The sequence below is a fragment of the Mesorhizobium sp. CNPSo 4661 genome (genome assembly GCF_057784215.1).
Genome location: NZ_JBWGIO010000021.1, coordinates 54,011 through 104,341, shown reverse-complemented (window position 1 = coordinate 104,341; position 50,331 = coordinate 54,011). Strand labels below are relative to the sequence as shown.

General features: G+C 64.5%; 48 protein-coding genes, 1 tRNA gene and 2 pseudogenes (1 of these 51 running past the window's edge). 39 read left to right on the top strand and 12 right to left on the bottom strand.

Annotation, left to right across the window (positions count from 1 at the left end):
* Positions 1-308 (top strand): annotated as a pseudogene (locus AC0YKC_RS27990) (hypothetical protein); the annotation flags it as partial.
* Positions 309-690: 382 nt separating this feature from the next.
* Here the strand turns inward: AC0YKC_RS27990 and AC0YKC_RS27985 are convergent.
* Positions 691-2,187, bottom strand: coding sequence for a mannitol dehydrogenase family protein (locus AC0YKC_RS27985; RefSeq protein ID WP_488513401.1), 1,497 nt, complete (start codon positions 2,185-2,187; stop codon positions 691-693).
* A 327-nt stretch (positions 2,188-2,514) separates the two neighbouring features.
* Between AC0YKC_RS27985 and uxaC the strand changes: the two genes are divergently transcribed.
* From uxaC to AC0YKC_RS27970, 3 genes are all read left to right on the top strand, one after another.
* Complete coding sequence (uxaC, locus tag AC0YKC_RS27980; protein ID WP_488513407.1) at positions 2,515-3,924, top strand: glucuronate isomerase; 1,410 nt, start codon at positions 2,515-2,517, stop codon at positions 3,922-3,924.
* A gap of 67 nt (positions 3,925-3,991) precedes the next feature.
* Positions 3,992-4,759 (top strand): 2-dehydro-3-deoxy-D-gluconate 5-dehydrogenase KduD, encoded by a 768-nt coding sequence (gene kduD / locus AC0YKC_RS27975; RefSeq protein WP_434724404.1) that lies wholly within the window; start codon positions 3,992-3,994, stop codon positions 4,757-4,759.
* Between the two features lie 35 nt (positions 4,760-4,794).
* Positions 4,795-5,124 carry a cupin domain-containing protein gene (locus AC0YKC_RS27970; protein ID WP_488513400.1) on the top strand — a complete coding sequence of 110 codons (330 nt, stop codon included), beginning with the start codon at positions 4,795-4,797 and terminating at the stop codon, positions 5,122-5,124.
* A gap of 50 nt (positions 5,125-5,174) precedes the next feature.
* Here AC0YKC_RS27970 and AC0YKC_RS27965 read toward each other — a convergent pair whose 3' ends face one another.
* The gene (locus AC0YKC_RS27965; protein ID WP_488513399.1) at positions 5,175-5,801 is read right to left on the bottom strand and encodes a LysE family translocator; all 627 of its coding nucleotides are present in this window, start codon (positions 5,799-5,801) and stop codon (positions 5,175-5,177) included.
* A 244-nt stretch (positions 5,802-6,045) separates the two neighbouring features.
* Between AC0YKC_RS27965 and recQ the strand changes: the two genes are divergently transcribed.
* From recQ to AC0YKC_RS27950, 3 genes are all read left to right on the top strand, one after another.
* Positions 6,046-7,890: a DNA helicase RecQ gene (gene recQ, locus AC0YKC_RS27960; RefSeq protein ID WP_488513398.1), complete on the top strand. Its 1,845-nt coding sequence runs from the start codon at positions 6,046-6,048 to the stop codon at positions 7,888-7,890.
* A 120-nt stretch (positions 7,891-8,010) separates the two neighbouring features.
* Positions 8,011-8,787, top strand: a complete 777-nt coding sequence (locus AC0YKC_RS27955) for a hypothetical protein (RefSeq protein WP_488513397.1) — start codon at positions 8,011-8,013, stop codon at positions 8,785-8,787.
* A gap of 309 nt (positions 8,788-9,096) precedes the next feature.
* Positions 9,097-10,584: an HAL/PAL/TAL family ammonia-lyase gene (locus AC0YKC_RS27950; protein ID WP_320297593.1), complete on the top strand. Its 1,488-nt coding sequence runs from the start codon at positions 9,097-9,099 to the stop codon at positions 10,582-10,584.
* A 54-nt stretch (positions 10,585-10,638) separates the two neighbouring features.
* Here AC0YKC_RS27950 and AC0YKC_RS27945 read toward each other — a convergent pair whose 3' ends face one another.
* Positions 10,639-11,094, bottom strand: coding sequence for a hypothetical protein (locus tag AC0YKC_RS27945; protein WP_434724399.1), 456 nt, complete (start codon positions 11,092-11,094; stop codon positions 10,639-10,641).
* Positions 11,095-11,321: 227 nt separating this feature from the next.
* Positions 11,322-11,411: transfer RNA gene (locus AC0YKC_RS27940), tRNA-Ser, on the bottom strand.
* Positions 11,412-11,736: 325 nt separating this feature from the next.
* Between AC0YKC_RS27940 and AC0YKC_RS27935 the strand changes: the two genes are divergently transcribed.
* From AC0YKC_RS27935 to AC0YKC_RS27925, 3 genes are all read left to right on the top strand, one after another.
* Positions 11,737-12,432: a 50S ribosomal protein L21 gene (locus AC0YKC_RS27935; protein WP_434724398.1), complete on the top strand. Its 696-nt coding sequence runs from the start codon at positions 11,737-11,739 to the stop codon at positions 12,430-12,432.
* Between the two features lie 100 nt (positions 12,433-12,532).
* Positions 12,533-12,802 carry a 50S ribosomal protein L27 gene (gene rpmA / locus AC0YKC_RS27930; protein ID WP_140801833.1) on the top strand — a complete coding sequence of 90 codons (270 nt, stop codon included), beginning with the start codon at positions 12,533-12,535 and terminating at the stop codon, positions 12,800-12,802.
* A gap of 125 nt (positions 12,803-12,927) precedes the next feature.
* Positions 12,928-13,515 (top strand): GNAT family N-acetyltransferase, encoded by a 588-nt coding sequence (locus tag AC0YKC_RS27925; RefSeq protein ID WP_320297599.1) that lies wholly within the window; start codon positions 12,928-12,930, stop codon positions 13,513-13,515.
* A 164-nt stretch (positions 13,516-13,679) separates the two neighbouring features.
* On the opposite strand, the gene AC0YKC_RS27920 is transcribed toward AC0YKC_RS27925, so the two are convergent.
* Complete coding sequence (locus tag AC0YKC_RS27920) at positions 13,680-14,543, bottom strand: endonuclease/exonuclease/phosphatase family protein (protein ID WP_488513396.1); 864 nt, start codon at positions 14,541-14,543, stop codon at positions 13,680-13,682.
* A gap of 161 nt (positions 14,544-14,704) precedes the next feature.
* On the opposite strand from AC0YKC_RS27920, the gene obgE reads away from it, so the two are divergent.
* The 5 genes from obgE to AC0YKC_RS27895 all read left to right on the top strand — a co-directional run bounded on the left by obgE (position 14,705) and on the right by AC0YKC_RS27895 (position 20,575).
* Entirely contained in the window at positions 14,705-15,733 is a 1,029-nt protein-coding gene (obgE, locus tag AC0YKC_RS27915; RefSeq protein WP_488513395.1) for a GTPase ObgE, read from the top strand.
* A gap of 5 nt (positions 15,734-15,738) precedes the next feature.
* A complete protein-coding gene (gene proB / locus AC0YKC_RS27910; RefSeq protein ID WP_488513394.1) occupies positions 15,739-16,878 on the top strand; it encodes a glutamate 5-kinase in 1,140 nt (379 codons plus the stop codon).
* 34 nt (positions 16,879-16,912) lie between these two features.
* The gene (locus AC0YKC_RS27905) at positions 16,913-18,199 is read left to right on the top strand and encodes a glutamate-5-semialdehyde dehydrogenase (protein ID WP_488513393.1); all 1,287 of its coding nucleotides are present in this window, start codon (positions 16,913-16,915) and stop codon (positions 18,197-18,199) included.
* A 249-nt stretch (positions 18,200-18,448) separates the two neighbouring features.
* Entirely contained in the window at positions 18,449-19,036 is a 588-nt protein-coding gene (locus AC0YKC_RS27900; RefSeq protein ID WP_320297643.1) for a nicotinate-nucleotide adenylyltransferase, read from the top strand.
* A gap of 252 nt (positions 19,037-19,288) precedes the next feature.
* Positions 19,289-20,575, top strand: a complete 1,287-nt coding sequence (locus AC0YKC_RS27895) for an MFS transporter (protein ID WP_488513392.1) — start codon at positions 19,289-19,291, stop codon at positions 20,573-20,575.
* Between the two features lie 36 nt (positions 20,576-20,611).
* Here AC0YKC_RS27895 and AC0YKC_RS27890 read toward each other — a convergent pair whose 3' ends face one another.
* Positions 20,612-21,463 (bottom strand): mechanosensitive ion channel family protein, encoded by an 852-nt coding sequence (locus tag AC0YKC_RS27890; protein WP_488513391.1) that lies wholly within the window; start codon positions 21,461-21,463, stop codon positions 20,612-20,614.
* Between the two features lie 244 nt (positions 21,464-21,707).
* On the opposite strand from AC0YKC_RS27890, the gene rsfS reads away from it, so the two are divergent.
* The 10 genes and pseudogenes from rsfS (at position 21,708) to AC0YKC_RS27840 (ending at position 30,894) form a co-directional block, all read left to right on the top strand.
* Positions 21,708-22,085 (top strand): ribosome silencing factor, encoded by a 378-nt coding sequence (gene rsfS / locus AC0YKC_RS27885; RefSeq protein WP_140801823.1) that lies wholly within the window; start codon positions 21,708-21,710, stop codon positions 22,083-22,085.
* Positions 22,086-22,147: 62 nt separating this feature from the next.
* Positions 22,148-22,630, top strand: a complete 483-nt coding sequence (gene rlmH / locus AC0YKC_RS27880; RefSeq protein WP_488513406.1) for a 23S rRNA (pseudouridine(1915)-N(3))-methyltransferase RlmH — start codon at positions 22,148-22,150, stop codon at positions 22,628-22,630.
* Between the two features lie 140 nt (positions 22,631-22,770).
* Positions 22,771-24,105 (top strand): murein hydrolase activator EnvC family protein, encoded by a 1,335-nt coding sequence (locus tag AC0YKC_RS27875; RefSeq protein ID WP_488513390.1) that lies wholly within the window; start codon positions 22,771-22,773, stop codon positions 24,103-24,105.
* 1 nt (position 24,106) lies between these two features.
* Entirely contained in the window at positions 24,107-25,438 is a 1,332-nt protein-coding gene (locus AC0YKC_RS27870) for a S41 family peptidase (RefSeq protein WP_320297607.1), read from the top strand.
* Positions 25,439-25,623: 185 nt separating this feature from the next.
* Entirely contained in the window at positions 25,624-26,814 is a 1,191-nt protein-coding gene (locus tag AC0YKC_RS27865; protein ID WP_488513389.1) for a divergent polysaccharide deacetylase family protein, read from the top strand.
* Between the two features lie 153 nt (positions 26,815-26,967).
* On the top strand, positions 26,968-27,486 hold the full coding sequence (locus AC0YKC_RS27860) for an RNA pyrophosphohydrolase (protein WP_488513388.1): 519 nt from the start codon (positions 26,968-26,970) through the stop codon (positions 27,484-27,486).
* A 75-nt stretch (positions 27,487-27,561) separates the two neighbouring features.
* A complete protein-coding gene (gene alr / locus AC0YKC_RS27855) occupies positions 27,562-28,713 on the top strand; it encodes an alanine racemase (RefSeq protein ID WP_488513387.1) in 1,152 nt (383 codons plus the stop codon).
* A gap of 248 nt (positions 28,714-28,961) precedes the next feature.
* Positions 28,962-29,285 (top strand): annotated as a pseudogene (locus AC0YKC_RS27850) (GreA/GreB family elongation factor); the annotation flags it as partial.
* 40 nt (positions 29,286-29,325) lie between these two features.
* Positions 29,326-29,610 carry a hypothetical protein gene (locus AC0YKC_RS27845; RefSeq protein ID WP_488513408.1) on the top strand — a complete coding sequence of 95 codons (285 nt, stop codon included), beginning with the start codon at positions 29,326-29,328 and terminating at the stop codon, positions 29,608-29,610.
* Positions 29,611-29,631: 21 nt separating this feature from the next.
* Positions 29,632-30,894, top strand: coding sequence for a D-amino acid dehydrogenase (locus AC0YKC_RS27840; RefSeq protein WP_488513386.1), 1,263 nt, complete (start codon positions 29,632-29,634; stop codon positions 30,892-30,894).
* A gap of 175 nt (positions 30,895-31,069) precedes the next feature.
* Here the strand turns inward: AC0YKC_RS27840 and AC0YKC_RS27835 are convergent, their stop codons facing one another.
* Together AC0YKC_RS27835 and AC0YKC_RS27830 are read right to left on the bottom strand one after the other, a co-directional pair.
* Positions 31,070-33,232 (bottom strand): phospholipase D-like domain-containing protein, encoded by a 2,163-nt coding sequence (locus tag AC0YKC_RS27835; protein ID WP_488513385.1) that lies wholly within the window; start codon positions 33,230-33,232, stop codon positions 31,070-31,072.
* Positions 33,229-33,669 (bottom strand): phospholipase A2 family protein, encoded by a 441-nt coding sequence (locus tag AC0YKC_RS27830; protein ID WP_488513384.1) that lies wholly within the window; start codon positions 33,667-33,669, stop codon positions 33,229-33,231. Before AC0YKC_RS27830 ends, AC0YKC_RS27835 begins: the two co-directional genes overlap by 4 nt.
* 277 nt (positions 33,670-33,946) lie before the next feature.
* Between AC0YKC_RS27830 and AC0YKC_RS27825 the strand changes: the two genes are divergently transcribed.
* Positions 33,947-34,522 (top strand): hypothetical protein, encoded by a 576-nt coding sequence (locus tag AC0YKC_RS27825; protein ID WP_434724384.1) that lies wholly within the window; start codon positions 33,947-33,949, stop codon positions 34,520-34,522.
* A 371-nt stretch (positions 34,523-34,893) separates the two neighbouring features.
* Here the strand turns inward: AC0YKC_RS27825 and AC0YKC_RS27820 are convergent, their stop codons facing one another.
* Entirely contained in the window at positions 34,894-35,775 is an 882-nt protein-coding gene (locus tag AC0YKC_RS27820) for a LysR family transcriptional regulator (protein ID WP_488513383.1), read from the bottom strand.
* A 365-nt stretch (positions 35,776-36,140) separates the two neighbouring features.
* Here AC0YKC_RS27820 and AC0YKC_RS27815 point away from each other — a divergent pair, with 365 nt between their 5' ends.
* Both AC0YKC_RS27815 and AC0YKC_RS27810 read left to right on the top strand, forming a co-directional pair.
* Positions 36,141-37,637: a CoA-acylating methylmalonate-semialdehyde dehydrogenase gene (locus tag AC0YKC_RS27815; protein WP_320297619.1), complete on the top strand. Its 1,497-nt coding sequence runs from the start codon at positions 36,141-36,143 to the stop codon at positions 37,635-37,637.
* Positions 37,638-38,050: 413 nt separating this feature from the next.
* Entirely contained in the window at positions 38,051-38,356 is a 306-nt protein-coding gene (locus AC0YKC_RS27810) for a hypothetical protein (protein WP_320297620.1), read from the top strand.
* A gap of 35 nt (positions 38,357-38,391) precedes the next feature.
* Here the strand turns inward: AC0YKC_RS27810 and AC0YKC_RS27805 are convergent, their stop codons facing one another.
* Together AC0YKC_RS27805 and AC0YKC_RS27800 are read right to left on the bottom strand one after the other, a co-directional pair.
* A complete protein-coding gene (locus tag AC0YKC_RS27805; protein ID WP_488513382.1) occupies positions 38,392-39,192 on the bottom strand; it encodes an SDR family oxidoreductase in 801 nt (266 codons plus the stop codon).
* Complete coding sequence (locus tag AC0YKC_RS27800) at positions 39,189-39,518, bottom strand: nuclear transport factor 2 family protein (RefSeq protein ID WP_488513381.1); 330 nt, start codon at positions 39,516-39,518, stop codon at positions 39,189-39,191. The genes AC0YKC_RS27805 and AC0YKC_RS27800 overlap by 4 nt, the downstream gene beginning before the upstream one ends.
* Before the next feature lie 79 nt (positions 39,519-39,597).
* On the opposite strand from AC0YKC_RS27800, the gene AC0YKC_RS27795 reads away from it, so the two are divergent.
* Both AC0YKC_RS27795 and AC0YKC_RS27790 read left to right on the top strand, forming a co-directional pair.
* Entirely contained in the window at positions 39,598-39,975 is a 378-nt protein-coding gene (locus AC0YKC_RS27795; RefSeq protein ID WP_488513405.1) for a winged helix-turn-helix transcriptional regulator, read from the top strand.
* Between the two features lie 304 nt (positions 39,976-40,279).
* Positions 40,280-40,597, top strand: a complete 318-nt coding sequence (locus tag AC0YKC_RS27790; protein WP_488513380.1) for a hypothetical protein — start codon at positions 40,280-40,282, stop codon at positions 40,595-40,597.
* 20 nt (positions 40,598-40,617) lie between these two features.
* On the opposite strand, the gene AC0YKC_RS27785 is transcribed toward AC0YKC_RS27790, so the two are convergent.
* Positions 40,618-41,322, bottom strand: coding sequence for a GntR family transcriptional regulator (locus AC0YKC_RS27785; RefSeq protein ID WP_488513379.1), 705 nt, complete (start codon positions 41,320-41,322; stop codon positions 40,618-40,620).
* 69 nt (positions 41,323-41,391) lie between these two features.
* Here AC0YKC_RS27785 and AC0YKC_RS27780 point away from each other — a divergent pair, with 69 nt between their 5' ends.
* The 9 genes from AC0YKC_RS27780 to AC0YKC_RS27740 form a co-directional block, all read left to right on the top strand.
* Positions 41,392-42,327, top strand: coding sequence for a dihydrodipicolinate synthase family protein (locus AC0YKC_RS27780; protein ID WP_488513378.1), 936 nt, complete (start codon positions 41,392-41,394; stop codon positions 42,325-42,327).
* Positions 42,328-42,341: 14 nt separating this feature from the next.
* Positions 42,342-43,652 carry an NAD(P)/FAD-dependent oxidoreductase gene (locus AC0YKC_RS27775; protein ID WP_488513377.1) on the top strand — a complete coding sequence of 437 codons (1,311 nt, stop codon included), beginning with the start codon at positions 42,342-42,344 and terminating at the stop codon, positions 43,650-43,652.
* 13 nt (positions 43,653-43,665) lie between these two features.
* Complete coding sequence (locus AC0YKC_RS27770; protein WP_320297646.1) at positions 43,666-44,667, top strand: 4-hydroxyproline epimerase; 1,002 nt, start codon at positions 43,666-43,668, stop codon at positions 44,665-44,667.
* A 510-nt stretch (positions 44,668-45,177) separates the two neighbouring features.
* A complete protein-coding gene (locus AC0YKC_RS27765) occupies positions 45,178-46,080 on the top strand; it encodes a branched-chain amino acid ABC transporter permease (RefSeq protein WP_320297627.1) in 903 nt (300 codons plus the stop codon).
* Positions 46,081-46,085: 5 nt separating this feature from the next.
* Complete coding sequence (livM, locus tag AC0YKC_RS27760) at positions 46,086-47,681, top strand: high-affinity branched-chain amino acid ABC transporter permease LivM (protein WP_320297628.1); 1,596 nt, start codon at positions 46,086-46,088, stop codon at positions 47,679-47,681.
* A complete protein-coding gene (locus AC0YKC_RS27755) occupies positions 47,681-49,093 on the top strand; it encodes an ATP-binding cassette domain-containing protein (protein WP_488513376.1) in 1,413 nt (470 codons plus the stop codon). Before livM ends, AC0YKC_RS27755 begins: the two co-directional genes overlap by 1 nt.
* Positions 49,093-49,821 (top strand): ABC transporter ATP-binding protein, encoded by a 729-nt coding sequence (locus AC0YKC_RS27750; RefSeq protein WP_320297630.1) that lies wholly within the window; start codon positions 49,093-49,095, stop codon positions 49,819-49,821. Before AC0YKC_RS27755 ends, AC0YKC_RS27750 begins: the two co-directional genes overlap by 1 nt.
* Before the next feature lie 14 nt (positions 49,822-49,835).
* Complete coding sequence (locus AC0YKC_RS27745; RefSeq protein WP_320297631.1) at positions 49,836-50,183, top strand: DUF6867 family protein; 348 nt, start codon at positions 49,836-49,838, stop codon at positions 50,181-50,183.
* A gap of 136 nt (positions 50,184-50,319) precedes the next feature.
* Positions 50,320-50,331, top strand: partial view of a branched-chain amino acid ABC transporter substrate-binding protein gene (locus tag AC0YKC_RS27740; RefSeq protein WP_320297632.1) — the start only. The gene runs 1,110 nt beyond the window's last position; the window shows 12 of its 1,122 coding nt (coding positions 1-12); the start codon lies at positions 50,320-50,322; the stop codon falls past the right edge of the window.

The window sequence follows — 50,331 nt, the reverse complement described above, 5'->3', positions numbered from 1 at the left end:
CTGGCCAAAACCCAAACCAAGCCTCGCATGAGGCCAATCCGCCGCGGCAGCCTCCTGACATCTATTTGCCGAGCGCAATCTATCCACAAAACAAAACCCCGCCGAAAATCGACGGGGTTTGTCAGCGGTCTGAAGGCCGGGCACTGCCCCGCGTTTTCGTTTGGGGGACAGTCCGCCTGCCCGACAGCCGCTTCACCGTGGGCACGGTCCCCTACGCAAACGTGGTCGGCAAAGCGGTGCGCCTGTTCTGGAATTCGAACGCGGTCGACTATGCCGCGCGCCAGGTCGTGAACGGTTCGGGCGACTAGTTCCTCAACACAGTGATTTTGAAGATTGCAGGCTTGTCGGGCAAGGCTATCAACGTCCGCTCGGAGTATTCAGCGCAAACGCTGGTGACGAACTGGAGGCTCCTGAACCTCGTCATTCCAGGGCGGAGCAAGGAGCGTAGCGACGCGCGCAGACCCTGGAATCCATGCCGTTACCTGGACCGAGGTGTGCAACGGTGCAGAATTCTGGACCGCCGCAACGCTTCCAAGTCACGGCATGGATCCTCGGGTCTGCGCGCGTCGCTACGCTCCTTGCTCCGCCCGTGGATGACGACCGCGATAGGTGTCCCGGCCAATCGCCAAGGCATGGTATCTGCCAACGCACACCAGCCAACCGGTCAAAACTTCTGCGTTGAGGAACTAGCTACTCAGCCGGTCTTGGCGGTTCATTGCCAATGCCGAGCGCGGCGAATGCCACCTTTGGGCCGCCCTGCTTGAAATGGACGAGATGCGTGGCGACAAACTGGATCAATTTCTGCCGCTCCGGATGGCCCTTGGCGAAGCCGGCGAGATCGAACACGGCCGCCGTCATCTGAGCAGTCGGCAGGTTGCGGCTGAACAGGTCGGCGAGGGCGGTATCGAGCGGATCGGTGAAGTGGCCCTCGGGCAAAGTCTTGCCGCGCGCGGCGCAGGCGGCGATCCAGGCGGCGACAACCAGCGACAGATGCTCCGGCAGCAGACCCGCTTCGAACCTCGCAAGCGCGGAGGCGACGATGCGCTGCGGCAGTTTCTGGCTGCCGTCATTGGCGATCTGCGCGGTGCGGTGGGCGAGCGCGGTGTTGGAAAAGCGGTCGGCAAGCTCAGCCGTGTAGGGGATCGGATCGAGCCCGGCATTCTGTGGCAGCGTCGGGATGGCCTCGGCCCACAGCAAGTCCACGAACTGCCGGATCGACGGATCGGCAAAGGCGCGGTCGACTGTGGCGTGGCCGCTGAGCAGGCCAAGATAGGCGATGCCGGAATGCGCGCCGTTGAGCAGCCTCAGCTTCATGTCCTCGAACGGGCCGACATCCTCGACCATGGTGACGCCGAACTTCTCCCAGGCCGGGCGTCCGGCGGGGAAGCGGTCCTCGATCACCCATTGCCGGAACGGCTCGGTCATCACCGGCCAGGCGTCCCCAAGGCCAAGTTGCCGCGCAACGCGCGCCCGGTCCGCGTCCGTCGTTGCCGGCACGATGCGGTCGACCATGGAAGACGGGAAGGCCACGTCATCGGCGATATGGCGCGCGAGGTCGGCATGCCGGAGCTTCGCATATTCGATCAGCAGCCGGTGCAGCGTGGCGCCGTTGGCCGGCAGGTTGTCGCAGCACAGGACCGTAAAGGTCGGCGTACCGGCGGCGCGACGGCGTGCCAGCGCCTCGGCGAGAAATCCATGCGCCGTCTTCGGCGATCCGGGGTTGGCGAGATCGTGGACGATATCGGGGTGCGCGCCGTCGAGCGTGCCGTCGGCCGCCCTGAGATAGGCTTTTTCGGTGATGGTCAGCGTGACGATGCGGGTGCGCGGGTCGGTCAGCGCGGCGAGCACCGCGTCAGGGTTCTCCGGAGCGACGAGCAAGGACAGGATCGAGCCGACGACCTCAAGCTGCTCGCCGGCGCTGTCCCTGATCGCCAGCGTGTAGAGCCCGTCCTGCGGCGCGAGCGCATCGCGCGTGTCGGGGCTGCGCAGCGATACGCCGATGATGCCCCAATCGCTCTCGCCGGCCGCCAGGCAGGCATCGACATAGGCGGCCTGGTGGGCACGGTGAAAGGCGCCGACGCCAAGATGCACGATGCCGGGGGTGATGCTGGCCCGATCATAGGCCGGCACTAAAACCTCGCTTGGCAAGGACGGCAGCGCGCTGTCGGAAAGGCGGCCGCGGGTCATGGCACCAAAACGGCTGAGGGGCTTCGGTGGAGCGGCATGTCGATGTCCCTTGCGGTGGAGCACACGCGGCGTATCACCTGTTCCCCACCGCCGCAAGAAGGCCGAGGCCTGCCGACCGCAAGAGGCGGCTTGCCGACCGCAAGAGGCGGCGGCTGGACGACCGCGTTGACATCATTCCTGCCCGGCCGTACCGATACCGACCCCGAAGCGCGTTACGCCGAAACGGATTTCGGCGAGGCGCTTCGGGCGTTTTTACCGATGCATGTCGTTGCCCCGGAACCGCTCCGCACTTCCGGGCGACGTGCATTGGAGGAGCCGCTTTATTCGATGATCGCGCCGACCGATCCCGATCTGCTGTTTCCGCCCGAGGCGAATTCGCGCGCATTGGCCCGTGCCCTTTATGCCGGCGTGAAAGACCGGCCCATCGTCAGCCCGCATGGTCACACCGACCCGCGCTGGTACGCGCTCAACGAGCCGTTTCCAGATCCCGCACAACTGCTCATCGTGCCGGACCATTACATTTTCCGCATGCTGTTCAGCCAGGGCGTGCCGCTGGAGGAGCTCGGCGTGGCGGCGCTGGACGGGGCGCCTATCGAGAGTGACGGCCGCGCGATCTGGCGGCGCTTCGCCGAGCATTACCACCTCTTCCGTGGCACGCCGACGCGGCTTTGGCTCGACCATGTGCTTGAGCATCTGTTCGGCATCGGCGAGCCGCTGACCGCAGCCAGCGCCGACCACGCCTACGACACGATCGCCGCGCTGCTGCAGCGCGACGACTATCGTCCGCGGGCGCTGTTCGAGCGTTTCAACATCGAGGTGATCGCGACGACCGAAGGCGCGCTCGACGACCTCAAATGGCACCGGATGATCCGGGACAGCGGCTGGAAGGGTCGCGTCGTCACCACTTACCGTCCGGACGCCGTGGTCGATCCCGACTTCGAAGGGTTCTCGGCCAATCTGGACCGGCTGGGAGAGATCACCGGATGCGACACCGGCGCATGGGCCGGTTATCTCGATGCGCATCGCAAGCGCCGCGCCTATTTCAAGGAATTCGGGGCGACCTCATCCGATCACGGCCATCCGACCGCCGAGACCGCCAATCTCTCCGACGCGGCGGCGCAGGAGCTGTTCAACCGCATCCGGCACGGCTCCGGCGACGAGCGCGAACGGCGGCTGTTTCGCGCCCAGATGCTGACCGAGATGGCCAAGATGAGCCGGGACGACGGTCTGGTGATGCAGATCCATCCGGGCTCCTGGCGCAATCATTCGCCTGCGGTCTTCCAGCGGTTCGGCCGCGACAAGGGCTTCGATATCCCGACCCGCACGGACTATGTGACGGCGCTGAAGCCGCTGCTCGACTGCGTTGGGCTGGAGCGCGACCTCACCGTTATCCTCTTCACGCTGGATGAGGCGAGCTATGCGCGCGAGCTGGCGCCGCTCGCCGGCGTCTATCCGGCGCTCAGGCTCGGTCCGGCCTGGTGGTTCCACGACAGCCCCGAAGGCATGCGCCGCTTCCGCGAGATGACCACGGAGACGGCCGGTTTCTACAACACCGTCGGCTTCAACGACGACACGCGGGCCTTTCCCTCGATTCCGGCGCGCCACGACGTCGCCCGCCGCGTCGACTGCGCCTTCCTGGCGCGGCTGGTGGGCGAGCATCGGCTGCGCGAGGACGAGGCGCATGAACTGGCCGGGGAGTTGGCCTACGGGCTTGCCAAGAAGGCCTATCGCCTGTGAAGGGGCGCCGCCACATGCGCGGAACGGCCGATCCCTGGATCGGCAGCGGGCGAAGGGCAGGGCGAGCTTGAACGATCTTTCCGCCTTCAGCCTCGCGGGCAAGCGCATCCTGGTCACCGGCGCCAACACCGGCATCGGGCAAGGTATCGCCGTGTCGGTCGCGCGCGCCGGCGGCCTGGTCGTCGGCGTCGGTCGTTCGGCCATGGATGACACGGCTGGGAAGGTCGCGGCGGAGGGAGGTGGCTTCGAGGTGGTCAAGGCCGATCTCGGCGATCCCGCCGAGGCAGCCGCCATGCTCGACCGGGTCTGGGACGAGAGCGGCCCGCTCGACGGGCTCGTCAACAATGCCGGCATCATCCGGCGCGCCGATGCGGTCGAGCTCAGCGAAGCCGACTGGGACGAGGTGATGGACGTCAATCTGAAGACGGTCTTTCGCCTCTGCCAGGGTTTCGCAAGGCGGGTGCTGGCGGAGCCGGGACGGCGCGGCAAGATCGTCAACATAGGCTCGGTGCTGAGCTTCCAGGGCGGCATCCGTGTCGCCTCCTACACGGCCTCGAAGCACGGCGTGCTCGGCCTCACAAGGCTGCTCGCCTGCGAATGGGCGGCCAAAGGCATCAACGTCAACGGCATCGCGCCGGGCTATATCGAAACCAACAACACCGAAGCCTTGCGTGCCGACCCCGATCGCAGCGCCGCCATCCTCGGGCGCATCCCGGCTGGGCGCTGGGGCCAGCCCACGGATATAGGCGACGCAGCCGTGTTCCTGCTGGCGCCGGCGTCGGACTATATGCATGGCGCGGTGGTGCCGGTCGATGGCGGCTGGCTGGCGCGATGACCGTTTCCTGCCAATGTCCAACGAAAGTTACCGCGATGAGCGATATCTTTTCCCACGCGGGCGAAAAAGCCTGGGAGCCGACGCCGGACGGCAACAGGCGGCGGGTGCTGGTGCACACCGATGAATTGATGATGGTCGAGTTCGCCTTCGAGAAGGGCGGCGTCGGCGCGCTGCATTCGCACCCGCATGTGCAGGCAAGCTATGTCGCCGAGGGCCGCTTCGAGGTCACCATCGACGGTCGATCGGAGGTCCTCGAAACGGGAAGCAGCTTCATCGTGCCGTCCAATCTCGTGCATGGCGTCAAGGCGCTGGAGGCAGGGCGGCTGGTCGACAGTTTTGCGCCTTGCCGGGCCGATTTCCTTTAGGGTATTTCGCCGGGTTCCGGGAAGCGGTGAATTGCACTAGCTGAAACATCTCAGCGCTGCTGCAGCGCCAGGCGTATGCCGAGCGCGCAATAGATGCTGCCGACCACCTTGCCCTGCCATTTCAGCACCGCCGGATAGCGGCGCAGGAACGAGCCAAGGCCGCCCGCGCTGACGGCGAAGACGACGGTGCTGAAGAGCCCGAGCAGGACAAAGATGATGCCGAGCGTCATCAGCTGCAGCGCCACGAAACCCTCTTGCGGGTGCACGAATTGCGGCAGGAAGGCCAGGAAGAACAGAGCGGTCTTCGGATTGAGCACTTCGGTCAGGATCGCCTGCCGGAAGGCCCGGCCCGCGGAAATGGGCAGCGTCCTGCCTGCCAGGTCGGCCGGCGCCTTTTCGACAATGGCGCGGATGCCGAGGTAAACGAGATAGGCCGCGCCGATATATTTGACGATGCTGAACAGCATCGCCGAGGCGGCGATGATGGCCGAGATGCCGATGATGGCCATGATGGTATGGATCACGTCGCCCGCGGCGACGCCTGCGCCGGTGGCAATGCCGACCTTCGTGCCCGAGCTCGTCGCCCGAGCGACCGTGAGCAGTGTGGCCGGCCCCGGGATGAAGACGAAGCCGAGCACCACCGCGATGTAGGTGACGAGCGTGGCGGGGTCGATCATGCGAGGGTTCCTTCGGAGCGCGCCCGCCACCAGCAGCGGGCTGCATGGAACCATAGCACCTGGAACTCTCCAGCCGGTGTGCCAGCGACGGCTTTTCGATGACGACATCGGCGCGAGGCGAAAGCATTCCGCAAAGCGCGGTTGTGGCCGGATGACGGCTGCGCTACTTCAAAGCATCGCATGGTGAATCATTGACCGGTCTTCATATCCTCCCGAAAACCACTATCCGTCAGGTGCCTGCCTGATGCCGGCACAGGCAGCTGGCCTGCGGGCCGAGGATCACAAGCGGCGCGTCCTGAAGGATGTGTTCGGCTTCGACGATTTTCGCCCCGGGCAGGCGAGCGTGATCGAGGCGTTGCTGGCCGGGCGCCATGTGCTGGCGGTCATGCCGACGGGCGCCGGCAAGTCGCTCTGCTATCAGGTGCCGGCGCTGGTCAAGGGCGGGCTGACCATCGTGGTTTCGCCGCTGGTGGCGCTGATGCAGGACCAGGTCGCCGCCTTGCGCCTTGCCGGCGTGGCCGCCGACACGATCAATTCCTCGCTCGACCGCGACGCCAATGTCGCGGCCTGGCGCCGTGTCGCGTCCGGGCAGACGCGGCTGCTCTACATGGCGCCGGAGCGGCTGATGACGGAGCGGATGCTCGAAGCCTTGTCGCGGCTCGATGTCGGCCTGATCGCCATCGACGAGGCGCATTGCATCTCGCAATGGGGCCCGGCCTTCCGACGCGAATATGAGGACCTGTCGCGGTTGCGCGGGTTGTTTCCGCAAGTCCCCATCATCGCGCTGACGGCGACGGCGGACGAGGCCACGCGGGCCGACATCGAAGCGCGGCTGTTCGCCGGGCGCGCCGAAACCCTGGTGCTGGGCTTCGACCGGCCCAACATCAAGCTGGCGATAGAGCCCAAGCAGGACAGCAAGCGCCAGCTGCTGCGTTTCATCGAGCGTCACCAGGGCAAGAGTGGCATCATCTATTGCCTGTCGCGCCGCAAGACGGAGGAAATGGCGGCCTTCCTGGAGAAGAACGGCGTGCACGCGCTCGCCTATCATGCCGGCATGAGCAAGGAGGCGCGCGAGGCCAACCAGAACGCGTTCATGAGCCTGTCGGGTGTCGTCATGGTGGCGACCATCGCTTTCGGCATGGGCATCGACAAGCCCGATGTCGCCTATGTCTTCCACACCGACCTGCCCGGCAGCCTGGAGGCGTATTACCAGGAGATCGGCCGCGCCGGACGCGACGGCCGGTCGGCGGAAGCGCATATGCTCTACGGTGCCGGCGACATCCGTACGCGCCGGATGTTCATCGACGACGAGGATACCGCACCCGAGCACAAAAGGCGGGCGCATCGCCGGCTCGACACGCTGATCGGCTATTGCGAGACGGCGCAGTGCCGGCGCCAGGTGCTGCTCGGCTATTTCGGCGAGGAGGCGCAGGCCTGCGGCAATTGCGACAACTGCCTCGACCAGGCACCGCGCGCCGATGGCAGCGCCGAGGCGCGCATCATCCTTTCGGCCGTCGCGCAGAGCGGCGAGCGCTTCGGCGCCGCCCATGTCATCGACATCCTGCTCGGCCATGAAACCGAAAAGGTGCTGGCCAGGGGCCATCAGAAGCTTACCAGCTTCAAGGCCGGCATCGTGCACAGGAAGCCGGTCTGGCTGTCGCTCGTCCGGCAACTCGTCGCCGGCGGCTTCCTGGTGCCGGATCCCGACGGCCATGGCGGTCTCGCCATCTCGGAAAGCGGCCGCGCGCTCGGCCGTGGCGAGGTTGCGTTCGAATATCGTGTCGAGGGCCGGGATCGTCTCGCGCGCGGCAGGAAGCGCGCCGCGCAGGGCTCCGCCATGGAGGGTGAGGGCGTCGATGCATCGCTTCTGGCGACGCTCAAGACGTTGCGGCTGCGGCTCGCCAAGGAGCGCCAGGTGCCGGCCTATGTGGTGTTTTCCGACCGCACCCTGATCGACATGGCCGAGCGCCGCCCGCGCGACCTTGACGATTTCGCCGAGGTGAACGGCGTCGGCGCCGCCAAGCTCAAGGAGTTCGGCGAGATTTTCCTGAGCGCGATCGCGGCGCATGTGTCGGAAGCGCAAGGTTGACGCGTCGGTATTCTGGTTAGCGCAGAGCCAGCTTGCGGATCGGCTCCACTTGGACAATCACGTTGTCGCTACTAGTTGGGGTACGGGCAGCCGGAATGCCCCACTTAAGAGAGAACGATTGTGGGCGTGTTCTTCGAACCCTATTCGCCGAATTGCTGCTGCCTGTGTGGTTCCACCGATGGTCTTACCGGCGAGCACAAGATAAAGGCCTCTGTGCTTAGATCAATCTTTGGCCGAGGCTCGATGGTCATTGGCCATTTCGATGGCCTAAGTGCGCCGAGGCTTGCGCAAGGACCCAAGTCTCGAGAATTTCACTTTTCAGCGAAGCTTTGCGGTGAATGCAATTCAGATCGAACTCAGCCAGCGGATCATGAGTTTGTTCGATTTCACGAAAGCGTGCAGGCCCTGTACCTGGCTGGAGACGATCCGGAAAATATCTTTCGTCTCGATCGTTATCGCGTAGGCTCTAAACCATACCTGGACGTGTTTCGATATTTGGCCAAGCTTATGGCTTGCCACATTGCGGAATCGAATGGTCCGCGGTCACTCACGATTGCGAGGTTTGCAACCGGGCATTCTAACTTTAACCCAATCAAGCTTTTTGTGGATGCTGATCCAACTTATCTTGAATATACCAGCTTGACCGGCGAGCATAGTTTCGCTGCTCACGGCGGATTGGTAGTCAAGATCGACCCCAAAACGGAGCTTCCGGCTGGCTTTCATACTACTCTCACCATCGGCCAACTTCGGTATGTTTTCTGGGTGGAGTTCTCTCCGCTAGTCGGCCTCGTGTTGAAGATGTTCCACCGCGATTTCTTCAGCAAATGTCAGGCCGCTTACCGGGCAGCACTATCCAATCCCATACCGGAGGATCAGCTAAGAAGGCTCGGCCTTTGACGGCTAATCACATTCCTAAAAACTGAAGGACAGAGTCGCACCCTGCAGAAGGTGCTCGCGGCCTTGGCGCCGCTGCGGGCCATGTGCCCGCCGGCGACCTTCGGCTTTCTATCTCACTGCGACCGATCCTCAAGGCCTTTTGCCGGCAATTCTTGTCCGCCGGCGAACCGCCACAGTGGTGAGTAATCAGGCTACGCCAAATTTCCGCCCTTCTGGCGCCGCCCACGGCGAAATTTCGACAGAAGGCGCGATCGGGACGCTTTAAGCGAGACACCGCGGGGTGTGAGACCCGCATGTTGGGATCTGCGAATGACAATAATCATCGACAATGCCGCAAGCTGGCGCGACATCGTGCGCGTCGGCGACGGCGAAAACCTGGCGCTGACCGACGCCGCCTGGGATCGCATCGCGCACGCGAACCGCATCGTGACAAGCCTCGTCGAAAAGGGCATTCGAGCCTATGGCGTGAATACCGGGGTCGGCGCGCTGGCAAGCCAGGTGGTGGCGCCGGCACTGCAGGAAAAGCTGTCGCGCAACATCATTCTCAGCCACGCCTGCGGCGTCGGCGAACTGGTGCCCGAGCGCAGCATCCGCGCCGTCATTGCGGTGCAGGTGGCGAATTTCGCGCATGGCCATTCGGGAGTGCGGCCTCAGATCGTGCGCAACCTGCTCACCTTCCTCGAGCGCGGTTGCGTTCCGGATGTTCCGTCCCGTGGGTCGGCCGGATATCTGACGCACAACGCCCATATCGCGCTGGTGCTTATCGGTGAGGGCCGGGCGACTGTTGCCGGGCGCAGGATGAGCGGCCGTCAGGCGCTGGCCGAGATCGGCCTCGAGCCGCTGGTGCTGGGCGCCAAGGAAGGCTTGAGCCTCGTCAACGGCACGGCATGCGCCACCGGCCTGACAAGCATCGCGCTGGTTCGCGCCGAGCGTCTGCTCAATTGGGCCGATGCCGCGGCGGCGCTGACGCTGGAAGCCGCCGGCGGGCAGATGGCGGCCTTCGACGCAACGGTGCTGGCCATGAAGCCGTCGCCCGGCATTCAGGCGGTGGGTGCCGCACTGCGGCGCCTGCTCGACGGCAGTGGCCTGATCGCGGCCGCGCAGGGCAGCCGCACGCAGGACGCGCTCAGCCTGCGCGCGGTGCCGCATGTACATGGCGCGGCGCGCGAGGTGCTGGAGCGTTCAGCTCTTCTGGTTGACCGCGAACTGGCCTCGGTCACCGACAATCCCGCGGTGGCGGGTACGCCAGAGGAGCCTCAGGTGTTTTCGCAGGCGCATCCGGTCGCGGCCGCGCTCGGGCAGATCGCCGACGGCCTGACGATTGCGCTCGCGCAGGTCGCGGCCATGAGCGAACGCCGCATCGACCGCCTGGTCAATCCGCTGGTCAACAACCTGCCGGCCTTTCTAGCTGCCGAAGGCGGCTGCAATTCGGGTTTCATGATCGCCCAGTACACCGCCACGTCGCTCAGCAACGTCAACCGGCGCCTTGCCGCGCCGGCGGCGACGGATGGCGGCGTCACATCCGGCTTGCAGGAGGATTTCCTCGCCCACCCGACCGTGGCTGCCAACAAGCTGCTGGCCGTGATCGACAATGCCGAATACATCCTGGCGATCGAACTCATGGCAGCCGCGCAGGCGCATGATTTTCTGGCCGGCAAGGCCGCGCGGGCGCCGGGCACCGATGCGATCTATCGCGCCATCCGCCAGCGCGTCGCGCATTACAGCGACGACCGTCCGCTGTCCTGGGACATGGAAATTCTGCGGGACTTCATCCGCGAGGCGGATGTGGCGGGTTGATGGCGGATCGCCGGCTCAGCCCAATGCGAGGCAAAGGCCCGGGGCTCTGCCCTGTCAATGCCAAAGGCATATCTTGACGTCCTTCCCGACGTAGCACGCGCCTTCGCGGCGAAGGTCTTCCCACCTTTCGCCGCCGTGGGTCTCGTCGATCTCCGAGTTCGAATAGCCTGCCCAGGAATCACCGTCCTTATAGACAACGGCCCAGTAATCCTTGGACATTTCACCGGCCCCGCTATGCGGATCGGGATAGTCGATGCCGGCAAAAACCTGCTTGGGCCCCTGGATGTTGAAATCGCCACCCTTCTCGATTTGATAGGAGCATCTTCCGGATATGCGGGTCTGGCCCTCCACGACAAGCAGGCAACGGCCCCATTTGTAGTCGCTCGGCAGGCGATGCTTTGCAGCTTCCGCATGCGAAGGCGAAAGGGAAAACGCAATTGCAAGGACAGCCGCTATGGCTGGCCCGGCCACGCTGCCACACGTTATGAAGCCGCCAGAGCGACCGGACACTGTTGGGTTCCACCCAGAGCGCATGTCAAACGGCCCTCCGCAGGATGATCCCCTGAGATCATATGACTATCGACCATGGCCGGATTTTTGTCACGCGACTGTGTGCTGCTTCACGGCCGGAGTATGGTTCGATCGAGACGCGCAGTCTGGGACCTGAGGCGTTTTAAGTCGAGCGATCCCGGCGAAGGATCATGTTTATCCTGCGAAGCTCGGAGAGCGAAGCAAGATGGCGGAGAGGGAGGGATTCGAACCCCCGATACCCTTGCGAGTATGCCGCATTTCGAGTGCGGTGCATTCGACCACTCTGCCACCTCTCCGCGAGGTCATGGTCGGCCGTTGCCGGCGCGGCGCACTAGATAACGGCTGACCGCTCCGGTTACAAGGCCCTATTCGACCGATTTCCGGCTTCCGCGAAAAGCGACGGCGACGTGACGGATCGATATTTGCCGGCAACCGCTCGCGGCCTCTCCAAAGACAAGGCCGCTTGCCTTGACTCCGGCGCAACCTTCGGTTAGGGACAGCCCGCATTCGGCGTGGAAGCTCTTCCGCGCCGCTTGTTTTTTGAACCCGCAGACTGACAAAAAGACGGCCGAACCGCCCGAGGCGGTTCATCGAGGCCGACCGAACAGCGAAAGGCAAAAAATGTTCGCAGTCATCAAAACGGGCGGCAAGCAGTATCGCGTCGCCGCCAACGATCTCCTGAAGATCGAGAAACTCGAAGCCAAGGTCGGCGATATCGTCGAGATCGGCAATGTGCTCGCGCATGGCGAGGGCGAGAATGTCACCTTCGGCGCACCGTTCGTCGATGGCGCTCTGGTCACGGCGGAAGTCGTCGAGCAGGGCAAGAACCGCACCGTCATCGCCTTCAAGAAGCGCCGCCGCCAGAATTCGCGCCGCAAGATCGGCCATCGCCAGCTTCTGACCACCGTCCGGATCGCCGAGATCCTGCTGGGTGGCGCCAAGCCGTCGAAGAAGGCCGCCGCCAAGCCGGAAGCCAAGGCCGAGGCAAAGGCTGAAGTCGCCGCCGAGGCGAAGGCCGAGACGGCTCCGAAGGAGCCCAAGGCCAAGAAGGAAGCCAAGACCGAGGCTGCCGCCGGCGAAGAGGCAAAGGCCGCGCCGCTGTTCAAGGCGCCGAAGGGCGAGCCGGACGACCTGACCGTGATCAAGGGCATCGGCCCGGTCGCGGCCAAGGATCTCGCCGAGCAGGGCATCGTCACCTTCGCGCAGCTCGCCAAGCTCACCGACAAGGATGTCGCCAAGATCGACGAGCACATGCCGTTCAGCGCCGACCAGATCAAGGACTGGCGCGAGCAGGCCAAGGAACTGGCGAAGAAGTAAGATGGCTCGGCGACAAACGTCGCCGGTGCGCACTTGAAACGGAACGCGAACGCGTTCATAAGACCATTCAAGCGCCTCAGGGCGCATCGGAGTTAGTCAAATGGCACACAAGAAAGCTGGCGGTTCGTCGCGCAACGGTCGCGATTCGCACTCCAAGCGTCTCGGCGTGAAGAAGTTCGGCGGCGAAGCCGTCATCGCCGGCAACATCATCATCCGTCAACGCGGCACGACCTGGCATCCGGGCACCAATGTCGGCATGGGCACGGACCACACCCTTTTTGCGCTCGAAGCCGGCGCGGTCACCTTCAACAAGAAAGCCAACGGCCGAACCTACGTATCGGTGAACCCGATTACCAAAGCAGCGGAGTAGCCGGTTCCGCACCATAACACCGGCGCCCATCTCGGGAACCGGTGTCTGGCCAGGCCAGGAAAAGGATCAGGAGAGATGGGCTTGCCCTCTCTCCTTTTTCATTTTTCTTGCCCTGGAGGACTAAAATGGTTGCCGAAGCGGAAGATACCGAAGACGAAAGTTACGCGATCGATTGCCCGGTGCTGGCCACCGAGCGGCTGGTGATGCGCGCCCCGCGCGAGAGCGATCTCGAGCAACTCGTCACGCTTGCCGACAACCGCCATGTCGCCGAAATGTTGGCCCGCATGCCGCATCCCTATGGCGAAGCGGAAGCGCGCACCTTCCTCGCCATGGCCGCATCGCGCCGCGCCGGCATCGTCTATGCGCTGACCCTCGCCGGCACCGGCACCTTCGTCGGCTGCGCCGGGCTCAACACCACCGATCGCGGGCTGGAGCTCGGCTACTGGATCGGCGAGCCCTACTGGAAGCGCGGCTATGCCACCGAGGCCGCGCATGCGCTGGTCGACCTCGCCTTCCAGAACACCTCGATCCAGGTGCTGCACGCCTCGACCAGGGTGATCAATCCGGCCTCGCGCCGGGTCATCCACAAATGCGGCTTCCAGTATGCCGGCCAGGGCATGCTGAACTCGATCGTCGCCGGCCAGGTGCCGGTCGAGCGTTATCGCCTGGACAGGAAGACGTGGACCAGTCTCCGCAACTGGGTCCACTTCTGAGATGGGCCGATATTCAGGTGATGCCGGCCTGCGAGTGGCGGCTTCCTGCGCTTCCGGTGCTCACGTGCTTCAAGCACGCTCCGCTCCGGTTCTCGGAAGCCACCACTCTCGGCTCGGCCTGACCTGAATCTCAACCCATCTTGGGCGCACTTGATAGATTGCGCTCAGCTCAGTTCGGCCCAGAGCGGCAGATGGTCGGAGCCGACGGTGTCGCGATCGGACCACAGGCGCTTCAGCGATCTGGCGAGCGAGGCGCTGGTGAAGATGTAGTCGATGCATTTGTGGCGGCTTTGGTCTTCGGGCCGCTCGGGGTCGACCCAGGTGACGAGGTCGGCGACGGCAAGACGCTGGGCGACGTCGACGGCGAGATCGGCGGTCAGCGGCATGCCGAATTCATGGTCCGGACGGCCGGCGAGTTCGACATATTCGGCGGAGCCCGGCAGCATGTTGAAGTCGCCCATGACGATGAAGGCTTCCGGATAGGGCAGGTCCGGCAGGCCGATCTCGGGAATGCCCGACAGGCCGCCGCCTTCCAGCGCATAGTTCAGGAGGCGCTGGCGCAGGAAGCGGATCTGGCTCTGGCGCTCGACCGGGCTGCGATGGTCGAGATGGGTGGAATAGAAGCGAATGAAGCCGAGCGGCGTTTCGATCAGCGCCTCCAATGCGCCGCGTTGGAAGTTCATGGCCTCGAGGCTGCGGCTGCGCGGCAAAAGGAGATTGCGCGACAGATGAATGGGTGTCTTCGACAGCACCATGTTGCCGAGTTGGAAGGAGGTCGAGATGGCGCGGCCGTTCTCCAGGCGCGAGCCGATATTGACCTCGAAATTGCTGCCATAGGCGGCAAAATAATCGGGCAGCGCCTCGCTGATCTCGGCCACCATGTCGCGGTCGCCGTTGCGCGGGTTGTTGCGGGTCACTTCCTGCAGCGCGATCACATCGGCGCCGCGCACGGCATCGGCAATGCGGCCGACATCGTATCTGCCATCGAGGCCGATACCATATTGGATGTTGTAGGAAACGATCTTCACACCCGCGCCCCTCCAGCACTCCCGCAACAGTGCTACCGCGTCCTTGGCAAAAGGGCATCCGGCGCTTTAGTCGCAAATCGGCCTCGCCCTAGGCTCCGCCTTGGTTTAAGGCATGCCTTAGAGCAAGCGCTCATGGACATCAGCAGAAACTTGAAACGACGATGAAATTCCTCGACCAGGCCAAGGTTTACATACGTTCCGGCGACGGCGGCGCCGGATCCACGTCGTTTCGTCGCGAGAAATTCATCGAGTTCGGCGGTCCGGATGGCGGCGACGGCGGCCGCGGCGGCGATGTCTGGGTGGAAGCGGTCGACGGGCTGAACACGCTGATCGACTATCGCTACCAGCAGCATTTCAAGGCCAAGACCGGCACGCACGGCATGGGCCGCAACATGACGGGCGCCAAGGGCGCCGACGTGACGCTGAAAGTGCCGGCGGGCACGCAGGTGTTTGCCGAGGACAATGAGACGCTGATCTGCGACCTGACGGTCGTCGGCCAGCGCTTCCTGCTCGCCAAGGGCGGCAATGGCGGCTTTGGCAACCAGCATTTCAAGACCTCGACCAACCAGGCGCCGCGGCGCGCCAATCCCGGCCTGCCGGGCGAGGAGCTGAGCATCTGGCTTCGGCTCAAGCTGATCGCCGACGCAGGCCTGGTCGGGATGCCCAATGCCGGCAAATCGACCTTCCTTGCCGCCGTCACCGCCGCCAAGCCGAAGATCGCCGACTATCCGTTCACCACGCTCTATCCCGGCCTCGGCGTTGCCCGCATCGATGGCCGCGAATTCGTGCTGGCGGATATTCCCGGCCTGATCGAGGGCGCGCATGAAGGGGTGGGCATCGGCGACCGTTTCCTCGGCCATGTCGAGCGCACGCGCGTGCTGCTCCACCTCGTCTCGGCGCAGGAGGAAAGCCCGGGCAAGGCGTACAAGACGGTGCGCGCCGAGCTCGAAGCCTATGGCCACGGGTTGACCGACAAGGTCGAGATCGTGGCGCTGTCCCAGGTCGACATCCTCGACGCGGACGCCCGCAAGAAGAAGGTGGCTTCGCTGAAACGGGCCGCCGGCCGCGCGCCGTTGCTTGTCTCGGCCGTCACCGGCGAAGGCGTCGAGGCGGTACTGCGCGCGCTGATGGTGGTGGTCGCCGAGTCGCGCGATGCCGTTCCGGCTCCTGTCGACACGCGCTGGCGATAAGACCCATGAAATCGCTGAAATCATACCGGCGCATCACCGTGAAGATCGGTTCGGCGCTGCTCGTCGACCGCGCGACAGGCCTGAAGCGCGACTGGCTGAGCTCGCTTGCCGACGACATCGCGGTGCTCGCCGATGCCGGCGCCGAGGTGCTCGTCGTCTCCTCGGGCGCGATCGCGCTGGGGCGCACCATTCTCGGCCTCGGCAAGCGCGCGCTGAAGCTCGAGGAGAGCCAGGCTGCCGCCGCCGTCGGCCAGATCGCGCTCGCCGGCGCCTGGTCGGACGCGCTCGGCAAGGACGGGCTTAAATCGGGCCAGATTCTTTTGACCCTTGGCGACACCGAGGAGCGCCGCCGCTACCTCAACGCGCGCGCGACCATCTCGACCCTGCTCAAGATGAAGGCGGTGCCGGTCATCAACGAGAACGACACGGTGGCGACCTCGGAAATCCGCTATGGCGACAACGACCGGCTGGCCGCGCGCGTCGCCACGATGATGGGCGCCGATCTTCTGGTGCTGCTCTCCGACATCGACGGGCTCTACACGGCGCCGCCGGCCAGGGATCCGCAAGCGAAGTTCATACCCGTCGTCGACCGCATCACGCCGGACATCGAGGCGATGGCGGGGGCGGCGGCTTCCGAGCTGTCGCGCGGCGGCATGCGCACCAAGCTCGATGCCGGCAAGATCGCCAACGCCGCCGGCACCGCGATGATCATCACGTCCGGCACCAGGTTGTCGCCGCTGATGGCGATCGAGCGCGGCGAGCGCGCCACCTTTTTCAAGCCGAGCGCCAATCCGGTGAAGGGCTACAAGACCTGGATCGCCGGGCAATTGGAACCGGCGGGCCGGCTCACCGTCGACGCCGGCGCCATAGGCGCGCTGAAATCGGGCAAGTCGCTGCTGCCGGCCGGCGTGAAACTCGTCAGCGGCAATTTTGCGCGCGGCGACACGGTGGCGATCCTGTCGCCCGAGGGCCGCGAGATCGCGCGCGGGCTGGTTGCCTACGATGCCGCCGATGCCGTAAGGATCGCGGGTTTGAAGACGGCCGAGATCGAAAATGTGCTCGGCTACGAGGCGCGCTCGGCGATGATCCATCGCGACGACCTTGTGGTAAGTGTCAGCGGCGACCAAGTATTGGCCGACGACTAGAAGATCGGCCGACGACCAAGCGGAGGGATGAACCATGCTGAAGCTGCATGAAAAATCCGGCGAAGACACTGTGGCGCTGATGGCCGATATCGGCCGCCGCGCCCGCGCCGCCGCCCGACCGTTGGCCGTCGCTTCCACCAAGGCCAAGAACGCCGCGCTTGTCGCCATGGCCGATGCCATCCTGCGCAACGAGCAAGCGATCCTCGACGCCAACGCCATCGACATGTCGAATGGCGAGGAAGCCGGGCTGTCCGGTTCCTTCATGGATCGCCTGAAGCTGACCCCCTCGCGCATCAAGGCGATGGCCGAGGGCATTCGCGAGATCGCCGCGCTCAAGGATCCGGTCGGCGACGTCATCGCCGAATGGGAACGGCCGAACGGGCTGCACATCGAGCGCGTGCGCACGCCGCTCGGCGTCATCGGCGTCATCTATGAAAGCCGCCCCAACGTGACGGCGGACGCCGGCGCGCTTTGCCTCAAGGCCGGCAATCCGGTGATCCTGCGCGGCGGCTCGGATTCGCTCAATTCGTCGTCCGCAATCCACGCCTGCATGGTCGAAGGGCTGAAGGTGGCCGGCCTGCCGCAGGATGCCATCCAGCTTGTGCCGACCGCCGACCGCGCCGCCGTCGGCGAGATGCTCAAAGGCTTGAGCGGCAATCTCGATGTCATTATCCCGCGCGGCGGCAAAAGTCTGGTCGGGCGCGTGCAAAGCGAGGCGCGGGTGCCGGTCTTCGCGCATCTGGAAGGCATCTGCCATCTCTACATCGACCGCTCGGCCAAGCTCGACATGGCCGTCGAGATCGCCGTCAACGCCAAGATGCGGCGTACCGGCGTGTGCGGTGCCGCCGAGACCTTGCTGGTCGACCGCGCGGTGGCCTCCACGCATCTGGTGCCGATCCTGGAAGCGCTACGCGCCGCCGGCTGCGAGATCCATGCCGACGCCGAGGTGATCAGGGCTTTCGCCGACGCCAGCCCGGCGACCGACGCCGACTGGGTGACGGAGTATCTCGACGCCATCATCGCGGTGAAGCTGGTCGACGATGTCGCCGGGGCGATCGAGCATATCGAGACCTTCTCGTCGCACCACACCGAGGCGATCGTCGCCGAGGATGCGCAAGCGGTCGAAAAATTCTTCAACGGGATCGACTCGGCGATCCTCCTGCACAACGCATCGACGCAGTTCGCCGATGGCGGCGAGTTCGGCATGGGCGCGGAGATCGGCATCGCCACCGGCAAGATGCATGCGCGCGGACCGGTCGGCGTCGAGCAGCTGACCTCGTTCAAATACCGCGTGCGCGGGTCGGGGCAGGTGAGGCCTTGATGTCGCTTGCCTTAAGAGGCTGAAGCTTGCGCCCAGGCCCCCCCCTCTGGCCTGCCGGCAATCTCCCCCTCAAGGGGGGAGATTGGCTGTTTCGCCGACGGTCCTCTGCTTGCAACGTCGGCGATTGGCGAAAGCATAGGCGCCATCTGATCTCCCCCCTTGTGGGGGAGATGGCCGGCAGGGCAGAGAGGGGGGCCTAGCACAATGCTCTCCCTTTCCGAGCCCGTCGTTCCTTCGCGCTACTTTCGCATGCCGCACGCCGCCAAGGGGCTGACGGTCGGCCTGTTCGGCGGCTCGTTCAACCCGCCGCATGCCGGTCATGCGCTGGTCGCCGAGATAGCGCTGAGAAGGCTGGCGCTCGACCAGCTGTGGTGGATGGTGACGCCCGGCAATCCGTTGAAAAGCGTGCGGGAACTGGCGCCGCTCGCCGAGCGCATCGAGCTGTCCGAAAAGATCGCCAGGAACCCCAAGATCAAGGTCACCGCCTTCGAGGCGGCGCGGCACGTTCGCTATACCGCCGACACGCTGGCCCTGGTCAAGGCGCGCAACCCGGGCGTCGATTTCGTCTGGATCATGGGCGCGGATAGTTTGCGCGACTTCCACCGCTGGCAGCGCTGGCGCGAGATCGTGCTGACCTTCCCGATTGCGGTCATCGACCGCCCGGGCGCCACGCTCTCCTTCCTGTCGTCGGTGGTCGCCAAAACCTTCGACTATGCCCGCGTCGACGAGGGCGACGCGCCGCTGCTTGCCCGCATGCAGGCGCCGGCCTGGACCTTCATCCACGGCCCGCGCTCCTCGCTCTCCTCCACCGCGATCCGCAAGGCGGCGAAGGGCTGAGCAGACTTCCCCTTCTCCCCCTGTGGGAGAAGGTGGATCGGCGCGCAGCGCCGAGACGGATGAGGGGTGCTCCAGCTTGGCCAACGCGCTCGTCTAAGGCCGCAATCACCAGCGTCTCACTCCGCTGGAACACCCCTCATCCGTCTTGCCGCTTCGCGGCAATCCACCTTCCCCCACAAGGGGGGAAGGGAAGTCTGGCCATGTCGCTTTTACGGCGGTCTTTTGCCTTTCGGTAGGCGAAGTTGCGGAAGCATGCTGGACAAGAACCGAACCACAACCGACCCACGACAGACCGCGCAATCGGCGCCGCTGATTGCCATTGCCAGCGTCATCGTGTCGATGGCGCTGATCGCGATCGGCAACGGGCTGATGTTCGCCTATATCCCGGTGCGCCTCGGCGCCGACGGTTTTGACCCGACCTGGGCCGGGCTGATCGTCACCGGGCTTTCGGCCGGCGGGCTGGCCGGCTGCATCCTGACCGGGCCGCTCGTCAAGCGCGTGGGCCACGCCCGCGCCTTCATGGTGCTTTCGGCGCTGATCGCGCTCTCCAATGCCGCGATCGGCGCCGGGCCGATCCCGCTTTTGTGGATCGCCGCGCGGGCCCTTTACGGCTTTGCCATCTGCGGGCTGTTCATCGTTGCGCAGAGCTGGCTCAACGACGCCTTGCCGAACTCGATCCGCGGCCGGGTGATGGCGGTGTTCTATGTCGCCTACATCGCCGGGCTGGGCGTGGGTTATGCCACGCTCGCCGTCGTCGACATCCACACGGCCGCCGCATCGCTGATCGGCATCACCTTCACCGCGCTCTCCATCCTGCCGGTCGGCATGACCAGGCTTGCCCAGCCGCCGGCCCCGCAGGCCGCGTCGGTGGCGCTTCGCCGCGCCTGGCGAATCTCGCCGGTCGGCGTCGCCGGCATGCTGGCGGTCGGCGGCCTGTCGATGATCGTTTCCGGTTTTGCGCCGATCCACGCCACCGCCAAGGGCTACAGCCAGGCCGACGTGGCGCTGCTGTTGTCGGCGATGCCGGTCGGCACGCTGATCCTGCAGATCCCGCTCGGCTGGATTTCGGACCGCACCGACCGGCGCTACGTGCTGGCGGGCGCAGCGGCGCTCGCGACCGTCGCCAGTGTTTTAGCCATCGCCTTCGACGGCGGCGCGCTGATGGTGCTGGTGGTGATCTATCTCATCTGGGACGGGGCGTCGGAATCGATCTACGCGCTCTCCAGCGCGCATGCCGCTGACCGCGCCGGCAAGGACGAGCTTCTGGCGCTGTCGAGCTCGATGCTGTTTGCCTGGTCGCTGGCCGGCTTCATCGTGCCGGGCATCGTGACCGCGCTTTCCGTCGTCTTCGGCACCGCGACCTTCATCTATGTCGGCATCGTCATCGCGTCGGCCTTCTGCCTGTTCGTGCTGTGGCGCGTGATGGCGGGCCGGCCGACGCCCGCAGCCCCGAGCGGCAGCTTCGCGCCGATGTCGGCGCAGACACCGCTACCGGTGGAGCTTGCCTTCGCGCCGGACGAGAAGCCCGCTTCCCAGTGAAGAATTGGCAAGTGAAGAATCGGCAAGTGAAGACCCTTACTGCTTGCGCGCCTCCGGCGCCGCCATTTCCGGCGGCGGCAGGGGGATCGAGATGCCTTCGCTGTCGAAAGCCTGCTTGGCGCGCTTGGTCGTGTCGATCTGGGTGGCGAAATAGTCGGCGGCGGACGTCCAGTAGCGCAAGGTGAGCGAAACGGTGGCGTCGCCGAGACTGGCCACGAAGGCGATCGGCGCCGGTTCGCGGCGGATGCGCTTTTCGGCGCCGGCAATGGCAAGCAGTGTCTTTTGTGCGCGGTCGATGTCGTTCCAGGAGCCGATGCTCAGGCTCACATCGGTGCGCCGCACGCCGTTGCGGGTGAAATTGCGCACCGGCTGGTTCCACAGCGTCGAATTGGGCGCCAGCACGTAGACGCCGTCAACCGAACGCAGCTTGGTGGCGAAGAGGCCGATCTCCTCGATGGTGCCGGCAATCGAGCCGACCTCGACATATTCGCCGATGCGGAAGGGCCTGAGCGCCAGAAGCATGATGCCGGCGGCGATGTTCTGCAGCGTGCCTTGGAGAGCCAGCCCGATGGCGAGGCCAATGGCGCCTATTGCGGCGATGATGGAGGCGGTCTGCACCCCGAACTGGCCGAGCACCATGATGGTGACCAGGATCAGGATGGCGTAGCGGACGATCTTGGAGAAGAAGTGACGCAGGGTCGCGTCGAAGCCGTGGATGTGGCCGAGGCCGGCGGAAATCGAGCGCTCGGCGAGACCGGCGACGAAGTAACCGACAACCAGCAGGATGATGGCGCCGATGGCCGAGAAGGAATAGGAAACGATCAGCGTGCTCAGCTGCGCGAGCCCGGCCTGGATGGTGATGAGGGCGCTTTGCGGGTCGGTTGGCATGAATGAAGTCCCCATTTGGTCAGTGAGCCGATAACCCATGCAAAGCGCAAAGGGTTCCGATTTTTTCGGGACGACGGAACCTGCTTAGGGAAGCCGCGTTGGCGCGGGCAGGGCGCGCCCGTCTTGAAACTGCAATGGAACTCTGCCTATCTAAGTGGTGTCACCTGATTTGCATGGTGATTTGGTTGTTCTTGTTGGGAAAGGAAACACACTGAGAACAGCACTGCGGAAGAAGGCTGACGTCATGCCTTCGCCGGCCGGGATCAGCGGCAACGCCGCCGCGACCCTCGCCATCGACACAGTCCTTGCCAGTCTGGAAGACTCCAAGGCCGAAAACATCGTCTCAATCGACATTCAGGGAAAATCGAGCCTCGGCGACTATATGGTCATCGCCTCGGGCCGATCGCACCGTCATGTCTCGGCTGTCGCCGATCATCTCCTCAAGGCGCTGAAGGATGCCGGCCTCGGCACGGCGCGCGTCGAGGGGCTGGCCGGCGCCGACTGGGTCCTGATCGATTCGGGCGACATAATCGTCCATGTCTTCCGCCCCGAAGTCCGCGAATTCTACAATCTCGAAAAGATGTGGCAGGCGCCGGACCTCGAGGAAGAGACCTTGCACTGAGCCTTGATCCGCGTGCCGTGAACCGTCACGGTATGCGCCAGGACAAGCTCGCCGGGGCGAGGATGAAGATCACCGTTCATGCCGTGGGCCGGATGAAGACCGGCCCCGAGAGAGAACTCGCCGACCGCTATTTCGAGCGCTTCGCCAGGAGCGGGCCCGCGGTCGGGCTGGAATTTGCCGGCATTGTAGAAATCCCCGAAAGCCGCGGACAAAGCGCCGACGAGCGCCGCCGCGAGGAAGCCCAGAAGCTGCAGGCGCAGTTGCAGCCGGGCAGCGTTCTCATCCTGCTCGACGAACGCGGCAAGTCGGTCTCCTCGGAGGACCTGGCTGCCCGCATCGGCCAATTGCGCGACAGTGGTCGCAAGGCGCTGGTCGTGGCCATCGGCGGCGCCGACGGCCACGACGGGTCCATGCGCGAGCAGGCGGACCTGGTGCTGTCATTCGGCGCGCTAACCTGGCCGCACCAGCTGGTGCGGGTGATGCTGGGCGAGCAGCTTTATCGGATCTCGACCATCCTTTCCGGCCATCCGTATCATCGATCGTGAATAACGGTAGCGACCGGAAAGCTGGGGATTGCCGGCTTGCACCAGGATTTCCGCCCCAATCGCGCGGCAATAGGGTTATTGGGCCGCTTCCAACATGGTTGATGGTTCGTTAACGAAGCGGCGGATAGAGTCGAGGCCTGATGTCTGAAGGCTGGAATTCGAGAACGCGCGCCTGGCGCAGCCGTTGCGGTTTGACCCTTGTCGCCGCCGCGGTCGCGCTCGGGCCGGTCCGGGCGGCCGAAAATTCGCTCGACCTGGCGCCCGACCCGGATCAGAGCCGGGCCGAATACGAGCAGGTTTCCAAGGAGATCACGCTGTCGTCGGAGCGGCTGGCCAAGCTCGCCGCCGACATCGCCTCTGTGCGCAAGGACTATACCTCGATCACCGCGGCGCTCATCCAGTCGGCGATGACGGAGCAGAAGCTCGGCCAGGACATCGAGGACATCGGCGCCAAGCTCGAAGGGCTGAAGGCCGAGGAAACGAAGCTGCGCGCCTCGCTCATGGCGCGGCGCGACGTGCTGGCCGAGGTGTTGGGCGCCCTGCAGCGCATGGGGCTCAATCCGCCGCCGGCGATCCTGGTCAAGCCCGAAGACGCGCTGTCGTCGGTGCGCTGCGCCATCCTGCTCGGCGCGGTGGTGCCGGAACTGCGCCAGCAGACCGAAAGGCTGATGGCCGATCTCAAGGAGCAGACCCGCGTCACGGCCTCGATCGAGGCGGAACGGGCGAGACTCACCACCGCTGTCACCGACCAGACGGCCGAAAAGAAGCGGCTCACCATGCTGCTGGAGGCCAAGAAAAAGCTGCAGGCCGATACCCAGACGGCGATCGCGGCCGAGCAGCAGCACTCGCAACAGCTGGCGGCGAAGGCAAGCAGCCTCAAGGACCTGATCGCCTCGCTGGAAGCCGACAAGGCGCGCAAGGCACAAGACCAGGTCAAGGCGAGCGAGCGGAAATCGACGGACAGCGACACGACGGCCTCGACCACCGAGCTCGCCGCGCTGCCGGTGCCGGAGGCCAATCGCCTCACCGGATCGGCGCCGTTTTCGGCCTTGCAAGGCCAAATCGCGCTGCCGGTCATCGGCAAGATCAAACGGCGTTTCGGCACCGACGACGGCAGTGGCGCGGCGATGCAGGGCGACATGGTTGCGACACAATCGGGGGCCATCGTCACCGCGCCGGCGGATGGAAACGTGCTTTATGCGGGGCCGTTTCGCTCCTATGGTCAGCTCTTGATCCTCAATGCCGGCGACGGATATCATGTCGTTCTGGCGGGGATGAGCAGAATCAGCGTCGCGACGGGACAGTCGGTGCTCGCAGGGGAGCCGATCGGCGCGATGGGAGAGGCCCGGGTGGCAAGCACCTCGGCCTCGCGGAATGAGAATTCGACGTCGGAACTCTATGTCGAGTTCCGCAAGGATGGAAAACCCGTCGATCCGGCCCCGTGGTGGGCGGATCGATTTTCTGGAAGGACGTGAAATGATGCGGAAACTGTCGCTTCTGTTTGCCGGCGCGCTGATGGGCGCATCGGCAATGAGCCTGGTCTACGGCGCACCGGGCTCGGCGGCGAACGCTGCGGGTTCGGAAACGTATAAGCAGCTGGCGATCTTCGGCGACATCTTCGAGCGCGTGCGCGCGAATTACGTGACGCCGCCGGACGACAAGTCGCTGGTCGAGAACGCCATCAACGGCATGTTGGCCTCGCTTGACCCGCACTCTTCCTACATGAATGCCGAGCAGGCGCAGGACATGCGCGTGCAGACCAAGGGCGAGTTCGGCGGCCTCGGCATCGAGGTCACCATGGAGAACGACCTCGTCAAGGTGATCACGCCGATCGACGACACGCCGGCCGCCAAGGCGGGTGTGCTTGCCGGCGACTACATCGCCAAGATCGACGGCGAGGAAGTTCGCGGCCTGACCTTGAACGACGCGGTCGAGAAGATGCGCGGGCCGGTCAACACGCCGATCAAGCTCACCATCCTGCGCCAGGGCGCCGACAAGCCGATCGAGCTGACGGTGGTGCGCGACATCATCAAGGTCAAGGCGGTGAAGTACCGGGTCGAGAACGACATCGGCTACATGAAGATCACCTCCTTCACCGAAAAGACCTATGACGATCTCGAGAACGCCATCGAGAACATCAAGAAGCAGGTGCCGAACGACAAGCTGAAAGGCTACGTGCTCGACCTTCGCCTCAATCCCGGTGGCCTGCTCGACCAGGCGGTCAGCGTGTCGGATGCCTTCCTCAAGCGCGGCGAAATCGTTTCGACGCGCGGCCGCGACCCGAAGGACGTCACCCGCTTCGACGCCAAGCCGAAGCAGGTCGACGACATCAACGGCAAGCCGATGATCGTGCTGGTCAATGGCGGCTCGGCGAGCGCCTCGGAAATCGTCGCCGGCGCGCTGCAGGATCTGCGCCGCGTCACGGTGGTCGGCACGCAGTCCTTCGGCAAGGGCTCGGTGCAGACCATCATCCCGCTCGGCGAGAACGGCGCGCTCAGGCTGACCACGGCGCTCTATTACACGCCGTCGGGCAAGTCGATCCAGGGCAAGGGCATCACGCCCGACATCAAGGTCGACCAGCCGTTGCCGCCGGACCTGCAGGGCCGCGACCTGACCCGCGGCGAATCCGATCTCAAGGGCCACATCAAGGGCGCTGACGAAAGCAAGACCGGTTCGGGCTCGGCCGCCTATGTGCCGCCGGATCCGAAGGACGATTTGCAGCTGATCTATGCCGAGCAGCTGTTGCGCGGCGAAAAGACCGATCCGTCGTTCCCGCCGAACCCGGACAAGGCCGTGCTGAACCAGTAATGCAGTCCGGCTCTGGCCGGTGGAGCGAAGCAATGCAATGCTGCCGGGGCCGCGAGGTTCCGGCAGTTTGATTCGGGGACCGCGGCTGGGGCGCCACGTGTCTGGGGTATCGCGCCAGCGATTGCGAAGTTCACGCGAGACGTCACGAAGAACGTGAGCTTGGCGTGCTTCCGGGGAAACACGACTTGGCTGAGATCGGCAAGGATATCGAACGCCCGCTGGGACAGACGCTCCGGCCTCAGCGCAAGGCCTCGCGCGGCATCGGCTCCGGCTCGCTCGTCGCTGTGCTGGCCGTGCTTGGCGTGATCGGTGTTTCCGGCGCTATCGCGCTGCGTGAAAAGCCGTTCCGCAAGCCGGAAGAAGTGGCCGTTTCGACACCGAAGGTGACCGCTGCGCCTGTTCCTGCGGCGCCGGCGCCCGTCCCGGCCCCGGTTGCGGCGGCGACGCCACAGGCCAGCACGCCCATGAAGAGCGGCGGGCCGCAGATCATCCACGTCCAGACCGAGGAAGGCGACGGTCCGCCGAAGGCGGCGATCGTCATCCGCGATCCGTCGACGCTCGGCCAGAACCTGAAGGTCGCCCACATCCCGGACAGGGCACTGATCGAGGCCAGCGACACCGGTCCGCTGCCGATGCGCTCCGCCGACGGCAGGCGGCCCTTCGACGTCTATGCGCGGCCGTGGTCGGGCGCGCGCGGCGCGCGCGTGGCGATCGTCATCGGCGGCCTCGCGGTTTCGCAGACCGGCACCCAGGCCGCGATCGCCAAGCTGCCGGCCGAAGTGACGCTGGCCTTCGCGCCGCAAGGCAACAGCATCGGCCGCTGGATGCAGGCGGCAAGGCAGAGCGGGCATGAGGTCGTCATGCAGGTGCCGCTCGAGCCGTTCGATTATCCGAACGTCAATCCCGGCCGCAACACGCTGACGGTGGCGGCCAGCCCGGACGAGAACCTGAAGAGCCTGCACTGGGCGCTGTCGCGCACGACCAACTATACCGGGGTCATGAACTATATGGGCGCGCGCTTCTCGGCCGATGCATCGGCGATGGGACCGTTCATGGCCGAGCTCGGCAAGCGGGGTCTCGCCTATATCGACGACGGCTCATCCTCGCGCAGCGTTGCGCCTGATCTCGCGCTGAAGGATGGCGTGCCGTTCGTCGCCGGCGACATGGCGATCGATGCCGTTCAGGACCGCGGCGAAATCCTCAAGAAGCTCGACAGCCTGGAAGCGACGGCGCGGGCCAAGGGCAGCGCGGTCGGCATCGGTTCGGCCTTCGACATCACGGTCGACACGGTGACGTCCTGGATTGCCGAAGCAAAGAAGCGCGGCATCGAGATCGTGCCGATCTCGGCGGTGGCCATTGATCCGCAAAAAGGCTAGCAGCCGTTTTGATAATTCTACTCCGGCGGGCATCTGGCGGCGTTTTCTGCGCTTCCGGTGCTCACGTACTTTAAAGTACGCTCCGCTCCGGTTCTCGAAACCACTCGCCACCTGCCTCGCCGGAGCGAATTCTCAAAACGGCTGGAAAACCCGATGTCCAAAAAAAAGATCGATCCCGAAACGCTGCCTTATCGTCCCTGCGTCGGGCTGATGATCCTCAACAAAGCAGGTCTGGTCTGGGTCGGGCACCGCATCGCCGAACCGGACAGCGAGTTCGCCGGCACGACGCAGCTTTGGCAGATGCCGCAAGGCGGCATCGACAAGGGCGAGGAGCCGATCGCGGCCGCCGGGCGCGAGCTCTACGAGGAAACCGGCATGCGCAGCGTCTCGCTGCTTGCCGAGGCGCCGCACTGGATCAATTATGACCTGCCGCCGCATCTGGTCGGCATCGCCTTCAAGGGCCGCTATCGCGGCCAGACGCAGAAATGGTTCGCCTACCGGTTCGAGGGCGACGAAGGCGAGATCGAGATCAATCCGCCGCCCGGCGGCCACACCGCCGAATTCGACGAATGGGCCTGGCGGCCGATGCGGGAGCTGCCCGAGCTGATCGTGCCGTTCAAACGCAAGGTCTACGAGCAGGTCGTTGCGGCGTTCCGGCACCTGGCTTCCTGAAGCGGCCTCTTCCCCCCGGTTGTCGCGGCGGCTCCATGGCCGTATTGATTGTCGATGCAATGAGCGGGGGTCGCCATGAACGACGACACCGGACGCGGGTTTCCGGCATATGAGGCAAGCAGCGGTTCGACAGTGAGCGAGGCGGCCGCCGGGGCGATCCTGACGATCGACCTCGGGGCCATTCGGGAAAACTATCGCCGGCTGAAGGCGCGGCTGAACGGCGTCCGCTGCGCCGGCGTGCTCAAGGCCGACGGCTATGGGCTTGGTGCCGCGCAAGTGGCCTCGGCGCTGGCGAAAGAGGGCTGCGACCTCTTCTTCGTCGCGCTGCTCGGCGAGGGCATCGCGCTGCGCAAGGCGATCGGGCCGGGGCCGGGCATCTTCGTGCTGAACGGACTGCCTCCGGGTTCGGAACCGGAAGCCGCGGCGGCCGGGCTTTGCCCGGTCATCAACAGCGCCATGCAGCTGAGAGCCTGGCGCGAGACCGCGCGCGGCAAAGGCCGGAGCCTGCCCGCCGCCATCCAGGTCGACAGCGGCATGGCCAGGCTCGGCATGGCGCCGGCGGAAGTCGAGGCGGTCGCAAGCGCAGCCGGCGCCTTCGATGGCATCGACATCCGTTTCGTGATGAGCCATCTCGCCCGCGCCGACGAGCCGCAACAGGCGGCGAACGAGAAGCAGCGGCGCGAATTCGAACGGCTGCGCGAGATGTTGCCCGCGGCGCCCGCCTCCCTGGCCAACTCGTCCGGCATCTTTCTCGGACCGGCTTATCACTACGACCTTGCCCGTCCGGGGGCTGCGCTCTACGGCGTCAATCCGACCCCCCATGCACCCAATCCGATGCTGCCGGTGATAGGGCTGCAAGCCAAGGTGGCGCAGACGCGGCAGGTCGGCCCGGGCGTGGGCATCGGTTATGGCCACACCCATCATGCGGACGGGCCGCTCGATCTCGCGACCATTTCACTGGGCTATGGCGACGGCTGGCACCGGCGCGCCGCTTCAGCCGCGTGGTTCGAGGGCGTGCGCTTGCCGTTCATCGGGCGTGTGTCGATGGACTCGATCATCCTCGACATTTCGGCGCTTCCGGCAGGCCGGCTCAGGGAAGGCGACCTCGTCGAGCTCATCGGTCCCTCGCAAAGCGTCGACGACGCGGCCGGCCACGCCGGCACCATCGGCTACGAGATATTGACCAGCCTGGGTGCGCGCTTTCACCGCCGCTACATAGGTTCCTGAAGCGGGAGGCTTGCTTGACAAGCCGGGGCTTCTCGGCAAGGTTCGGGGCATGAGCAACCTCGCTTATATCAAAACCTGCTTCAGGGTTTGCCCCATCGCGGGAGCGTAGCCCCGGCGTGGCCGCCTATGCCGGTGGCCGCGTGAACCGGGGCGTTTGAATTCCAGACATTTCATTGAGCCGGTGGCCTTTGCGGCCCGGCTTTGTTCGCCGCCTTCGACGTGGCGGCTTGCGCGCATCCGTTTCCCCGATGCGCCAACACATGAGGTTTGCCCTGCATGCAGCAACGCAATCGCGTTCCACCATCCTTGTCAGCGCGGCGGATCGCGACCGGCTGAGCAATCTCGCCAGGGCCTTCCTCGACCGCGTGCCCGACATGGCCGAGGGCCTGCTTGCCGAGATGGACCGCGCCCGGGTCGCGACAGAGGCGGCAATGCCCGCCGACGTGGTGCGGATGGGCTCTACGGTGACGCTTCACGACGCCGAGGGAAGCATTCAGACGGTGACGCTGGTCTATCCGGCGGAGGCCGATATCGCCGAAAAACGCATATCGGTGCTGACGCCGCTTGGTACGGCGCTGATCGGTGCGCGTGCCGGCCGCACGGTCTCCTGGCTTGAGCCTGCCGGTCGCCACGTGGCGCGGCCTCTGCCTGCTTGGCATGAGGGCGGGCCAATCCGCGCTGGCCGAGCGGCCCGACGGCCCTGCCGAGGAGGTCGTTCTCGAGGACGTGGTCTATCAGCCGGAGGCCGCGCGGCGAGCGGCGCAGGACCGTGCCGCCGAACGATCTCACCACGGCCTCAAGCTGGTCCACAGCGCGCCCGCCGGTGACTGGCCTCTTGGCGGGCGCGGCAAAATCCGGCAGACAGAAGGGGACGATCCGGGCCCTTCCGCGGCATGATCGGCTTTGAGGGAGCATAGAATGAAAGTCATCGTGCTGGGCGGCGGCGTGATCGGGGTCACCACCGCCTACTTCCTCGCCGAGGCCGGTCACGAAGTGACCGTCTACGATCGCCAGCCGGGGCCGGCGCTCGAAACCAGCTTCGCCAATGCCGGCGAAGTATCGCCGGGCTATGCCTCGCCCTGGGCCGGACCCGGCATCCCGGTCAAAGCGGTCAAATGGCTGCTGATGAAATACGGACCGCTGGTGGTGCGGCCGGCCTTCGACCCGAATATGTGGACTTGGCTCCTCAAGATGCTGCGCAACTGCACGGCCGATCGCTACGCGCTCAACAAGTCGCGCATGGTGCCGCTTGCCGAATACAGCCGCGACACGCTGAAGGCGCTGCGCGAAGCGACCGGCATCACCTACGACGAACGGACCAAAGGCACGCTGCAGCTCTTCCGCAAGCAGAAGCAGCTCGACGGCACCGGCGGCGACGTCGAGGTGCTGAAGAAATACGGCGTGCCCTACGAGATCCTCGACCGTGACGGCTGTGTCGCCGCCGAGCCGGCCCTTGCGGCGGTGCGCGACAAGTTCGTCGGCGGCCTCAGGCTTCCGGGCGACGAGACCGGCGACTGCAAGATGTTCACCGACAAGCTCGCGGAACTCTGCGTAGCGCGGGGCGTGACCTTCGAATACGGCTCGACCGTCCGGAAAGTCGTCAGGAATCGCAACCGCCTCACCAATATCCTCACGGATACCGGATGGAAATCCGCGGACGCCTTCGTGATGGCGATGGGCAGCTATTCGGCGCAATTCATGCGCTCGCTGGGGCGGCCGATTCCGGTCTATCCGGTCAAGGGCTATTCGATCACGGTGCCGATCAGCAATGCCGAGGCCGCCCCGGTGTCGACCGTCATGGACGAGACCTACAAGGTGGCGATCACCAGGCTCGGCGACCGCATCCGCGTCGGCGGCACGGCGGAGATTTCCGGCTATGATCTTCGCCTGCATGAATCGCGCCGCCGCACGCTCGAACACTCGGTCGGCGATCTCTTCCCCGGCGGCGGCGACCTCAAGGCGGCGAGCTTCTGGTGCGGCTTGCGGCCGATGACGCCGGACGGGCCGCCCCTGATCGGGCTAAGCGAGGTTGCCAACCTCTATCTCAACACCGGCCACGGAACGCTCGGCTGGACCATGGCCTGCGGCTCCGCCAAGGTGCTTGCCGACATCATGTCGAACAGGGTGCCGGAGATCAACGCGCGCCATCTGAGCCCCGAGCGGTATCTGAAACCTATCTAAGGTGTAGATATTCAGGTGATGCCGGCCTGACCTGAATCTCGACACACCTAAAGCGCGTCGCGCTGAAACGGATTCAGGCGACGCGCTTTAAGTCTTTGTTTTGATGCATGTCGTTGTCCCAGAACCGCCGCACACTTCTGGGCGACATGCATTAATTCATGTCCAGCGGTGGCGTTCAGAACGCCTCCCGGACCCAGGTGTCGCTGAACAGCAGCCGGTAGGCCCAGCCGATGGTGACATTGGTGGCGACCGGGCGCGAATGGGCGAGGTAGTCGTCATAGACCGGCTTCATGCGGCGGTAGAAAGCCGGATCGAGCACGACCATGCCGTTCTCCGAGTCGTGGAAGAAGCTGCGGTTGTTGAGGTTGACCGAGGAGATGGCGACCAGCCTTTCGTCGATCATCATGATCTTGGAATGCAAGACGACATCCGGTGCCTTGAACTCGCGGATGTTGATGCGGTCGCCATATTTCTCGACGAACAGCTTGTTGAGCGCGGTGAGGAACCGGCCGCCGATATCGCCCTTGAGGTCGATGCGGCCGACGACATCGATCTTCACGCCCCTGGCCAGCGCCCGGTCGAAGGCCCGGGCGATATCGGGCGTCAGGTTGAGGTAGGGATTGACGATCTGGATGCGGTGCTCGGCGGTGTCGATCAGCTCGACGAAATAGGCCTCCAGCGCATGCCCGTCCTCATAAGGCACGGAAATGAAATGCCGCGCCATGCCGCGCGGGGCCGCGCCGGAACGGACCGGAATGGAAAACGGCCGCGACAAATTGGTGTCGGCGTCGCGCAGCCAGACGGTCGACAGATGCGCGGCCAGCGTCTCGACGGTCGCCGGGTCGGCGATCTCGATGTCGAAGTCGCTCCAGTTGGAATAGTAGTTCAGCGAGAAGCCGTCGGTCTTGCCGTATTGCTCCAGGTCCGGATAGCGGGTCAGGTCGACCGGTCTGTGGAACAGGAAGCCGTCATGGATGTTGCGGCCGCCGATGATGACGCGCGAGCGTCCGGGCTCTTCGGCCAGCGTCGCCAGCATCTTGATATGGTGAACCTTGTGCAGCTGCGAGATCTGCTCGTCGAACGGCGCGCCGTGGTCCGCCTGCCAGCGATATTCCTGCAATTGGACGTTGGGGAACTCCGCCGCCAGCCGATGCAGCATGACGTCGTCCTTCTCGCGTTCCAGAACGTCTGTCACCAGGATGCGCACCTTGGTGCCAAGTGCTGCATGGTGGCGGACTAGGCGCTCCATGATGCGGCCGGAGAAATCCGCCTTGAACTCCAGCGACGACAGATAGATCAGCCTGAGTTTCGGCGCGTTGGAGAAATCGAGCGGCAGCTCGGGGTCGGCCTTGTCGAAGGCGCTGTCGGGCAGCGTCCTGCCGAGCAGGGCCTCGACCTTGGCGTTGAAGCCGTCGCGCGATTTGCGCAGCAGGGTCGGCGACCCCAGCGGCAGGGCGCAGGTCTGCGACAGCCAGCGCCCGGCATAGAAGACGCGGTCGAGTTCCTCCATCCCCGCCGGGTCGGGCACCGGACAGCGGTCGTAGCGGCTGTCGAGCCCCGCGATCCAGGGATCGGCGCTCTCTTCGCGCAGCAAGGTCAGCGGCGCGCCGGCCGGCGCCAGGGTGGAAGCGACGCGCAGATCGCAGCGGGTCAGCGCCTGGTCCGGAAACAGGCTGACCAAGGTTTCGGCGGCGGTCAGGCTCAGATGGAATGGCGAGGCCGCGGCGACGGTGGTCGATCGTCCCGACGCCCGGATCGCGAGCGGACCGTTGCAGGTGCCGCCGATGTCGACGGGCTGTTGCCCCGCCTGGCGCAGCACGATCTCGACCGAACGTGCCTCAAGGCCGGAGAAGCTGAAGATCTTGAGCGCCGAGGGCCGCGCGGCGGCATCGAGATAGAGCGTCTGGCGCGACATGCGCCAGCGCCCGGTGAACCGGCCTTCGCCCGGCTTGTCCGACGTCGGCGCCAGCTCGGTGTCGTCGAGCGGTTTGGCGCGCCGTTGCAGCGTCGGATAGGTCGCGTGGAAGTCGCTGTTTTGGACATCGCGCCAGTCGCGGCCGAAGCGGCCGGTGCCGTTGGCGCGGTCGAGCGCATCGAGGCGGCTTTGGGCGAGCAGCGCCTGGAACTGCTTGTCATAGGCGCTGTTGCCGTCGCTGCCGAAATAGTGTGCTCCGGCGATCTCGGCGCCGTTGCTGTCGGCCGAGACCGGCAGGCGGCCGCAGGCGCCGTCGCCCGGAAAGAAGGCGCAGGCCGAATACCCGGGCATGCCGGCGCAACCGGCAAGTGCTGCCAGCGCCAGTCCAAGCGACGCCTTGGCGACAGCTGACCTGAGCCTCATCCGGTCGCCCCGTTTATAGCCTTGAGCTGGGCAGGGTCGCGCGGCGGCATGAAGCCTTGCGGGAAGACCCTGCAGAGGGGAAACGCGAAGGTGGCGATCAGCAACTCGGCCTCGCTTCGCATCTTGCGCGGCGTCGCCCTGTCGTCGCGGATCTTCCTGGCGGAAGCGACCAGCGCGCCGTCGCAGTCGCAATGATTGTGCCGGGAAATATAGCAGGCGTCGTGGACCCGGCAGGCGGCGTCAAGACGGTCGACCGGCCTTGCCGAGAGATCGCCGGTGCGCGTGCCCGGGCCGCAATAATTGCCGATGACGAAAGGCGAGGGCCGCGCCATGGCGTAGCGGATCGGCTTCGGCAATTCTGATTCCGGCACCCTGGTCCATGGATTGGCGCAGTCGGATAGCAAAAACAGCGGCAGAATGGCAAGAACGGCTCGCATGTCTCCGCCGGCGTTTCGAAGATTGTCCCCCAGAGCGTTTCACCCGTTTCACGAAAACGGCGAACCACTCTATCTCTTTGTTTTGACGCAATTCCAGGCAAAAGGCTACGGCGAAGGCGCCCAGCCCGACCGCTCACACTTTTCCTAGAATTGCTCTAGCGCTCCATCATGGCATGGCGAAGCGCGCTGACGCCACAGTCGCCGGATTTGTGGCGGAGGCAAGGCGGCAACGACCAACTGCCTGTGATAGGATCGGCCGCAGCGAGGGGGCTTTGGAATGCGTCTTTTTCTTGTTGCGGCGGCGGCCGCATGTCTGACCTGCGGGTCGGTGGCGCTTGCCGCGGACAAGACCGTTCACGACAAGGAGCACGGCTTTTCGCTGACCTATCCCGAAGAATGGACGAGCGAAGCCACCTTTGGCGATACGATGCGGCTCAAGCTCAAAACCGGCGAAGAGGGCCTGACCTGCAGGGTATCGCAAAATCGCTACGACCCGGCTGCCCCCGACAATCCGCCAGATCCCAGAGCGTTCATGGAGAAAGACTGGGTGCTGAGCAACTGGCAGACCATGATCGGCGTTGCCTATCAGTCGGCCAGCTTCAGCCTGGACAGGCTGGCGCATTTCCCGGACGGCTATCCGGTGCGGATCGCCGACATGGATTTCCACTATGCCGATGACAATGTCAGCTTCTACGGCCACTCCCGCATCGCGCTGACGCTGCGCCGTTCGCATTACGGCTTCGTCGATTGCGGGATCACCGGCGACAGCGCTGAGGAAGCGGCGCGGAAATGGGCGCCGCTTGCGGACGAAGCGGGGAAAGTGGTGAGCTCTTTCGTGCTCGACGCGGATTAGTCCCTCACCGTCTATTTCGTGAAATCAGCGCAAACGCCGGGGATTGGTCGAAAGCCGCCCCAACCTCGTCATTCTATGGCGGAGCAAGGCGCGAAGCGACGCGGCGCAGACCATAGAATCCATGCCGTGACTTGGAAGCGTTGCTGCGTGCAGAAGTTTGCTCCGCTGCACTCCTTGGCGAAGGTAACGGCATGGATTCTAGGGTCTTCGCGACGGAGCTTCGCTCCTGCTCCGCCCTAGAATGACGATCGCGATGGGCGTTTCGGCCAATCTCCAAGGCATGCCACCTGCCAATGCAAACAGAGCCGATCGGTCAAGATTTCTGTACCGGGGAACTGGTATGTTTCGCTTAAGCGGTCCTGGACCATACCCTAAACAAACAGGCCCCGCTCCCGCTCCACCGCCTTGGTGATGAAGTTGGCGACGAGCTGGACGCGGCGCATCGGCCTCACCGATTCGTGATAGACCAGCCAGTAGGCGCGGCGGATGGGCGCGACGATGTCGACGGGCACAAGCTCCGGCATCAAACGGGCGACGAAAGTATGTAGGATGCCGATGCCGGCGCCGGAGCGAACCGCCTCGGCCTGGCCGAGCGCCGAGGAGATGGCAAAGCTGGTGCGCCATTCCGCGCTGAACTCGGCGGCATAGTCGAGCGAGGGGCTGACGATCAGGTCCGGCACATAACCGATCAGCGTATGGCTGCCGAGCTCGGCCGGCGTCTTGGGCAGGCCGTTGGCGTCGGCATAGGCGCGGGAGGCGAAGAGACCCAGCGTGTAGTCGACCAGCTTGCCGGCCACCAGCCGGCCTTCGGTCGGCCGCTCGACGGTGATCGCGATATCGGCCTCGCGCCTGGACAGCGAGAAGGAGCGCGGCACCGGCACCAGCTGGATGGTGAGCTCACGATGCAGCGCCGTCAGCTCGCCCAGCCGCTTTGCCAGGAAAGCGACGCCAAATCCGTCGGGCGCGCCGATGCGCACGGTTCCCGAAATGTCGTCGCCCTCGCCGGCGATGGTCGAGCGCGCGGCGATCATGTCGCCTTCCATGCGCTCGGCTATGTCGAGGAAGCGCTCGCCGGCCGGGGTCAGTTCGCTGCCGGTGGTCAGGCGGCGGAAGAGCTTTGTCCTGAGCGCTTCCTCGAGCGCGACGATGCGGCGCGAGACGGTCGCATGGTTGAGCTCCAGCCGCTTCGCCGCGCCGAGGATCTGCCCTGCACGCGCCACGGCGAGGAAGATGCGGACGTCATCCCAGTTCATCGGAGGTGTCCGCTCTAATTGGCAGCGCGGCGTTCCCGCCCACCCCCCTCTGTCCTGCCGGACATCTCCCCCGCAAGGGGGGAGATTGGCAGCTTCTTTGATGGCGTCTCTTTTCAATCGTTGGTGATTGGCGAAAGCCTGCGTGACGTCTGATCTCCCCCCTTGCGGGGGAGATGGCCGGCAGGCCAGAGGGGGGTGTGAAGGAACGCAAGCTTTGGCCTTTTCAGCAATCCGCCATTTGCGACAATTAATGCACACTCCGGCGTCGTTGTCTATTTTTCGCACAACGGTTGCGATCTTCCTCGCGTTGCCATCGCGGCCGCAAAGGCGGACAATGCGCCATCACCAGAAAAGGGAGAGAAAGCATGATCGAATACGGTCATTTCATCGGCGGCAAGCGTGTCGCCGGCACCAGCGGCCGCAAGCAGGATGTGATGCAGCCGATGGACGGTTCCGTGCGCGGCACGGTGGCGCTCGCTTCGCAGGCGGAACTGCGCGCCGCGGTCGAGAACGCCAAGGCGGCGCAGCCGAAATGGGCCGCCACCAACCCGCAGCGCCGCGTGCGCGTGCTGATGAAATTCCTCGAACTGGTCGCCCGCGACTATGACGAGCTGGCCGACATCCTGGCGCGCGAGCACGGCAAGACCATCGCCGACGCCAAGGGCGACATCCAGCGCGGCCTCGAAGTGGTCGAGGTCTGCATCGGCGCCCCGCACATGATGAAGGGCGAGTTTACCGACGGCGCCGGCCCCGGCATCGACGTCTATTCGATGCGCCAGCCGCTCGGCGTCGTCGCCGGCATCACGCCGTTCAACTTCCCGGCCATGATCCCGCTGTGGAAGATCGCGCCGGCCATCGCCTGCGGCAACGCTTTCATCCTGAAGCCGTCCGAGCGTGATCCGGGCGTGCCGATCCGCATCGCCGAACTGTTCATCGAGGCCGGCCTGCCGGCGGGCATCCTCAATGTCGTCAACGGCGACAAGGAAGTGGTCGACGCCATCCTCGACGATCCGGACATCAAGGCGATCGGCTTCGTCGGCTCGACGCCGATCGCGCACTACATCTATTCGCGCGGCACCGCGGCCGGCAAGCGCGTCCAGTGCTTTGGCGGCGCCAAGAACCACATGATCATCATGCCCGACGCCGACATGGACCAGACGGTCGATGCGCTGATCGGCGCCGGCTACGGCTCGGCCGGCGAGCGCTGCATGGCGATCTCGGTGGCGGTTCCGGTCGGCAACGACACCGCCAACCGTCTGATGGAAAAGCTGGTGCCGCGCGTGGAAAGCCTGAAGGTCGGCCCGTCGACGGACTCTGCCGCCGATTTCGGCCCGCTGGTGACGGCCCAGGCGCTGGAGCGCGTCAAGGGCTATGTCGACATCGGCGTCAAGGAAGGCGCCAAGCTCGTCGTCGACGGCCGCGGCTTCAAGATGCAGGGCTATGAGAACGGCTACTATATGGGCGGCTGCCTGTTCGACAACGTGACCGCCGACATGCGCATCTACAAGGAAGAGATTTTTGGCCCGGTGCTCTCGGTGGTGCGCGCGCCGCGCTACGAGGACGCCATCAAGCTCGCCAACGACCACGAGATGGGCAACGGCGTCGCCATCTTCACCCGCGACGGCGATGCCGCGCGCGACTTCGCATCCAGAGTCCAGGTTGGCATGGTCGGCGTTAACGTGCCGATCCCGGTTCCGATCGCCTACTACACCTTCGGCGGCTGGAAGGCGTCGTCCTTCGGCGACCTCAACCAGCACGGCCCGGACGCGTTCCGCTTCTACACCAAGACCAAGACGGTCACCTCGCGCTGGCCGTCCGGCATCAAGGACGGCGCCGAGTTTGTCATCCCGACGATGAACTGACCGGACGGTTTTTTGGACTGCGCGTCCTCGCCTTCGGCTGCGGGCGCGCGGGCATGCATCAAGGACGGCGCCGAGTTCGTCATCCCGACGATGAACTGACCGGACGGAGTTCCTAACCAAGATTGAGGAAGCGCGGTGCAAACCGCGCTTCTTTTTTATGGGTGCCATAGGACCCACGGGCGCGGCGCCTAAAACCCGTCGCCCAGGAGGTCGTAGCATGGGGCAGTGCAACTCTAAGCACATGCTTTCCGGCGCGACGCGTCCAGAGTGCATCGGCATCTTCTAATAATTCCATCGCCGTGTGATGGAACCAACAGACCACCCTCCGTCTTAGGCTGTATTCCTGCCATGCGCAGGCAATCGAACAGCGCCGGTGGCAGCCGGGGTTCTCGTCTGGCGCGAGGAGGTGTCAGATGACACGATTTCTTATGGCGACAATGCTGGCTGCGGCGGCGGTGATAACCGGTGGAATCGCGCCGGCGAATGCGGCGGCACAATGCGCGGCGCGCGCGGATATCATCAAGGCGCTTGGCGCCAAGTTTCACGAGAGCGAAGCCGGGCGCGGCCTGATCAATCCGAACGTCGTGCTCGAGATCTTCGTTTCCGATCAGGGAAGCTGGACCGTGCTCGCTTCCGACACCAAGGGGCAAAGTTGCGTGCTCTCCGTCGGTGAGGGTTGGGACAGCCCGACGATCACGGCGGCGATGCCGGGCGCTTGAACGAACGGCGGCGATGCAGAGAGGCCTGGCGCCGCTCAGGCCGTCGGGATCGTGCCGCCATCGATGACATATTCGGCGCCGTGAATCGCCGACGCGCGATCCGAAACCAAAAACGCCACCAGCTCTGCAACCTCTTGTGGCCATGCCGGCCGACCGATCGGGATGCCGCCGAGTGCCTCCATAATACTTTGACGCGCGGTTTCCTCGTCCGAACCGGCGTGAGCGGCCAGGCGCTTGACCATGGCTTCCGATGCGGTGGTATGGATCCAGCCCGGCGCCACGGTGTTGACGCGTATACCCTTGGGGCCAAGCTCCTTGGACAATGCCTTGCTGTATGCGGAAAGCGCAGCCTTGGCGGCCGCATACGCCATGGTGGATTCATGCAGCGGCAGCCGACGCTGGATCGACGAGATATGGACGATCGCGCCTGAGCCTTGCTCCACCATTCGGGGGACGAGCAAGCGGTCCAGCCTGACGGCGGCTAACAGGTTGAGGCTGAGTTCCTCCTGCCAGGCCTGATCGGAGAGCGCCGCAAATCCGCCGCCCGGGCTCTTCGATCCGCCGACGCTGTGAACGATGATGTCGACGCCGCCAAACCGGTCGATCGTGGCCGCGGCAACTTCGGTTGCGCCTTCCAGGGTGCTGACGTCGGCCCGCACGAACAGCGTGGACGACGATGTCCCGCTCGCCGAGCGGGCGGTCGTGGCGACCGTCGCGCCCGCCGCGGCGAGCCGGTGGACGATGGCTTCGCCCGCGCCTTTGGTGCCTCCGGTGACCAAGACGCGCTTGCCCGCGAGTTCGTGGCCGTCGATCTCGAACTTCTGCCGGATGGTCATGCGCCGATCTCCAGCTTCTCGATCCGGTCGCCGGCCAGGGTGAAATTGTAATGAAGCGTCGCCGGGCTGCCGGGAAAATTGCCAGAGACGATACCGGCGACCCGCCATGCATCGCCATTGAGGGCGGCATCGGCGACTTCGACCGTCACCCGGTACTTGCGCGTGGTCGCCTCCATCCAGGCGCGGATGGCGGCCGATCCGCTATACGTCTCGCCTTCATCTCGGACCTTGGCGTCCGGCGAGAAAATGGCGAGCATGGCGTCGATGTCGTGACGGTTATTGGCGGAAAAATAGGCCGTCAGCGGCCAGGGAAGGTCTCTGGTCATGGCTTATCTCCGTTTGGGTTCCGGCGCTCGTCGAGGCGTCGGAGCTTGTCCGGTCTCTAAATTGCGTTATGCTGTGGAAATGACAAGAACCGACGAAAAAGTAAGGTACTTACCTGAAAGTAAGTCTGCGACCTTGACGCCTTCGTCCGCGGCGATCGGTGTCGAGAACGTGCTGCGTATTCTCGAGGGCCGGTGGAAACTGGTGATCCTGTTTCATCTGTTCGGCGGCAAGGTGCTGCGCTTCTCCGACCTCGAACGGGCTATTCCCGCGATCTCGCAAAAGATGCTGATCCAACAGCTTCGCCAGATGGAGGCCGACGGGATTGTCCGCCGCATCGTTCACCATCAAGTACCCCCAAAGGTCGAGTATTGCCTGACCGATTGGGGCCAAGCCCTTTGCCCGGCTCTCGATGCCTTGTTGAAATGGGCGGCGCAAAAGGAATCCAGCGGGGGCTGACGTCGAGCCCGGATGGGGCGTGGCGACCGTCTCCGTATGGCCATTCGACAGCGGTTGTCCCGCAGGGAACCGGACCAGAAAATGGGCGTGCCCGTGGGCGGCCCCAACAGGCCCGGGATGATGCTTGTTTTAGGATCGGGACTTCACCATATCGAATCCAGGGAGTCATGATCTCCCTGGGACAGACCGGAAACCAGAAGGAGCGACGTGATGAAGACGTCCAATCCGGCCTGGAGCCTTCCGGCATACTGAGGCGGTCGAATGTGCCTCCCTTGCCGGAATGCGAAGGCGAAGGAGGTGCCCCATGGCACGCAATTTTTCGTTTCGGTGGGTCAGGCTTGCAGCTGTCGGCGCCGTGATGGCGCTGTCGGCATTGCCGGCGCGGGCGCAAGTGATCTGCGGCGGCCATGACTATCTGGTCGCGAGGCTGGCGGCGGCATTCGAGGAGAAGCGGTTGGGCTACGGTGTGGCCGGACAAGCCGCCATCTTCGAGGTGTTCGTCTCGCCGAGTGGGACCTGGACCATCCTGATGACCGACGTCAAAGGCCAGAGTTGCATCCTGGCGGCGGGCGACGGATGGGAAGACACGCGGGCCACCGCGGTCGGGCAGCCGGGCGGCTGAGGGTCAGGCGCTGACCCCGTTCACCGTGTGGCGGCTACCTCGGCATGGCCGCGCAGCAGCGCCATCAGCTTCTTGGCGTCCTTGGCTGCGCCTTCCTCGTCGCCGTCGAGGATGGACCGGATCAGCGCCACGTGGTGCTCGGCCGATTCGGCGAGCCCGGTGTCGGCCTTGTAGCGATACCAGAAGCGGCGGCTGTGCGTCTGCAAGGGGGCGGCGACGCGCGCCGCGAAGGGGTTGTCGGCGGCGATGGCCAGCGCTTCGTCGAGCGCCTTGTCGGCCTGGATGAAGGCAAGCACGTTGCCGGAGATCACCGCCTTCTGCATCGCGAGCGCCGCCTCGTGGAACAGGTCGGCGGCCTCCCGGGTGACGAAGCGGGCGGCCGAACGGGCGAGCACCACCTCGATGCCGCGCCGCGCATCCAGCACCCGCAGCCAGTCGCCGGCGTGAAGTGGAGCGACCGCGATACCCGCGCGGGGTCTAATGTCCAGAAGTCCTTCCCAGGCGAGCCTCTGGATCGCCTCGCGGACCGGGGTGCGTCCGAGCCCCAGCCGCTCGATCAGCGCGCCTTCGGTGACGAAGCTCGACGGCGCCAGTTCGAGCGTGACGATCATGTGCTCCAGCGCGCGATAGGCCTTGGTCGCGGCCGGCTCGAAGGTCGCGTTCGCGTCAGCGGATATCAGTGGGGAGATCAACGGCGGGCTCCTGATATATTTTTCATATATCATAATCGATTCAGCGTTGACTCGCCAATCCTTAATAGATATACAGCTGATATATCAGAGGAGAGACAAGCCATGTGGACCGGAGTTTTCCCCGCCGTCACGACCAAATTCACCACCGACGACCGTCTCGACCATGCCGAGATGGAGCGCTGCTACGGGCTACAGATGGAGGCCGGCTGCGACGGCATCATCGTGTGCGGTTCGCTCGGCGAAGGGCCGATGCTGTCGCCGGACGAGAAGATCGAAGTGCTGAAGACGGCGCAGAAAGTCGCCGGCAAGAAGCCGCTGCTTTTGACCGTCAACGAGCCCGGCACCCGTGAGGCGGCTGTTATCGCCAAGCGCGCCGCCGAGGAAGGCGCCGACGGGCTGATGGTGGTGCCGAGCCCGATCTACCACACCGACCCGCAAGAGACGGTCGCCGCCCTTCGTGCCGTCGCGGAAGCCGGCGACCTGCCGGTGATGATCTATTCCAACCGGCTCGCCTATCGCGTCGACGTCACCGTCGACCTGATGGAGGAGCTGGCGTCGGACAAGCGCTTCGTCGCCATCAAGGAATCCTCCGACGACATCCGCCGCTCGACCGAGATCATCAACAGGTTTGGCGACCGCTACGATCTCTTCACCGGCGTCGACAATCTCGCCTTCGAGGCCCTTTCGGTCGGCGCCATCGGCTGGGTCGCCGGTCTCGTCACCGCCTTCCCGCGCGAGACGGTCGCCATCTATCAGCTGATGCGGCAGGGCCGCCGCGAGGAGGCGCTGGCGATCTATCGCTGGTTCCGGCCCTTGCTCGACCTCGATGTCTCGACCTATCTGGTCCAAAACATCAAGCTTGCCGAAGTGCTGGCGATCGGTACCAATGACCGCGTGCGCATGCCGCGCCAGCCGCTGTCGGGCGAACGCCGCAAAACGGTCGAGAAGATCGTGCGGGCTGCGCTGGCCGTGCGGCCGACGCTGCCGTCGCTCCAGCTGTCTCCTCGATCGGCGGAGAAGATGGTCGCAGCCGAGTAAAGGACAGCACCGACGTGCCAGGAAATTCCAACTCCCCAGGACAAGGGCTCCGCTCCGCTACTGGGAGGTCTTCTCCCCGTGAGCGGGGAGAAGGGGAAGACATCGCCATCATCGGCGGCGGCATCGTCGGCATCTGCGCCGCGGCCCTGCTCTCAGAAGTGAGTCGCAGCGTCACCGTCTTTGATCGTACCGGCATCTGCGAGGAGACGAGCTCCGGCAACGCTGCCGCCTTCGCCTTCTCCGACGTACTGCCGCTGGCGCATAAGGGGATGATCCGGCAATTGCCGAAGTGGCTCGCCGATCCGCTGGGGCCGTTGGCCATTCCGCCGGCTTATCTGCCCAAACTCCTGCCCTGGCTGATCCGCTTCTGGCGCGCGGGCGCAGCCAAGCATTACGAAGCGAGCCTTGCGGCGCAGGTCGGCATGATGAAGCTTGCCGAAGCCGAATGGATGGGCCTGCTCGACCGCTCCGGCACGCGGCCGATGCTGCGCGAGGATGGCTCGCTCGAATTCTATGAGAGCGAGGCGGAGTTCCGCGCCTCGCTGTCCGGCTGGGCCGAGCGCGAGCGTTTCGGCATCGGCTTCCGCCATGTCGAGGGCGAGGAGATGGCCGCACTCCAGCCGGGCCTTGCGCCACGCTTCGTCAAGGGCACCTTCGTGCCCAGCTGGAAAACGGTCGCCGATCCCAAGCTGCTCGGCAAGGCGGTCTGGGCCTATGCGGAAAAGCTCGGCGCCCGTTTCGAGCATGGGCGGGTCGAGCGCGTGGAGGCGGGCGCGAACGGCGCGACGATCGTTCTGGCCGACGGCACCAGGCGCACGGCGAAGAAGCTCCTGATCGCCGCCGGGGCCTGGTCGCATCTCCTGGCAAAGGATCTCGGCGACCGTATCCCGCTCGAAACCGAGCGCGGCTACAACACGACGCTGCCGGTGTCCGCGTTCGACGTGAAGCGGCAGCTCATCTTTTCCGGGCATGGCTTCGTCATCACGCCGCTGGAAACAGGAATACGCGTCGGTGGCGCCGTCGAGCTCGGTGGCATCGAGCGGCCGCCCAACTTCGCCCGTTCAAAGGCGATGCTGGAGAAAGCAAAATGTTTCCTGCCCGGGCTCGATCCGTCGGGTGGCCGCGAGTGGATGGGTTTTCGCCCCTCGCTGCCGGATTCGCTGCCGGTGATCGGCGCGGCGCGCGCGCCAAACGTCTATTACGCCTTCGGCCACGGCCATCTCGGCCTGACCCAGTCGGTGGCGACCGGCCGCTTGATCCGCGATCTCGTTCTCGGGCAGACTCCGCCGCTCGATCTCACCCCGTTCCGCGCGCAGCGTTTCTGAAAAAGAGAATATGATGGCCAAAAAATCCTTCTTCTGCATCGACGGCCACACCTGCGGCAACCCGGTGCGGCTTGTCGCCGGCGGCGGGCCGCTGCTCGAGGGTTCGACGATGATGGAGCGGCGGGCGCATTTCCTCGCCGAATATGACTGGATCCGCACCGGTCTGATGTTCGAGCCGCGCGGCCATGACGTGATGTCGGGCTCGATCCTCTATCCGCCGACGCGCGAGGACTGCGACATCGCCATCCTGTTCATCGAGACCTCGGGCTGTCTGCCGATGTGCGGCCACGGCACCATCGGCACGGTAACGATGGCGATCGAGCATGGGCTGGTGAAGCCGAAGACGCCGGGCGTGCTGAGGCTCGACACGCCGGCCGGCCTGGTCATCGCCGAATACAGCCAAGTCGGCGAATATGTCGAGGAGGTGCGCATCACCAATGTGCCTTCCTTCCTCTATGCCGAAGGCCTGACCGTCGAATGCCCGGTGCTCGGCGAGATCAGCGTCGATGTCGCCTATGGCGGCAATTTCTACGCCATCGTCGAGCCGCAGCAGAATTACCGGGACATGGCCGATCATACGGCCGGCGACCTCATCGCCTGGAGTCCGGTGGTGCGGCAGCGGCTCAACGAAAAGTACTCCTTCGTGCATCCGGAGAATCCCGGCATCAACCGGCTGTCGCACATGCTGTGGACCGGCAAGCCCAAACATGCCGAGGCCGACGCGCGCAATGCCGTCTTCTACGGCGACAAGGCGATCGACCGCTCGCCTTGCGGCACGGGCACTTCGGCGCGCATGGCGCAGCTCCATGCCAAGGGCAAGCTCAAACCCGGCGACAGTTTTGTCCATGAATCGATCATCGGCTCGCTGTTCAAGGGCAGGGTCGAAAAGGAGGTCAGCGTCGCAGGCAAGCCGGCGATCATTCCGTCGATCGGCGGCTGGGCTCGCATGACAGGGCTGAACACGATCTTCATCGACGACCGCGATCCGTTCGCGCACGGGTTCATCGTCACCTGAGACGATCAGCCGGTATGCGCTTTGGAGTCGCTTTCCGCCGCTTGAGGGGAGCGAAAAGCACAGTCTCAATGGAGAAGGCGGCTCTGCTTACTGAGGCTTCGCTTCAAGGCTTTTCTATTCGCGCGCGGTGCCTTCCGCCGAAGGCGCGTTGCCGTCACATGGCCGTCACAGATGACGGAAACCTGACCTTGCGGAAGCCGCGACGGTTCCAAAAGCTGCACCCCGATCCGCGCAAGGATTCTTCTTATCAACTTATTTTGACGCTGATTTCTTCGACGCGGGGGTCATCATAAGGTTGAATCGTCAAAGACATTGCGTTGTGCCAATGCTAGGGTCCGCAATAGTCCACGGGTCGAGGGCGAAAAAAACGGGCAATCGGACGGCGTGCTTCCAAACCACGCGGAGCGATTGAAAAATCACGTTGCAATCCGGGCTCGAAACTTTACGACTAGGGGAAATACGAAAAGGAATGCGTCCTGAAAGGCGACATTCCAGGGGAGCCGCTTAAATATGCAGTACTTCGTCCAGCAGCTTATCAATGGGCTGACGTTGGGGTCGATCTATGGCCTGATCGCGATCGGCTATACGATGGTCTACGGCATCATCGGCATGATCAACTTCGCCCATGGCGACATTTTCATGGTCGGCGCCTTCACCGCCCTCATCGTCTTCCTGATCCTTGGCGCATTGTTCTATTCGGTGCCGGTCGTGGTGGCGCTTCTGATCATGATGATCGTGGCGATGCTGCTGACCAGTCTCTACAATTGGACGATCGAAAAGGTGGCCTACCGGCCGCTGCGCGGTTCGTTCCGGCTGGCGCCGCTGATCACCGCCATCGGCATGTCGATCGCGCTTTCCAATTTCGTGCAGGTCACGCAAGGGCCGCGCAACAAGCCGATCCCGCCGCTGGTCAGCCAAGTCTACACGATTGACGGCATCAGCATCTCCCTGAAGCAGATCATCATCGTGATCGTCACCATCGTGCTGCTGGCAATCTTCTGGTACCTCGTCAACCGAACCGCGCTGGGCCGCGCGCAACGCGCCTGCGAGCAGGATCGCAAGATGGCCGCGCTGCTCGGCATCGACGTCGACCGCACAATCTCCATCACCTTCATCATGGGCGCAGCTCTTGCCGCCGTCGCCGGCACCCTGTTCCTGATGTATTACGGCGTCGTGGTGTTCTCGGACGGCTTCGTGCCGGGCGTGAAAGCCTTCACGGCGGCCGTGCTTGGCGGCATCGGCTCGCTGCCCGGCGCGGTGCTCGGAGGACTGCTCATCGGCTTCATCGAGAGCATGTGGTCGGCCTATTTCTCGATCGACTACAAGGACGTCGCCGCCTTCTCGATCCTGGCGATCGTGCTCATCTTCCTGCCCTCCGGCATCCTGGGCCGGCCTGAAGTCGAAAAGGTCTGATCCGCATGGCCGTTACCGTATCTTCGGAGCGCGACACCGTCGCTACTCCCGTCCAGCGCGCTTTTCGCGAAGCGCTCTATGCGGGCGCCATCTCGCTCGGCCTGTTCGTGCTGTTCATCGGTCTCAGGACCGACCAGAACATCTCCAACGAACTGATCCTGGTGAAACGCTGGGGCCTGCTTGCCCTGGTGGTCATCGCCACTGCCGTGGGCCGCTTCCTGTATATCGCCTACGGCCAGCCCTTCGTGGCCAGCCTGAAGGTCGCCAACATCGACACAGGCCTGCTGCCCGACACCATGGCGGCACGCTTCTTCAGGACGCCTTACTTCATAGCAGCGGTCGTTGTCGCAGCCTTGCTGTTTGTGCTGGCCGGCTCGCTTGACGGGCTGCTCGGACCCGACCTTGCCGGCTACGCACGCTTCGTGCGGGCGCTGGCGATCATCTATGCCGTCGCCTGGGTAATGTATTATTTCCGGGCCTTCATCCACGCCCATTTCTCGGCGTTGGGCATCAGTGCTCTGGCGCTCTATCCGATCGTCGTCGTGCTAGTGCTTGCGCTGATAACAGGTTCGATGGCGGGAGGCTTTCAGGGCTCTCTGAAGTGGGTCGACAATTTCGGCATACAGATCCTGATCTACGTGATGCTGGCCTGGGGGCTGAACATCGTCATCGGCCTCGCCGGCCTGCTCGATCTCGGTTATGTCGCCTTCTACGCTGTCGGCGCGTATGCCTACGCGCTGCTCGGCACGCATTTCGGCCTGTCGTTCTGGATCCTGCTTCCGGCCGCCGGCTGCATGGCCGCCTTCTGGGGCGTCATGCTCGGCTTCCCGGTGCTCAGGCTTCGGGGCGATTATCTGGCGATCGTGACGCTGGCCTTTGGCGAGATCATCCGCCTCGTCTTGATCAACTGGCGCGACGTGACCAACGGCTCGGCCGGTATATCCGGCATTCCAAAGGTCTCCTTCTTTGGACTGATGTCGTTCAACGTCTCCGATCCGAACTACATCGCCAAGGTGCTGCACATCGCCACGTCGAGCGCTTATTACAAGATCTTCCTTTACTATCTGATCCTCGGACTCTGTCTTTTGACCGCCTTCGTTACCATCAGGCTGCGCCGGTTGCCGGTCGGCAGGGCGTGGGAAGCATTACGCGAGGACGAGATCGCCTGCCGCTCGCTCGGCATCAACACCACCACCACCAAGCTGACGGCGTTCGCCACCGGCGCCATGTTCGGCGGCTTCGCCGGCTCGTTCTTTGCCGCACGGCAAGGTTTCGTCAGCCCCGAATCCTTCGTCTTCCTGGAATCGGCGATAGTGCTTGCCATCGTCGTGCTCGGTGGCATGGGTTCGCTGGTCGGCATCGCCGTAGCGGCACTGGTGATGATCGGCGGCACTGAAGCGCTGCGAGAGCTCGACTTCCTGAAGCGGGTCTTCGGTCCCGATTTCACGCCTGAACTCTACCGCATGCTTCTGTTCGGCATGGCCATGGTGATCGTCATGCTATGGAAGCCGCGCGGCTTCGTCGGCAGTCGCGAGCCGACAGCCTTCCTCAAGGAGCGAAGAGCGGTCTCAGCCTCCTTCACCAAGGAGGGCCACGGCTGATGAACGCACAAGCTTCCATGAGCGATTTCATTCTGCAGGTCGAGCATTTGTCGATGAAGTTCGGCGGCCTGGTCGCCATCGGTGACCTGTCGTTCCAGGCCAGGCGCGGCGAGATCACCGCGTTGATCGGGCCGAACGGCGCCGGCAAGACGACGGTGTTCAACTGCATCACCGGCTTCTACAAGCCTACCGAAGGCATGATCACGCTCAACAAACGCGACGGCTCGAACTATCTGCTCGAGCGCCTGCCCAACCACGAGATTCCGGCCCGCGCCAACGTGGCGCGCACTTTCCAGAACATCCGCCTGTTCTCCGGCATGACGCTATTGGAGAACCTTCTGGTGGCGCAGCACAACAAGCTGATGAAGGCCTCGGGTTACACTTTCCTCGGCCTGTTCGGCTTCCCGAGCTATCGCCGGGCTTCGGCCGAATCGATCGATCTCGCCAGGCACTGGCTGGAGAAGGCCGACCTTGTCGACCGCGCCGACGATCCCGCCGGCGATCTGCCTTATGGTGCGCAGCGGCGCCTGGAAATCGCGCGCGCCATGTGCACGGGGCCGGAGCTTCTGTGCCTGGACGAGCCGGCCGCCGGCCTCAATCCGAAGGAATCGGCCGCGCTCAACGAGCTGCTGATGGGCATCAAAAGCACCGGCACGTCGATCCTGCTCATCGAGCACGACATGTCGGTGGTGATGCAGATCTCCGACCATGTCGTGGTGCTCGAGTACGGCCGCAAGATTTCCGACGGCAACCCCGCGTCGGTCAGGACCGATCCGCGCGTCATCGCCGCCTATCTCGGCGTCGACGACGAGGAAGTAACAGAAGTACTGACCGAAGTCGGCGACGAGGATGTCATCGAGCAGCTCGATACGGGCCCCGACTCCGCGCATGGGCCGGGAAATTCCGCTTCGATGATGGCCGGGCCGATTTCAGATAGTGTCGAACACGGCGACGAGGGCGAGCGGGTCACGGTGTCGAAGGGCGCCTCGAAAGCGGCGCAGGTCGATGCGCGCGCCGCGTCAATCGCCAGCAAGCCGGTGGCCGCTGCGAGCCCGGCGGCCGCGGCAAAGCCGGCGGCGAAGAAGCCGGCAAGCGCGCCGGCGAAAAAGGCCACCGCAAAGGCCCCGGCCGCGAAAGCCGGCATCTCCAACCGCCTCGACGCGCCGCGTGGCGGCAAGGCAGACAGCCTGATCCGCATCAAGGGCATCGGCCCGGTCAACGAGCGCAAGCTCAACGAGCACGGCATCTTCCATTTCGACCAGATCGCCGCCTGGAAGAAGGGGGACATCGAGGCGGCGGAAGCCTATCTCGCCTTTGACGGGCGCATCGCCCGCGAAGACTGGATCGGCCAGGCGAAGGCGCTGGCGAAGGAAGTGGCGGCCAAGCCCGCGACGCGTGGAGGGCGTAAATAATGGCCGGCACAACGCTGCTCGATATCAAGGGCGTGCAGACTTTTTACGGCAACATCCGGGCGCTGAACGGCGTCGACGTCAGCGTCAACCAGGGTGAGATCGTGGCGCTGATCGGCGCCAACGGCGCCGGCAAGTCGACGCTGATGATGACCATCTTCGGCGCCCCGCGGGCCCGCGCCGGCACCATCACCTTCGCCGGCACCGACATCACCCAGTTGCCGACGCACGAGATCGCCCGCATGCGCATTGCACAGTCGCCGGAGGGACGCCGCATCTTCCCGCGTATGACGGTGATGGAAAACCTGCAGATGGGAGCCAGCCTCGACAACCTCAAGCATTTTGACGAGGACGCCGAGAAGGTGTTCGCGCTGTTCCCGCGGCTGAAGGAGCGCATCAACCAGCGCGGCGGCACGCTGTCGGGCGGCGAGCAGCAGATGCTTTCGATCGGGCGCGCGCTGATGGCGCGGCCGAAGCTTTTGCTGCTCGACGAGCCCTCGCTTGGTCTTGCGCCGCTGATCGTCAAGCAGATCTTCGACGCCATCCGCGAGCTCAACAAGACGCAGGGGCTGACCGTGTTCCTGGTTGAGCAGAACGCCTTCGGCGCGCTCAAACTCGCCACGCGCGGCTATGTCATGGTCAATGGCAATGTGACGATGAGCGGCACCGGCAAGGAACTGCTCGCCAATCCGGAAGTGCGCGCCGCCTATCTCGAAGGCGGACATCACTGAGAGAGGTCTTCATCATGCAGGGTATTATCTACGAAGAAGCCTCGATCTGGCATTTTCTCTTTGTCACCGGGCTGCTCGGCGGCGGGGCCGCATGGATGACCGGCAAAGCCGTGGCCCAGACCTGGGGCACTCACGTTCGGCTGTTGCTGTTTATGCTCGGCCTCGGCATCGGGGTAAGGTTCATCCATCATGCGCTGTTCGACGGCACGATGTTCTCGCTGCACTACTATATCGTCGACACCATCGTGCTGATGGTCCTGGGCTTCCTCGGCTATCAATACACGCGCACCAACCAGATGGTCACACAGTATAATTGGCTCTACGAAAGAGCTTCCTTATTAAGCTGGAAACCGAAAGGTTGACATTCACCATTACGCTGTTTCGGGGATGAATCGGCGTGACAAGTGCCTGAAAATCGGCATTCTATGCTTTCTGCGATAAGGGTGGGCATCGCATGAAAGTATCATCCACGCCCACTCCGTAAATGGGAGCGTTTCAATGAAAAAATCA

Excerpts from the sequence above, each read along its gene's own strand:
- AC0YKC_RS27985 (WP_488513401.1), bottom strand. The coding sequence starts at position 2,187 with ATGACCCGCGGCCGCCTTTCCGACAGCGCGCTGCCGTCCTTGCCAAGC.
- uxaC (WP_488513407.1), top strand. The coding sequence starts at position 2,515 with ATGATCGCGCCGACCGATCCCGATCTGCTGTTTCCGCCCGAGGCGAAT.
- AC0YKC_RS27970 (WP_488513400.1), top strand. The coding sequence starts at position 4,795 with ATGAGCGATATCTTTTCCCACGCGGGCGAAAAAGCCTGGGAGCCGACG.
- AC0YKC_RS27965 (WP_488513399.1), bottom strand. The coding sequence starts at position 5,801 with ATGATCGACCCCGCCACGCTCGTCACCTACATCGCGGTGGTGCTCGGC.
- recQ (WP_488513398.1), top strand. The coding sequence starts at position 6,046 with ATGCCGGCACAGGCAGCTGGCCTGCGGGCCGAGGATCACAAGCGGCGC.
- AC0YKC_RS27950 (WP_320297593.1), top strand. The coding sequence starts at position 9,097 with ATGACAATAATCATCGACAATGCCGCAAGCTGGCGCGACATCGTGCGC.
- AC0YKC_RS27935 (WP_434724398.1), top strand. The coding sequence starts at position 11,737 with ATGTTCGCAGTCATCAAAACGGGCGGCAAGCAGTATCGCGTCGCCGCC.
- rpmA (WP_140801833.1), top strand. The coding sequence starts at position 12,533 with ATGGCACACAAGAAAGCTGGCGGTTCGTCGCGCAACGGTCGCGATTCG.
- AC0YKC_RS27925 (WP_320297599.1), top strand. The coding sequence starts at position 12,928 with ATGGTTGCCGAAGCGGAAGATACCGAAGACGAAAGTTACGCGATCGAT.
- obgE (WP_488513395.1), top strand. The coding sequence starts at position 14,705 with ATGAAATTCCTCGACCAGGCCAAGGTTTACATACGTTCCGGCGACGGC.
- proB (WP_488513394.1), top strand. The coding sequence starts at position 15,739 with ATGAAATCGCTGAAATCATACCGGCGCATCACCGTGAAGATCGGTTCG.
- AC0YKC_RS27905 (WP_488513393.1), top strand. The coding sequence starts at position 16,913 with ATGCTGAAGCTGCATGAAAAATCCGGCGAAGACACTGTGGCGCTGATG.
- AC0YKC_RS27900 (WP_320297643.1), top strand. The coding sequence starts at position 18,449 with ATGCCGCACGCCGCCAAGGGGCTGACGGTCGGCCTGTTCGGCGGCTCG.
- AC0YKC_RS27895 (WP_488513392.1), top strand. The coding sequence starts at position 19,289 with ATGCTGGACAAGAACCGAACCACAACCGACCCACGACAGACCGCGCAA.
- AC0YKC_RS27890 (WP_488513391.1), bottom strand. The coding sequence starts at position 21,463 with ATGCCAACCGACCCGCAAAGCGCCCTCATCACCATCCAGGCCGGGCTC.
- rsfS (WP_140801823.1), top strand. The coding sequence starts at position 21,708 with ATGCCTTCGCCGGCCGGGATCAGCGGCAACGCCGCCGCGACCCTCGCC.
- rlmH (WP_488513406.1), top strand. The coding sequence starts at position 22,148 with ATGAAGATCACCGTTCATGCCGTGGGCCGGATGAAGACCGGCCCCGAG.
- AC0YKC_RS27875 (WP_488513390.1), top strand. The coding sequence starts at position 22,771 with ATGTCTGAAGGCTGGAATTCGAGAACGCGCGCCTGGCGCAGCCGTTGC.
- AC0YKC_RS27870 (WP_320297607.1), top strand. The coding sequence starts at position 24,107 with ATGATGCGGAAACTGTCGCTTCTGTTTGCCGGCGCGCTGATGGGCGCA.
- AC0YKC_RS27860 (WP_488513388.1), top strand. The coding sequence starts at position 26,968 with ATGTCCAAAAAAAAGATCGATCCCGAAACGCTGCCTTATCGTCCCTGC.
- alr (WP_488513387.1), top strand. The coding sequence starts at position 27,562 with ATGAACGACGACACCGGACGCGGGTTTCCGGCATATGAGGCAAGCAGC.
- AC0YKC_RS27840 (WP_488513386.1), top strand. The coding sequence starts at position 29,632 with ATGAAAGTCATCGTGCTGGGCGGCGGCGTGATCGGGGTCACCACCGCC.
- AC0YKC_RS27835 (WP_488513385.1), bottom strand. The coding sequence starts at position 33,232 with ATGAGGCTCAGGTCAGCTGTCGCCAAGGCGTCGCTTGGACTGGCGCTG.
- AC0YKC_RS27830 (WP_488513384.1), bottom strand. The coding sequence starts at position 33,669 with ATGCGAGCCGTTCTTGCCATTCTGCCGCTGTTTTTGCTATCCGACTGC.
- AC0YKC_RS27825 (WP_434724384.1), top strand. The coding sequence starts at position 33,947 with ATGCGTCTTTTTCTTGTTGCGGCGGCGGCCGCATGTCTGACCTGCGGG.
- AC0YKC_RS27820 (WP_488513383.1), bottom strand. The coding sequence starts at position 35,775 with ATGAACTGGGATGACGTCCGCATCTTCCTCGCCGTGGCGCGTGCAGGG.
- AC0YKC_RS27815 (WP_320297619.1), top strand. The coding sequence starts at position 36,141 with ATGATCGAATACGGTCATTTCATCGGCGGCAAGCGTGTCGCCGGCACC.
- AC0YKC_RS27810 (WP_320297620.1), top strand. The coding sequence starts at position 38,051 with ATGACACGATTTCTTATGGCGACAATGCTGGCTGCGGCGGCGGTGATA.
- AC0YKC_RS27805 (WP_488513382.1), bottom strand. The coding sequence starts at position 39,192 with ATGACCATCCGGCAGAAGTTCGAGATCGACGGCCACGAACTCGCGGGC.
- AC0YKC_RS27800 (WP_488513381.1), bottom strand. The coding sequence starts at position 39,518 with ATGACCAGAGACCTTCCCTGGCCGCTGACGGCCTATTTTTCCGCCAAT.
- AC0YKC_RS27795 (WP_488513405.1), top strand. The coding sequence starts at position 39,598 with ATGACAAGAACCGACGAAAAAGTAAGGTACTTACCTGAAAGTAAGTCT.
- AC0YKC_RS27790 (WP_488513380.1), top strand. The coding sequence starts at position 40,280 with ATGGCACGCAATTTTTCGTTTCGGTGGGTCAGGCTTGCAGCTGTCGGC.
- AC0YKC_RS27785 (WP_488513379.1), bottom strand. The coding sequence starts at position 41,322 with ATGATATATGAAAAATATATCAGGAGCCCGCCGTTGATCTCCCCACTG.
- AC0YKC_RS27780 (WP_488513378.1), top strand. The coding sequence starts at position 41,392 with ATGTGGACCGGAGTTTTCCCCGCCGTCACGACCAAATTCACCACCGAC.
- AC0YKC_RS27770 (WP_320297646.1), top strand. The coding sequence starts at position 43,666 with ATGGCCAAAAAATCCTTCTTCTGCATCGACGGCCACACCTGCGGCAAC.
- AC0YKC_RS27765 (WP_320297627.1), top strand. The coding sequence starts at position 45,178 with ATGCAGTACTTCGTCCAGCAGCTTATCAATGGGCTGACGTTGGGGTCG.
- livM (WP_320297628.1), top strand. The coding sequence starts at position 46,086 with ATGGCCGTTACCGTATCTTCGGAGCGCGACACCGTCGCTACTCCCGTC.
- AC0YKC_RS27755 (WP_488513376.1), top strand. The coding sequence starts at position 47,681 with ATGAACGCACAAGCTTCCATGAGCGATTTCATTCTGCAGGTCGAGCAT.
- AC0YKC_RS27750 (WP_320297630.1), top strand. The coding sequence starts at position 49,093 with ATGGCCGGCACAACGCTGCTCGATATCAAGGGCGTGCAGACTTTTTAC.
- AC0YKC_RS27745 (WP_320297631.1), top strand. The coding sequence starts at position 49,836 with ATGCAGGGTATTATCTACGAAGAAGCCTCGATCTGGCATTTTCTCTTT.